Consider the following 57,671-nt stretch of genomic DNA (forward strand, 5'->3'; position numbering starts at 1 on the left):
TGGTTCACCACCGTTTTCCCGGTGGAGCTGCCGGGGGATGCGGCGACCGGCTGGGACGTTCTGGTCAAGTCGGTGAAGGAGAACCTCCGTTCCGTGCCGCACCGGGGCCTGGGCTACGGCGCCCTGCGGCATCTCACCGGCGCGCTCCCGGCCCGCTCCCCGCAGGTCAGCTTCAACTACCTCGGCCAGTTCGACACCGCCACCGCCTCCGCCGGCACCGAGGACGCGCTGTTCCGCGAGTCCGGGTTCGTCCAGGACGGCGACACCAGTCCGCTGGACGGGCGGGCGTATGCGCTGGATGTGGTGGGCCGGGTGGCCGACGGCCGGCTGGTGGTGGAGTGGGGCTGGTCGGACGGCGTCTTCGCCGAGGAGACGGTGGACCGCCTGGCGTCCGGTTTCCTGACCGCCCTCGAGGAGTTCCTCGGACACTGCGAGGGGCCGGAGGCGGGCGGCTGCACGCCGTCGGACTTCCCGCTGTCGGGGCTCGACCAGGTCGGTGTGGACCGGGTGGTGGGTGACGGCCGTGGCGTCGAGGACGTGCTGCCGCTGATGCCGATGCAGTCCGGGATGCTCTTCCACGCGCTGATGGAGTCGGCGCAGGCGCGGACCGCCGCCTACTTCGAGCAACTGATGTTCGTCGTCGACGGCGTCACCGACCCGGCCGAATTCGCGGACTCCTGGCAGCACGTGGTCGACGAGGTCCAGGCGCTGCGGATCGGCGTCGTCTGGGAGGGCGTCGCGGAGCCGGTGCAGGTGGTGCACCGGGAGGCGACGCTGCCCGTCGAGATCGTGGACTGGCGCGGTCTCACCGACGGGGAACAGTCGGCCCGTTGGGAGGAGTGGGTCGCCGCCGACCGTGAGCGGGGGCTGGATCTGCGGCAGGTGCCGCTGGCCCGGCTGGCCCTCGCCCGCCTCACCGACGACCGTGTCCGGGTCCTGTTCACCTTCCACCACGTCCTGCTCGACGGCTGGAGCCTGTCCCGCGTCCTGTCCCTCGTCTTCGACGACTACACCGCGCGCCGGGACCGCAAGACGCTGCCCGCCATCGCCGGCGGCCGACGGCTGGCCGACCAGGCCCGCTGGATGCGGGGGCGGGACATACCGCAGGCGGAAGACTTCTGGCGCGGGGTGCTGGCCGGGTTCGAGAGTCCGGTGGCGTTGCCGTACGACCGTCCGGCGGTCCGTTCCGGTCAGTCGCGTTCGTCCGCGCGGGTGGGTGTGGAGCTGACGCCGGAGCTCACCGACCAGCTGTACGCGTTCGCCCGCCGGCACCGGCTGACCGTGAACGCCGTGGTCCAGGGCCTGTGGGCGCTCATGCTGGCCGGGCGCAGCGGACAGCACGATGTGGTGTTCGGGGCGACTACCTCGGGCCGGCCCACCGAACTGACGGGCGCGGACGACATGGTGGGACTCTTCATCAACTCCCTCCCGGTGCGTACCCGGCTGGAGCCGGAGCTGGGCGTGGTGGAGTGGCTGCAGCGCCTCCAGGCCGAACAGGTCGAGGCCCGCCGCTACGACCACCTCCCGCTCACCCGGATCCAGGCGCTCGGCCACCTCCCGGCCGACCAGTCGCTCTTCGACAGCCTCGTCGTCTTCGCCAACTACCCGGTGGACACCGACGCGGCCGCCGAGCACGGGCTGAAGGTCGCCGACATCAGCGCCGTCGAGGCCACCAACTACCCCCTCAACCTGGCCGCGTACACGGGCGACGCGCTCACCCTCACGCTGCTCTACGACCCGGAGGTCTTCGACAAGGACACCGTCGAGGCGCTGCGCGACGACCTCACCCTGTACGCGCGGACGGTGGCCGGTCTCGAGGAGGCCGACCGCAAGCTGGGCACGCTCGGCCTGGTCGACGCCGAGCGGCGGCACCGCATCCTCGAGGAGTGGGGCCGCGGCGCACCCGGCGACGAGGGCACCACCCTCACCGAGGTGTTCGCGCGGCAGGTGGCCCGCGCCCCGGGCAACACCGCGCTGGTCGTCGGCGGGCGGGAGCTGAGCTACGCCGAGGTGGACGCCCGCGCCAACCGCCTCGCCCATCGGCTGATCGAGCTCGGGGTGGGCCCCGACACCCGCGTCGGAGTGTGCCTGGGACGCCGCGCCGAGCTGTTCGTGGCGCTGCTCGCGGTGCTCAAGGCCGGCGGCGCGTACGTACCGCTCGACCCGGAGTACCCGGCCGACCGGCTCGCGTTCATGGTCACCGACTCCGGTGCGGAACTGGTCGTCACGGACGCCGAGTCGGCGGGGGCGCTGCCGCCCGGCGACGCCCGCCAACTGCTGATCGACGAGGCCGCGACCGACGGCTATCCCGACGTGGCGCCCGACGTGCCGCTGCACCCCGACAACCTCGCCCATGTCATCTACACCTCCGGCTCCACCGGCCGCCCCAAGGGCGCGGTCCTGCCGCACCGAGGGGTGCTGCGGGTGGCCCGCGACCCCAAGCTGGCGATGAGCGAGCGCGATGTGGTGGGCCAGCTGGCGACGGTGTCGTTCGACGCCGGGACGCTGGAGATCTGGAGCGCCTGGCTCAACGGCGCGGCGCTTGCCGTCAGCCCGAGCCGGGTGATGTCGGCGGCCGAGACCGGGGAATTCCTGCGCTCGCGCAAGGTGAGCGCCATCTGGATCACCGCGGGGCTCTTCCACGAGATGGTGGACAGCGACATCCAGGTCTTCGCCGGGCTGCGGCTGATCATGTCCGGCGGCGACACGCTCTCCCCGGCGCATGCCGCCAAGGTCGTCGAACAACTCCCCGGCGTCCGCATGATCAACGGCTACGGGCCGACCGAAGGCACCGTTTTCACCTCGCTGTACGTCGTCAACGGCGACGGCGACGGCGACGTCAACGACGATGGCGCGGCCCCGGTCCCCGGCCCGCTGCCCATCGGCACCCCCATCGCCGGCACCCGCGTCTACGTCCTGGACCCCGCGCTGCGGCCGGTGGCGCCGGGTGTGCCGGGCGAGCTGTACCTGACCGGGGACGGCATGGGCCGCGGCTATGTGAACCGGCCGGGGATCACCGCCGAGCGGTTCGTCGCCGACCCGTTCGGCGAGCCGGGGGCGCGGATGTACCGCTCGGGTGACCTGGTGCGCTGGCTGCCCGACGGCAACCTCGACTTCGTCTCCCGTACGGACTTCCAGGTCAAGATCCGCGGGCTGCGGATCGAGCTGGGCGAGATCGAGGCCACGGCCGCCGCCCACCCGGGCGTCGCCCAGGCCCTGGTGCTGGCCCGCGAGGACATCCCCGGCAGCAAACGCCTGGTGGCCTACGCCGTGCCCGTACCGGGCAAGGGCCCCGGTCCCGACGAGCTGAAGGAGTTCATGGCCCGCTCGCTGCCCGCCCATATGGTCCCGGCGGCGGTGATCGTCCTGGACGCCTTCCCGCTCACCCCGAACGGCAAGGTCGACCGGCGGGCGCTGCCCTCGCCCGAGGAGGCGGCGGGGGAGGGGGCGCAGCATGTCGCGCCCCGCAACCCGGGTGAGGAGATCCTCGCCGAGATCTGGGGCGCTGTGCTGGGCCTGGACCGGGTGAGCGTCGAGGACAACTTCTTCGACCTGGGCGGCGACTCCATCCTCAGCATCCAGGTCATCTCCCGCATCCGCGATGTCTTTGTGATCGATCTGCCGGCCCGTGCCCTCTTCGACAACCCGACGGTGGCCGACCTGGCGGCGGCGGTCGAGGAGCGACTGCTCTCGGAACTGGAGCAGGAGTAACCGCCCCGCACCCCCACCCTCACCACCCACCGTGAACCACCCTGAAGGAGACGCTCATGGACGCCGCGGCATCACGCGAGAGCTGGATTCGGTCGCTTCCCGAGCACGTACGGGACCGGATGCGCTCCCGCCTGGCCGGCGACGCCGGGGACGGACGGCCGGGCCGGATCACCCCGGCGGGCCGGGACCGGGAGCTCCCCCTGTCCTTCGCCCAGCAACGGCTGTGGTTCCTGGACGAGTTCGAGCCGGGCAGCGCGGAGTACAACTCCTGCACCTCGCTGCGGCTGACCGGCGAACTGAACGTCCCGGCCCTGGCCCTGGCCCTGTCGGCGCTGGTGGCGCGCCATGAGTCGCTGCGCACGACGTTCGACGCGGTGGACGGACGGGGCGTGCAGATCGTCGGCGAGCCGTTCCGGGTGCCGGTGCCGGTCGCGCAGGTGCCCCGGGCGCCGCGGGCGGACCGCGACGCGATCGTGCGGAGCCTGCTGCGGGCGGAGGTGGCGCGCCCCTTCGATCTGCGCACCGGTCCGCTGCTGCGCGCCCTGCTGCTGAAGCTGGACGAGCGGGAGCACATCCTCGCCCTGACGATCCACCACATCGTCACCGACGGCTGGTCGATGGGGATCATCGGGCGGGAGCTGAGCGCCCTCTACGACGCGGCGCTGCGGCCCGGCGCCGCACCGGGCGATGCGCAGGAACTGCCGGAGCGGGCGGGACTGGCCCCGCAGACCGTCCAGTACGCCGACTTCGCCGTCTGGCAGCGCGACCGGCTCGCCGGCGAGGAGCTCGACCGCCAGCTCGCCTACTGGACCGGCAAGCTGGACGCCGTCGCGCCGCTGGAGCTGCCCACCGACCGGCCGCGTCCGGCGGTGCGCACCTCCGCCGGCGCCCAGCACCTCTTCTCCCTCTCTCCGGGGACCACCGAACGGCTCACCAAGGCGGCCAGGGACCGGGGCGCGACCCTGTTCATGGCCGTCACCGCGCTCAGTCAGCTGGTGCTCTCCCGTTACTCGGGGCAGAGCGATATCGCGGTGGGCACCTCCGTCTCCGGGCGGGACCGCGGCGAGGTGGAGGGGCTGGTCGGGTTCTTCGTCAACACGCTGGTGCTGCGCGAAGAGGTCGATGAGAGCAAGCCCTTCGCCGACTTCCTGGACTCCGTACGGGAGACCGTGCTGGAGGCGTTCGCGCACGCCGAGGTGCCGTTCGAGCGGGTGGTGGACGCGGTCGTCACCGACCGCGATATGAGCCGCCCGCCGCTCGTCCAGGCCATGGTCTCCCTCCAGAACACCCCCTCCGAGCCGCTGCGGCTGAGCGGGCTGACCCTGGAGGACTATGTCTTCGCCCGCGAACAGTCCCTCTTCGACATCGACTTCGACTTCTGGGAGCGCGACGGCGGTCTCCTCGGCGCCGTGCAGTACAACCCCGATCTCTTCGACGCGAGCACGGTGGAACGGATCTGCGGGCACCTCCAGCTCCTCGCCGACCGGCTGACCGCCGAGCCCGGCCGCCCCATGGCCCGCATCGCGATGCTCACCGCCGAGGAGGAGCACCAGCTGCTGGAGGGCTGGAGCGGCGCCCGGCATCCGCTGCCCGACACCACCCTCCCCGCGGTGTACGAGGCGCAGGCCGCCCGTACGCCCGACGAGACGGCCCTGGTCTGCAACGCCGTCTCGCTGACCTTCCGGGAGCTGGAGGAGCGCGCCAACCGGCTGGCGCACCACCTCATCTCCCGGTCGGTCGGCCCCGAGGACCTCGTGGCGCTGGCGCTGCCCCGTACCGAGGACATGGTCATCGGCATCCTGGCGGTCCTCAAGGCGGGCGCGGCCTATGTGCCCGTCGACCCCGATCTGCCGCGCGACCGCGTGGCGTTCATGCTGGAGGACGCCGCGCCGGCGCTGGTGCTGGTGTGCGGCGCGGACACCGCGTCCCGCCTCGGCGTACCCTCGTCCCTGCCCGCCCTGGACCTGACCGGTGCGGCGGCCCGCGAGCTGCTGGCCGGCTGCCCGGCGACCGCGCCCACCGACGCCGACCGCCGGGCGCCGCTGCGCCCGGCCCACCCCGCGCACCTCATCTACACCTCCGGCTCCACCGGCCGCCCCAAGGGCGTCCTCACCGACCACGCCGGGCTGCTCAACCTCTACCGCAACCACGAGGCGGAGTTCATCCGCCCGGCGGTCGAGGCCGCCGGAGGCCGCCGCTTCCGGGCCGCGCTGACCGCCGTGTTCTCCTTCGACACCTCGTGGGAGGGCCTGCTGTGGATGGTCGCGGGCCATCAGCTGCACGTCATCGACGACGAGGTCCGGCGCGACCCCGAGGCGATCGTCGGATACGTCCGCAAGGAACGCATCGATCTGCTCGACCTCACCCCGACCTACGCCGAACAGGTCGTCGCCGCCGGGCTGCTGACCGGCGACGCACACCGCCCGGCCGTGCTGATGCTCGGCGGCGAGGCGGTGGGCGAGGCGCTGTGGCAGCAGCTGCGGTCCGCCGAGAACGCCGGCGCCACCATCGGCTACAACTTCTACGGGCCGACCGAGGCCACCGTCGACACCCTGTGGTGCAAGCTCGCCGACAGCCCCCGGCCCGTCGTGGGCCGCCCCGTGCACAACACCGGCATCCGCGTCCTGGACCGGCAACTGCGCCCCGTCCCGGTCGGCGTCGCCGGTGAACTCCACCTCTCCGGACCCCAGCTGGCCCGCGGATACCTGGGCCGCGCGGGACTGACCGCCGAGCGGTTCATCGCCGACCCCTACGGCGCGCCCGGCGAGCGGATGTACCGCACCGGCGACCTGGTGCGCTGGACCGCCGACGGCGTCATCGAATACCTCGGCCGCGCCGACGACCAGGTCAAGGTGCGCGGCTTCCGCATCGAGCTGGGCGAGATCGAGTCGGCGCTGGCCGCGCACCCGGATGTGGCGCAGTCCGTGGTGGTGGCGCGCGAGGGCCGCGCCGGCGGCAAGCAGCTGGTCGGCTATGTCGTCCCGCAGCCGGGCGCCGAGGCCCCGGACACCGCGCAGCTGCGCGAACTGCTCTCCCGCACGCTGCCCGACTACATGGTGCCCACCGTCGTCGTCCCCCTCGACGAGCTGCCCATGACCAGCAGCCGCAAGGTCGACCGCAAGGCCCTGCCCGCCCCCGACCCCGCCCTCTTCGCCTCCGCCGCCGCCCGCGTCGCGCCCCGCACCGCCCTGGAGGAGACGCTGGCCGGCATCTGGATGCAGGTGCTGAAGCTGGACGGCGTCGGCGTGACGGACAACTTCTTCGAGCTGGGCGGCAATTCCATCCTCAGCATCCAGGTGATCTCCCGGGTCCGTAAGACCTTCGGGATCGAGCTGTCCGCCCGCGCCCTCTTCGACCGGCCGACCATCGCGGGCTTCGCCGAGCAGGTCGCCGCGGGCCGGGCCGCCGCCCACACCGCCCGGATCGCCCCGGCGGACCGAGACCGCGCGCTGCCGCTGTCCTTCGCCCAGGCCCGGATGTGGTTCCTGGACGAGTTCGAGCCGGGCAACGCCGCCTACAACGCGGGCGGGGTGCTGCGGCTCAGCGGCCCGCTGGACACCGGCGCGCTGTCCGCCGCCCTCGCCGCCCTCGTACGCCGCCACGAGGTGCTCCGTACGACCTTCGACACCGAGGACGGCGAGGCCGTACAGCGCATCGGCGAGCCCTACGACGTGCCCGTCCCGCTCGCCGAACTGACCGCCACCGGCCGGGCCGCCCGCGAGGCGGAACTCCAGGCCACCCTGCGCGCCGAGATCGCCGTCCCGTTCGATCTGCGCCGCGGCCCGCTGCTGCGCGCGCTGCTGGTACGCGACGGCGCGGACGAGCACGCCCTCGCCGTCACCATGCACCACATCGTCACCGACGGCTGGTCGATGGGCGTGGTCGCCCGCGAGCTGGGCGCGCTCTACGACGCGGCGCTCGAATGCGGCTCGCGGGACGCCGCCGAGGTGCTGGCGCACAGCGGCCTGGCCCCGCTGTCCGTGCAGTACGCGGACTACGCCGTATGGCAGCGCGAGCACCTCGCCGGAGCCGAACTGGAGCGCCAACTCGACTTCTGGAAACGCGAGTTGGCCGATGTCGCGCCGCTGGAGCTACCCACCGACCGGCCCCGCCCCCCGGTCCGCGGCTACGCCGGCGCCCTGCACACCTTCGCCCTGTCGCCCGCCGCGACGGACCGCCTCGCCCGCACCGCCCAGGACCACGGCGCCTCGCTGTTCATGGCCGTCACCGCGCTCAGCCAGCTGGTGCTCGCCCGCTGGTCAGGGCAGCGCGACATCGCCCTGGGCACCCTCAGCTCCGGCCGCGACCGGGGCGAGGTGGAGGACCTGATCGGCTTCTTCGTCAACACCCTGGTGCTGCGCGAGGACGTCGACGAACACCTGCCCTTCGGGGAGTTCCTGGACTCCGTGCGGGAGAGCGTGCTGGCGGCCTTCGCGCATGGCGAGGTGCCCTTCGAGCGGGTGGTGGACGCCGTGGTCGCCGAGCGCGATCTGAGCCGCCCGCCGCTGGTCCAGGCGCTGATCGCCTTCCAGAACACCCCCGCCGAGCCGATGCGGCTGCACGGCCTGCGGCTCTCCGAGCAGCCACTCGCCCGCGACTTCTCGCTCTTCGACCTGACCCTGAACTACTGGGAGGAGGACGGGGCGCTGCGCGGCTCCGTCGAATACAGCACCGATCTCTTCGACGAGGCCACCATCGCCCGGCTGACCGGCCATCTGGCCACCCTCGCCGAGGAGCTGACCGCGCCCGGGGCCACCGAACGGCCGATGGCGACGCTGCCCATGCTCACCGCGCCGGAGCGCACCCGCGCCGCCGCGGACCGCGACGGCGCCCGCCACCCGGTGTCCGACGCCACCGCCATGGCCCTCTTCGAGGCCCAGGCGGCCCGCACCCCCGACGCCCCCGCCGTCGTCTCCGACGGCGCCGCCCTCACCTACGCCGAACTGGACGAACGCGCCAACCGCCTGGCCCGCCACCTGATCGGCCTCGGCATCGGCCCCGAGGACGTCGTCGCCGTCTCCATGCCCCGCTCGGCCGGCCTGCTGGTCGCGCTGTACGCGGTGCTCAAGGCCGGCGCCGCCTATCTGCCCGTCGACCCCGGCTACCCGGCCGAACGCATCGCCGCGCTGCTCGCCGACGCCCGCCCGGCCTGCGTCATCACCCAGCGCGCGGCCGGCCTCCTCGTACGGCTCGACGAAGGCACCCACCACCTGGTCCTGGACGCCCCCGCCACCCGTACGGCACTGGCCGCGCAGCCCGGCGGCGGCCTCACCGACGCCGACCGGCGGGCGCCGCTGCGCCCGGGCAACGCCGCGTACGTCATCTACACCTCCGGTTCCACCGGCCGCCCCAAGGGCGTGGTCGTCCCGCACGCCGGGCTCGCCAACTACCTGCGCTGGTGCGAGGGTTCCTACCCCGGCATCCGCGGCGGCGCGGTACTGCACTCCTCCGTCTCCTTCGACCTCACCGTCACCACCCTCTTCGCCCCGCTCATCGCCGGCGGCACGGTCTACGTCAGCGACCTGGAGGACCTCGACCCGCGGCTGTGGAGCGAGACCGGCCGCCCGGTGCCGACGTTCCTGAAGGCCACCCCCAGCCATGTGGGGCTGCTGGAATCGCTGCCCGCGGAGGTGCTCGCCGAGGGCGATCTCGTCGTCGGCGGCGAACAGCTCCTGGGGGAGTCGCTGACCGCCTGGCGCTCGGCCCATCCGGGCGCGACCGTCGTCAACGAATACGGCCCGACCGAGGCGACCGTGGGCTGCGTCGTCCACAGTCTGACGCCGCAGGACCCCGACCCGGCCGGCGCCGTGCTGATCGGCACCCCCTCGTGGAACATGCGCGCCCATGTCCTCGACGCCCTGCTCCGGCCGGTGCCGGTCGGGGTCCCCGGCGAGCTGTACGTGGCCGGCGCCCAGCTCGCGCGCGGCTATCTGGGCCGCCCGGAACTGACCGCCGAGCGCTTCGTGGCCGACCCGTCCGGCGAGCCCGGCGCGCGGATGTACCGCACCGGGGACCTGGTGCGGTGGACCGCCGACGGCGGCCTGGAGTACCAGGGCCGCACCGACGACCAGGTCAAGATCCGGGCGCACCGGATCGAACTGGGCGAGGTGGAGGCGGCCCTGGCGGCGGCCCCCGGCGTGGGCCAGGTCTGTGTCGTCGCCGCCCCGGGCCCCGGCGGCCTCCGCCTTGTCGGCTACGCGGCCCCGCGCCCTGAAGGCCCCGCGCCGGACGCGGCGGCGCTCAAGGAGTTCGCGGCCCGCAGCCTGCCCGAATACATGGTCCCCGCGGCCCTGGTCGTGCTGCCCGAACTGCCCCTGACCATCAACGGAAAGGTCGACCGCAAGGCGCTCCCCGCACCCGAGGCGGCCGCTGCGGGACCGGCCTCCGCCGACCTCCCGGCGACCGAAACCCAGCGCCTGCTCGCCGGGATCTTCGCCGAGCTGCTCGGCGTGGAGAGCGTCGGCCTGGACGACGGCTTCTTCGAGCTCGGCGGCGACTCCATCCTCAGCATCCAGCTGGTCGCCCGCAGCCGCCGCGCCGGGCTGCCGCTCACCTCGAAGGAGGTCTTCCGCAGCGGTACGGTGCGGGCGCTGGCGGACCTGGTCGATGCGGCCGGGCGGGCCGGCGAGGGGGACGGCCCCGCGGCCGGCACGCCCGCGCGCGCGGCGGCGCGTACGGCGGGGCAGGCGGAATCGGGTGCGGAGGCGAGCGCGGAGGCCGGTACGAGCGCCGGGCCGGTGCCCCTCACCCCTGTACAGCACTGGTTCTTCGACGCCTACCGCACCGCGCCGCAGCACTACAACATGTCCGTCCTGCTGGAGCTCGCCCCGGATGCCGACCCGGACGCGCTGACCCGGGCGGTGGAGGCGGTGACGGCGCGCCACGAGGCGCTGCGGATGCGGTTCCCGCAGGACGGGGAGCGGGTACAGCGGCCCGCGCCCGGGGTCGTCCCCGTACCGCTCGACCGCGAGGACATCTCCGGGGTCCCGGAAGACGAGGTGGCGCGGACCGTCGACCGGGTGGTGGCGGCCGCCCAGTCCTCGCTGGACCTGGCCCGGGGCCCGGTGGCGAGAGCGGTGCTCTTCGACGGCGGCACCGCTCACCCCTCCCGGCTCCTCCTGGTCGCGCACCACTTGGTCACCGATGCGGTCTCGCTGCGCATCCTGCTGGCGGACATCGAGGCCGCCTACGGTCAGGCCCGGGCGGGGGAGCCGGTGCGGGTGGCGCCCGTACCGACGTCCTTCACCGGATGGGCGGCACGGCTGAGCGACCATGTCGCCGGCGGCGCACTGAACGCCGAACTCCGTTATTGGGAAGGGGTGGTGGAAAAGAATTCGGCCGCCCTTCCGGTGGATGCACACGGCGCCAATACGGTATCGTCCGAGGCGGAATACACGGTCGAACTGACCGAAAGCGAAACCGAAGCGCTGCTGCGGACCGCACCGGGCGCCTACCGGGTCCGCACGGAAGCGCTGCTGCTGACCGCGCTCGGCGCGACGCTTTCCGAATGGACCGGCGGCGACGGCATTACGGTCGATATCGAAGGCCATGGCCGCGACGAGATATTCGACGACATCGATCTCTCCCGCACCGTCGGCTGGTTCACCACCCTCTACCCCGTCCGTCTGGCCCGGCCCACCGGCGACGACCCGCGGGCCAGGGCCAAGGCGACGGGGCGGCAGCTGCGCGACATTCCCGGGCGTGGCCTGGGATACGGCGCGCTGCGGCACCTCGCCGGCGCACCCTCGCTGACCGCGGCGGCCACCCCGCAGGTGATCTTCAACTACCTCGGCCGCTTCGACGACGCCCCCGGCGGCGGCCGGGAATCGGGGCCCTTCACATCCGTACTGCCGGCCGCCGCGCAGCAGAGCGACCGCGGCGAACGGCCCCATCTGCTCGATATCGCCGGAGCGGTCAGCGGACAGCAATTCCGGCTCACCCTCCGCTATTCCACCGAAGTGCACAAGGAAAAGACCATCGCCGATCTCGCCGAGCGCTTCCTGCGCGAACTGCGCACCCTCCTCGGCTGAATCCCACCGCTTACCGCAGAAGTACCGCAGAAGTACCGCCGTCAGGCACCCACCGAAAGGAAATCCCCATGTCCAACCCCTTCGAGAACGACGAAGCCTTCTACCTCGTGCTCCTCAACACGGAGGGCCAGCACTCCATCTGGCCCAGCTTCGCCGACGTCCCCCAGGGCTGGGAGGTCGCCTTCGGACCGCAGCTGCGCCAGGAGTGCCTGGACTTCGTCAACGAGAACTGGACCGATATGCGCCCCAAGTCCCTGATCGACGCCATGGGCGCCTGACCGGTACCCGGGCACGGAACGACAACGCAGGAGAGGTCACACCATGGTTGACGAACTGCCCGAGCGCCTGGCCGCGCTCGGTGGCCGGCGCGGCCGGCTCGAGGGCACCGCCCACACCCAAGTCGTCGTCTACGAGTCCGACGGGGACGACACCCCCGACGTCGCCCGCTGGGCCACCGAGCAGCGCGCGCACCTCATGGAGGCCCTCGGCACCCATGGCGCCGTGCTGGTGCGCGGCGTGGTCGACAACGCCGCGCTGCTCAACTACGTCGCGGCCCGCATCGGCGGCGAACTGCTCAGCTATACCGAGCGGTCCACGCCCCGCAGCAAGGTCGACGGCAACGTCTACACCTCCACCGAATACCCGGCGAACCAGACCATCGTCCAGCACAACGAAAGCGCGTACTCGCACAGTTACCCGCGCTGGCTGTTCTTCGCCTCCGTCGTCGCCGCCGAGACCGGCGGCGAGACTCCGCTCGCGGACACCCGCGCGCTGCTGGAGAGGCTGCCCGCCGACCTGGTGGCCCGCTTCCGTGACAAGGGCGTGCTCTACACCCGCGCCTACCGCGAGGGCATGGGTCTGACCTGGCAGGAGTCGTACCAGACCGAGGACCGCGCCGACGTCGAGCGCTACTGCAAGCAGCACGGCATCGAGCTCACCTGGACCGAGGACGGCCTGCGGACCAGACACCGCAGGCCCGCCCTGGTCACCGACCCGGTCAGCGGGCGGGAGTCCTGGTTCAACCAGTCGCATCTCTTCCACACCTCCAACCTGCCGCCGGCCACCCGCGAGGCGCTGGCCGAGATGTTCGACGAGGAGGACATGCCGCGCGCCGCCTACTACGGCGACGGCACGCCCATCACCGACGAGGAGATGGACACCGTCCGGGACGCGTTCGAGGAGTGCATCTACGCCTTCCCGTGGGTGCGCGGCGATCTGCTGATCGTCAACAACCTGCTGGTCTCGCACGGCCGCCGGCCCTACACCGGCGAGCGGCAGACCCTCGTCGCCATGGCGGGCGCGGGCGGTGGCAGCGATGAACACTGACCGCCCGGACCCGGTCCACGAGGCCAAGGTGGCCAAGGTGCGCGAGTACTACCGGCTGGTGGACGCCACCGATGTGCCCGGCCTGATCGCCCTGTTCACCGAGGACGCCGTCTACCGGCGCCCCGGCTACGCGCCGATGCGCGGCCACCGGGGCCTGCGGGCCTTCTACACCGGCGAGCGGGTCATCGAGAGCGGCCGGCACACCGTCACCTCGGTCGTCGTCCAGGGCGAGCGCAGCGCCGTCACCGGCGTCTTCGAGGGCGTCCTGAAGGACGGCAGCGAAGTCTCCCTGGAATTCGCCGACTTCTTCCTCCACGACGACGCCGACCAGCGCTTCCGCCGGCGGGACACGTATTTCTTCGCCCCGCTCGTCTAGCCGCCCGGCTCGCTCCATCCCCCTTCGCTCTTCCCCCATCCCCCGTCCCGCCCGATCCGCACGACCGCCACAGGAGGCCGGAGTGCCTATCGTGTCCAAACCCGTCGCCCGCCCGCTGTCCCCTTCGCAGCGCGCGGAGCGAACCGCCTCGACCGCTTTCGGCTCCGCCTTCACCGAACACCTGGTCTCCATCCGGTGGAGCGAGGAACAAGGCTGGCACGACGCGGAGTTGCAGCCCTACGGGCCGCTGCTGCTGGACCCCGCCACGGTCGGCCTGCACTACGGGCAGGTCGTCTTCGAGGGGCTCAAGGCCTTCCGTTCGGCCTCCGGCCGGGTCGGCGTCTTCCGGCCGGAGGCGCACGCCCGCCGGCTGCGCGAGTCCGCCCGCCGGCTGATGATGCCCGAGCTGCCCGAGGAACTGTTCCTCGAAGCGGTCGACGCCCTCGTCGCCCAGGACCAGCACTGGATCCCCGACGACCCCCAGATGAGCCTGTATCTGCGGCCCGTCCTCTTCGCCAGCGAAGTCACCCTCGCGCTGCGCCCGGCCCGCGCCTACCGCTTCCTGCTCATGGCCTTCGTCACCGAGGGCTACTTCGGCCCCGGTAGCCGCCCGGTACGGGTCCAGGTCACCGAGACCTACTCCCGGGCCGCGGCCGGCGGCACCGGCGCCGCCAAGTGCGCGGGCAACTACGCCGGCAGCCTGCTGCCCCAGGCGGCGGCCCAGGAGGACGGCTACGACCAGGTCGTCTGGCTCGACCCGGTGGAGCGCCGCTGGGTGGAGGAGCTGGGCGGGATGAACCTCTTCTTCGTGTACGGCTCCGGGCGCGATGCCCGCCTGGTCACCCCGCCGCTGTCGGGCAGCCTGCTGGCCGGAGTCACCAGGGACGCGCTGCTGCGGCTGGCCCCGGCCCTCGGCGTGCCCGCGCAAGAGCGGCCGGTGAGCCTGGACGACTGGCGCAGCGGCTGCGCGTCCGGCGAACTGACGGAGGTGTTCGCCTGCGGTACGGCCGCCCGGATCACCTCCGTGGGCGAGGTCGGCACCACCGACGGCTCCTGGATGATCGGCAACGGCACCACCGGTGAGGTCACCGCCCGGCTCTCCGACGCGCTGCTCGGCATCCAGCGCGGTGAACTGCCCGACCGCTACTCCTGGATGCGGCCCGTCGATCCGGCGCCGCAGCCGGCCGGCACATGAACACGGCGACGGAGCACCCGGAACCTGCCGATCCCGCAGAAGCCGCAGAACCCGTCGAACACCCCGCGTCCGCACGCCTGTTGAGGATGCTGAAGGAGAGCGGCGCCCGCTACCGACTGATCTCCCATCCGCCCGAAGGGCACACCGTACGCGCCAGCGCGCTGCGCGGGCACCCGCTCTCCGCGGCGGCGAAATGCATGATCGTCACCGTCGAGGACGCCGACGCCGACGACCACCAGGTGCTCGCCGTGATCCCCGGCGACCGACGGGTGGCCCTGCCCCGGGTGGCCGGCGAATACGGCGGCCGGCGGGCCCGGCTGGCCCGCCGCGAGCTGGCCGAGCGGCTGTCCGGCTGCGTCAGCGGCAGCATCATCCCCTTCTCGTTCCACGACGAGCTCTCCCTCCTGGCCGACCCGGCGCTGCTGGAAGAGCCCGTCCTGTATTTCAACGCGGCCCGCCTGGACCTTTCGGTGGCACTGGCCACCGAGGACTACCGCGCGCTGGCCAACCCCAAGATCGTCCCCATCGCCGAGTGACGAACCCGCGGCGAACTGCTCTCTGAAGTGCGTCTTTTCAACAGCGCTTAAGAGCCTGTTACGCCCCTGCACCCTGCTGGATGCTGTGCGCCAGCCCACCAGCATTTCCGCCCATCAACATTTCCCGGAGGAATTCGTGCTTTCCAGCGTAGTTATTGTCGGCGGCGGCACCTCGGGCTGGATGACGGCCGCGTATTTGCGTGCCGCACTCGGCGAGAGCATCAACGTCACCGTCGTCGAGTCCAAGCGGATCAAAAGCATCGGCGTCGGCGAGGCCACCTTCTCCACCGTGCGCCATTTCTTCGACTACCTCGGGCTCCCGGAGAACGAGTGGATGCCGAAGTGCAATGCCACCTACAAGCTGGGCATCCGCTTCGAGAACTGGCGCGCAAAGGGCCACTACTTCTACCACCCCTTCGAGCGGCTCCGCGTCGTCGACGGCTTCCCGCTCACCGAGTGGTGGCTGAACAAGAAGCCCAGTGACCGCTTCGACCAGGACGTCTTCATGATGTCCGAGATCTGCGACAACCTCCGCTCGCCGCGGTACCTGGACGGCACCCTCTTCGAGCAGGACTTCATCGAGCGCGGCGGCTCCACGGACCTGGAGCGCACCACGCTCGCCGAGCAGGCCACCCAGTTCCCCTACGCCTACCAGTTCGACGCGTCGCTGCTCGCCGACTTCCTCACCGAGTACGCCACCACGCGCGGCGCCCGGCACATCGAGGACGACGTGGTGGAGGTCGTCCGCGACGAGCGCGGCTGGATCAGCCACCTCAAGACGCGGGAGCACGGCGAGCTCGCCGGCGACCTGTTCATCGACTGCACCGGCTTCGCCGGCCTGCTGCTCAACAAGACGCTGGACGAGCCGTTCCTCTCGTACCAGGACAGCCTGCCCAACGACCGCGCCGTGGCGCTGCGCGTGCCGCACGACGCGGAGCGGACGCGGCTGCGCCCCTGCACCACCGCCACCGCGCAGGAGGCCGGCTGGATCTGGACGATTCCGCTCTTCGAGCGCATCGGCACCGGTTACGTCTACGCCAGCGACTACACCACGCCGGAAGAGGCCGAGCGCACCCTGCGCGAATTCGTCGGCCCCCAGGCGGCGGACGTGGAGGCCAACCACATCCGCATGCGGGTCGGGCGCAGCCGTAACTCCTGGGTCAACAACTGCGTCGCCATCGGCCTCGCCAGCGGATTCGTCGAGCCGCTGGAATCGACCGGAATCTTCTTCATCCAGCAGGGCATCGAGCAACTCGTCAAGCATTTCCCGAACGCCGACTGGGACCCGAAGCTGCGCACCTCGTACAACCGCACCGTGGCCAATGCCATGGACGGCGTAAGGGAATTCCTGGTGCTGCACTACCGCGGCGCGGCGCGCAACGACAACGCCTATTGGCGGGACGCCAAGACCCGGGAGATTCCCGACGGGCTGGCCGCCCGCATGGAGGCATGGCAGTCCAAGCTGCCCACCGAGGACACGATCTTCCCGGCCTACCACGGCTTCGAGCCGTACTCCTACCACGCGATGCTGCTCGGCCTCGGCGGTATCGACCTCAAGCCCGCGCCGGTGCTCGCGCACATGGACGACTCGCGCGCCGCGCAGGAGATCCAGCGGCTCAAGGACCAGGCCCGGGACGTCGCCAAGCGGCTGCCGAGCCAGTACGAGTACCTCGCCCAGATGCACTGACCCGCCGGCCCGGCCGACCGGGCGGCACCACTGACGAGGAAGGGGAGAGACCGTGGACGCACTGACCGTAGTCCAGCCCGCGCTGGTCCTCGCGGCGATCGTTCCCACCGCGCTGCTCGGCCGCTGGACGGCCCGCCGCCTGGGCCAGCCGGAGGTGGTCGGCGAGATCACGGTCTGTCTGCTGCTGGGAGTGCTGCTGGTCACGTGGACCGGCTGGGGCGGGCCGGGCACCCATGGCAAGGACGCGCTCAAGGAGTTGGGCCATTTCGGCCTGGCGCTGTTCCTGGTGGGCGCCGCGCAGGAGATCCGCGGCGGCGCCGCCCGGCTCAGCGGCCGGTCGGTGGCCTGGCTGGCGGTCGGCTCCGCGCTGCTGCCCATGGCGGCCGGCGGACTGCTGGCCGTATGGGTCCTCGACTACGGCGGACCCCGGCTGCGGGGCGGCGCCGAAACCCCGGCGCTGGTGCTGATGCTGGCCGTATCGCTGGCCGTCACCGCCGTCCCCGTACTGGCCGGCATCCTCAAGGACCGGGGCATCGAGCACACCCACACCGGCCGGCTGGCCATGGCCAGCGCGATCACCATCGACGCGGCCACCTGGGTCCTGCTGGCGCTGGCCGTGGGCCTGGCCACCGGACAGGGCGGCATCGGCCGGGCCGCCGCGGTCCTGGCGGTCGGCGCTCTCGCCGCGTATCTGCTGCGCCGGCTGATCGCCGTCGCCCCCGTACGGGCAGCGGCCCAGGCACACCCCACGGTGGTGCTGATCCTGGTGGCGGCGGCGGCCTTCGGGGCCTCCACCGCCACCGGACGCCTCGGCCTGACCGATGTCTTCGGCGCGGTGCTGGTGGGCCTGGCGCTGCCCGTGGACGGCGAGCGGGGGGCGTTCTCCCGGGCCGCCGACACCCTCGGCCGGACCGGCCGCCTCGCCCTGCCGATCCTGTTCACCATCACCGGTACCTCCCTCGCCGTCGGTCCGGACGCCCTCTTCTCCTGGCAGGCGCTGGTGCTGGGCACCGTGCTGGCGATCGTCTCGAAGCTGGTCGGCAGCTACCTGGGGGCGCGGGCGGGCGCCCAGTCGCACGTCGAGGGCATGCGCCTGGCCGCCTTGATGAACACCCGCGGCCTGACCGAGATCGTCGTCCTCCAGATCGGCTACAGCGCGGGCATCCTCACCCCCGGCCTGTATCTGGCGCTGGTCATCATGGCGCTGATCACCACCGCACTGAGCGGCCCGCTCCTGTGGGCCGCCGACCGCCGCGCCCGCCCCACCCCCGCGGCCGCGGAGCCAACCCTCCAACCAGCCGAGCGGTGAGCACCTTGGAACTCGTCACGCCATCCACCGAAGAGAGCGCGCCGGTCACCGACACGAGCACCCCGGCACGCGAAGAGACCACCCCGGCGCGCTTCCGCTCGCTGATGACCGGATTCCCCAGCGGGGTGGCGATCATCACCGCGGAGGACACCGACCACCGGCCCTGGGGCATGACCTGCTCCGCGCTGTGCAGCGTCACGGTGGAGCCGCCGACCCTGCTCGTCGGGATGCGGATCGACAGCCCCACCCTGGCGGCCGCCATGCGCAGCGGCCGGTTCGCGGTCAATCTGCTGCACGCCAAGGGGCAGGAGACCGCCGAACTGTTCGCCTCCGGAGACCCGGACCGCTTCGCCGTCACCGTCTGGGACGCGCCCGCCGGCCGCGGCGGCCCCCATCTGACCGAGGCGGCGCGAGCCGTGGCCGACTGCCGGATCACCCAGACCGTACGCGTCGGCGGCCAGCGCATGGTCTTCGGCCAGGTCTACGGCATTCGCGAACTCGCCGACACCGAGCCTTTGCTGTACGGCCTGCGGGCCTACCGCTCCTGGCCACCGCCGGGCTGAGACCCGTCCCTAGGGTCCGTCCGGGCGCAGCCTGCCCCCACCCCTCCGCGCGCCCTCTTTCCTCACCCCTCCGCGCGCCCGCTTCCCCCACCCTCCCGCCCCGCTTCCCCCACCCCCCGCCCGCTTTCCCCCACCCCCCGCCCGCTTTCCCCCACCCGATCTGGAGCGACATGAGCGAGCTTGCCCGTACCCGGACCGCCCGCCCCCGGCACTACCTGATGTGCCGCCCCACCCACTTCGAGGTCAGCTACTCCATCAACCCCTGGATGGACCCCGCCAAGCCCGTCGACACCGAACTGGCCGTCGCCCAGTGGGAGCGGCTGCGCGCCCTCTACGCCGACCTCGGCCACCGGGTCGAGCTGATCGACCCCCTCCCCGGCCTGCCCGACATGGTCTACGCGGCCAACGGGGCCACCGTCGTCGACGGCAAGGTCCTCGGCGCCCGCTTCCGCAACGCCGAGCGCACCGCCGAGGGCCCCGCCTACCTGGACTGGTTCCGCGCCGCCGGCTACACCGCACTGCACGACCCCGAGCACATCAACGAGGGCGAGGGCGACTTCCTGGTCACCGGCAGCTGGGTCCTGGCCGGCCGCGGCTTCCGCAGCACCCCCGAAGGGCACGCCGAGGCCCAGGAGTTCTTCGGCCGCCCGGTGATCGGCCTGGAGCTGACCGACCCCCGCTACTACCACCTCGACACCGCGCTGGCCGTACTCGACCACGACGAGGTCATGTACAACCCGCAGGCGTTCTCGCCCGGCAGCCTGGCCGTGCTCGGCAGGCTGTTCCCGGACGCGGTGCTCGCCGACCCCGCGGACGCCGCCGTCTTCGGCCTCAACGCGGTCAGCGACGGTCGCCATGTGGTGCTCCCCGAAGCGGCCACCGGGCTCGCCGCGCAGCTCCGCGAGCGCGGTTTCGAACCCATCGGGATCGACCTGTCCGAACTGCTCAAGGGCGGCGGCAGCGTCAAGTGCTGCACCCTCGAGCTCCGCGCAGAAGCCCACGAACCACCGCACCGAAGAGCCTGACGGCTCACCACCCGAGGCGGAAGCGCCGCGCCGGCAACCGCTCTGCGGCGCGGCGCTTCCCCATTCCGCACTGTCCTACGGGAGGCCCCTGATGGAGGACAGCACCGTGCACAGACAGAAGTCACCCCAACTCTTGCCGGACTTCGGCGTCCAGCGGCCCAGCCGCATGCCGACCGGCAAGTACCGCCCGTACCGGCCGCTCGGGCTCCCCGACCGGACCTGGCCGGACCGTGTGGCGCAGCGGGCACCCCTGTGGTGCAGCGTCGATCTGCGCGACGGCAATCAGGCGCTCATCGAGCCGATGAACGTCGAGCGCAAACGCCGGATGTTCGACCTTCTGGTCGCCATGGGCTTCAAGGAGATCGAGGTCGGCTACCCGACGGCTTCCAGGGACGACCACGACTTCGTACGCCATCTCATCGAGGACGACGCCATCCCCGAGGACGTCGTCATCCAGGTGATGTCCCCCATCCGCCAGGACTTCATCGAGCGCACCGTCAACGTTCTGCGCGGCGCCCGGCGCGCCTGCCTCCAGGTCTTCAACCCGACGTCGGAGGTGCAGCGCAGGCTGGTGCTGCGCGCCGACCGCAAGGCGACCCTCGCCCTCGCCCTCGACGGCGCCCGCCAGGCACTCCGCCTCCAGGACTCCCTCCCGGACACCGAGCTCTACCTCCAGTACGCCCCCGAGTCCTACACCCAGACCGAGCCCGACTACGCGCTGGACATCTGCAACGCCGTACTCGACTTCTGGGCACCCCGCGCCGACCACACCCTGCGCATCAACCTCCCCGCCACCGTCGAGATCTTCCCGCCCCAGGAATTCGCCGACCGGATCGAGTACGTCAGCCGGCATCTCGCCCACCGCGACCGCACCCTCCTGTCCGTGCATCCGCACAACGACCGCGGCAGCGGCGTCGCAGCTGCCGAGATGGCCGTGCTGGCCGGCGCGCAGCGGGTCGAGGGCACCCTCTTCGGCAACGGCGAACGCACCGGCAACGTCTGCCTGATCACCCTCGCCATGAACCTCTTCTCGCAGGGCATCGACCCGATGCTGGACCTCAGCGGCATCGACCGCATCCGGCGCATCGTCGAGGACTGCAACCAGATGCCGGTCCCGGCCCGGCACCCCTGGGCGGGCGACTTCGTCTACACCTCGTTCGCCGGCACCCACCAGGACGCGATCGGCAAGGGCCTGGTGGCGCGGCAGCAAGCCGGCGACCAAGGCGCCTGGGACGTGCCGTACCTCCCCATCGACCCCCGGGACATCGGGCGCGACTACCAGGCCCTGATCCGGATCAACACCCAGTCCGGCAAGGGCGGGATCGCTCATCTGCTGCGCAGCGCCTACGGCCTCGAACTGCCCCGGCGCCTCCAGATCGACTTCGCCGCGGTGATGCAGAAGCAGTGCGAACGCACCGGCGGCGAGGCATCCGCTCCCCAGGTGTGGCTGACCTTCGAGGAAACCTACGCCCTGCCGCGGACCGCGGACGCCCCCCGGAACCCGCTGGTGCCCGCGATCGAGGAGCCGTCCGGCGGGGCGGCGGCCGAGAAGTGGCTCGCCCCCGCCCAGCGGCTGCTCGGCGAACTGGGCGTCACAGGACAGGTGCGGCATGCGCAGGTCGACCGGGTCACCGGCCGCCTCAACGGCGCCGTCGCCTATCTCGAAGTCGTGGTGGACGACCGCTCCCTGTGGGCCGTCGGCCGGCACGGCCAGGAGAGCGAGGCGGTACGCCGCGCGGTGCGCTCCGCGGTCCGGCGCGCCGCCCTGGCCCGCACCCCGGTGGCGCCGTGACGACGCCGACCGTGCTCGAAGAACTCGTGGCCGGCGCACGGGAGGATCTCGCCGTACGCCAACGAGCCGTGAGCCAGGGTGAGTTGAGGGACCGCATCGCCGATCTGCCGCCGGCTCTCGATGCCGTGGCCGCGCTGCGCCGCCCCTCCGGCGTCCAGGTCATCGCCGAGGTCAAGCGGGCCAGCCCCGCCAAGGGGGCGCTGGCGCCGATCGCCGATCCGGCGGCGCTCGCGGGGGCGTACGAGAGCGCGGGCGCCGCGGCCGTCAGCGTGCTCACCGAGCGGCGCCGCTTCCAGGGCACGCTCGCCGACCTCGACGCGGTACGTGCCAGGGTCGGCATTCCCGTCCTGCGCAAGGACTTCATCGTCACGCCCTACCAGCTGTGGGAGGCACGGGCACACGGCGCCGACCTGGTGCTGCTGATCGTGGCGGCGCTGGCGCAGCCGGACCTGGTGGCGCTGATGGAGACGGCCGGCGAGCTGGGCCTGACCGTCCTGGTGGAGGTGCATGACGAGGCGGAGGCCGAACGGGCGCTGGCCGCCGGGGCGAGGGTCATCGGGGTCAATGCCCGGGACCTGAAGACCCTGGAGGTCGACCGGTCCGCCTTCGGGCGGCTCGCGCCGGGGATCCCCCGGGACGTGGTGCGGATCGCCGAATCGGGGATCCGCGGGCCGGCGGACGTGGCCGCGGTGGCGGCCCGCGGCGCGGATGCCGTCCTGGTGGGGGAGGCCCTGGTCACCGGGGCCGACGGCCCCGGCCTGACGCTGGCCGCGCTGCGCGCCGCGGGGCGCCGCTGACGGCGGCCCGGCGGGCGGTGCGGCCCGGGGGCCGGGCGGCGGACCCGGCGGACCCGGACCCGGCCGGGCGGGCCGGGCCGCCCGCCTACCGTCCGCCGCCGCCCGCCAGCTTGCCGGAGACCGCCACCCACCGCTCCAGCACCTCCGCCGCCGCCCCCGAGTCGATCGCCCGCGCGCCCCGCTCCATCCCGGCCGCAAGACGCCCGGCGATCGGCTCGTCCGTCGGCTCCAGCGCCGCCAGCCCCGCGGCGGTGGACAGCAGCACGGCATCGCGCACCGGCCCCCGCGCACCCGCCAGTAGGTCCCGCGCCACCCCCGCGTTGTGCGCGGCATCCCCACCCCGCAGCGCCTCCAGGGGGGCGTACCCCACACCGATCTCCCGGGGGTCGAACACCTCCTTGCGCACCGCCCCGTCCCGCACCGACCAGACCGTGGAGGTCGTGGTGACCGTCAGCTCATCGAGTCCGTCATCGCCACGGAAGACCAGCGCACCGGCGCCGCGCCGGGCCAGCACCCCGGCCAGCAGCGGCGCCAGCCGGGCGTCCGCGACGCCGACCGCCTGCGCCGTGGGACGCGCCGGATTGGTCAGCGGACCCAGCGCGTTGAAGACCGTGGGAATGCCCAGCTCCCGCCGCGGGGTGACGGCATGCCGCACCGATGGGTGGAAGAGCGGAGCGAAGCAGAACGTGATGCCGACCTCCGCCACCAGCCCGGCGATCTCCGCCGCCGGCAGCTCCAGCGCCACCCCGAGCCGCTCCAGCACATCCGCCGAACCGCAGGCCGAGGACGCGGAGCGGTTGCCGTGCTTGACCACCCGCGCCCCGGCGCCCGCCGCGACGATGGCCGACATCGTCGAGATGTTCACGCTGTTCGAGCGGTCGCCGCCGGTACCGACGATGTCCAGCGTCGGCCCGGGAACCTCGAGCGGCACGGCGTGCGCATACATGGCCCGCACGCACCCCTCGACCTCGTCGACGGTCTCGCCCTTGGCCCGCAGCGCCACCACAAGCCCCGCCAGCTGAGCGGGGGTCGTCCGCCCCCGCATCACCCGGTCCATCGCCCACGCGGTGTCCTCGGCGGCGAGATCCTCGCCCGCCAGCAACGCCGTCAGCAAACCGGCCCAGGACCTTCCCGTATCCCTCTCCGTATCTCTGCCCGTAGCCGTATCAGTGGCCGTATCAGTATCCGTATCGGTCACGGCGATCCCCTTTCCTCACGGCAATTCTGTGGTTCGCCGCAAACCACCGAACAGACCAATTCAGCGCGGCAATTCCGGTCCACTTCCGGGGAGAAGAAATGGCCTGGCACGCCCTCGTCGACGTGTCCCGAAACTCCGCATTACCGCTCACCGCCCAGATCGAGTCCACCCTGCGGAGCGAAATAGCCGCCGGCGCGCTGCATCCGGGCACCCGACTGCCCTCCAGCCGACAACTCGCCGAGGATCTGGGCGTCTCGCGCAGTGTGGTGGTCGAGGCGTACGGCCGGCTCATCGCCGAGGGCTACCTCGAGGCCGTACGCGGCTCGGGCACCCGCGTCGCCCCCCACATGGCCGCGTCGCCCGCGCCGCCGGCCGTGCCGACGCTGCTCGACGACGGACTGGTCCCGCCGGCCCGCTGGGACCTGCGCGGCGGCACCGCCGGACTGACCGGCTTCCCGCACCGCGAATGGCTCGCCTCCTACCAGCGCGCCCTGTCCGGCGCCGGCCCGCACGAACTGGACTATCCGCCGCTGTCCGGCGCCGGGGCGCTGCGCGAGGAGCTGGCCCAGTACCTCGGCCGGGCGCGCGGGGTGCTCACCACCCCCGGCCAGATCATGGTGATGTCCGGCTTCGCCCAGGCGCTCGGCCTGCTGTGCTCCGTACTGTCCGCCCACGGCATCGACCGCATCGCCATGGAGGACCCCTGCCACCACCGGCAGCGGCAGTTCCTCCAGGAGGTGGGGCAGCGGCCGGTGCCGGTCCCGGTGGACGCCGAGGGCATCGACGTCGACGCGCTCGCCCGCACCGGCGCGCGGGCCGTACTGGTCACCCCCGCCCACCAGTTCCCCACCGGCGCCACCCTCACCGCACAGCGCCGGGAAGCCCTCGTCCGCTGGGCCCGGGACGCCGACGCCTGGGTGATCGAGGACGATTACGACGGCGACCTGTGGCTGGAGCGCGGCGCCCGCCCGCCCGCGCTCCAGCGGCTGGCCCCCGAGCGCGTGGTGTACGGCGGCACCGCCAGCAAATCCCTCGCCCCCGGCCTGCGCTTCGGCTGGCTGGCGGTCCCCGCCCGGCTGCTGGCCCCCCTGGAGCGGATGCGTTCGCACCGCGACCTGGGCTCGGACATCGTCACCCAGCTCGCCTTCGCCGAGTTCCTGCGCTCGGGCCACTTCGACCGGCATCTGCGCCGCCGGCGCGCCCGCTACCGCGTCCGCCGCGACGCCCTGACCCAGTCCGTACGCCGCCATCTGCCCGGCGCCCGGATCGCCGGCGCCGCGGCCGGACTGCACGCGTACCTGAGCCTGCCGCCCGGCACCGACGAGGCCGGCCTGGTCGAACGGGCGCTGCGCCGTTCCGTACTGGTCCGCGGCGGACGCCGCTACCACTCCCGGCCCGAACTGGCCGTGCCCGCACTGGTGCTGGGCTACGCCGCGGTGCCCCGTACGGGGATCGCGGAGGCGGTGGAGGCGCTGGGCGCGGCGTATGCGGAGCGGGGCGAGGGCCTGGGCCCGGGGCCGGCGAGGAAGTTCTCGAACAGCGCCAACCCGCCCTCCGTCATGATGCTCTCCGGATGAAACTGCACCCCCTCCACCGCCAGATCACGGTGGCGCAGCCCCATCACATAGCCGTCGTCCTCGGACGTCGCCGTCTCCACCAGCTCCTCCGGCAGCGGCCGGGAGACGATCAGCGAGTGGTAGCGGGTGGCGACCGTGCTCGACCCGAGCCCGGTGAACACCCCGGCCCCGTCGTGCCGTACGGCGCTGGTACGCCCGTGCAGCAGATGACCGGCCACCGCCACCCGCCCGCCGAAGGCGAGCGCGATCGCCTGATGCCCCAGGCACACCCCCAGCACCGGCACCGCTCCCGCGAAGTGCCGCACCAGCTCCACATGCCCGGACTCGGCCGGATGCCCCGGACCGGGCCCCAGCACCACCGCGTCCGGCCGGGTCCCCGCCAGCTCCTCCGGGCTGCGGGTATGCGACCGCACCACCTCGGTGACGGCGCCCAGCGTCCGCAGATACTGATCGATGATGTGCACAAAACTGTCATAGGCGTCCACCAGCAAAACCCGCATCACACCAGCTCCTCACCGGTCAGCGCCCAATAGGCGGCGCCCATCTTCGCCAGGGTCTCGTTCCACTCCGCCTCGGGCGTCGACTCCGCCACGATGCCCGCCGAACTCTGCGTGGAGTACGTCCCCGTAGGGCCGTCGCGCACGACCGTACGGATGCACAGCGCCAGCTCGCTCCAGCCCCGGACGTCGATCAGCCCGACCGCGCCCGCATACATCCCGCGCCGCTCCCGCTCCAGCCCGTCGATGATCTCCATCGCGCGCAGCTTCGGCGCGCCGGTCATCGTCCCCGCCGGGAAGGTCGCACACAGCGCACGCCAGACATCGGCGTCCGGCTCCAGCCGCCCGGTGACCGTCGAAACCATGTGGAAGACATGGGAGTACGCCTCGACGGTCATCAGATCGTCCACCGCCAGCGACCCCGGCTCGCACACCCGCCCGATGTCGTTACGGCACAGATCGACCAGCATCACATGCTCGGCCTGCTCCTTCGTACTGGCCAGCATCTCCTTCACGCGCAGCTGGTTCTCCTCATCCGACGCCGTCAGCCGCGTCGTCCCGGCGATCGGCCGCATCGCGAGGGTGCCGCCCTCGGTACGGAAGAACAGCTCCGGGCTGGCACCGATGAGAGTGTCCCCGGCCCGCGGCGCCAGATACATGTACGGCGAGGGATTGCGGTGCCGCAGCCGGCGGTAGACCTCGACGGGCGTCAGCGCCGTCTCGACGTCCATCCGGTGCCCGATCTGGATCTGGTAGATGTCCCCGACCCGGATGTGCTCCAGACACCGCCGCGCCCATCCCAGGAAGGTCTCCCGCGCGACGCTGTCGCGCACCGCACGCGGCGCCGGCGCCGAGGGACAGTCCCCGGCGTCCCGGCGGGTGGCTGTGGCTGCGGCTTCGGCGGCCTCGGCCGCGAGCGCCGCGACATCGGGCTCAGCCGGGTACGGATACGGCGCCGGGAACGCCTCCGAGCGGGCGGTCAGCAGCCGCGCCCGGCCCGCCGCCCGGTCGTACCAGACGGTGTCCCGGTAGAGCGTGAACGTCATGTCGGGGCCGTCGCGCTCGCCGTCCCGCGCGGGCAACTCATCCATGTGCCAGGCGGCTTCGTACCCCAGGCACGCCAGAAACCCGAACGCATAGCCATCGCCGTCGCCCGGGACGTCGCCCGTCACCGCGAACATCTCCTGGGCGCGCCGCAGTAACTCCCATATCTGCTCGGGCCGTTGGATCGTCCACGACGACGGCCGGGCACGCTCCGAACGCCCTGCGGAGGGCTCCGGCGCCATCCCGGCCGCCCCGGCCGCCGCGGCCAGGGCCTCGCACAGCGCGGCCGCGCCGTCGATCTCCACCCGCCCGGCGAACACCCGCACCTCGGCCAGCCGGCCGTGTCCGACCACCGCCCAGCGGCGGCCCTCATCCGGGCCGGCCAGGCTCTCGAAGAGAAAGGCGTCGGACCGCCCCAATTCCCGTTCCAGGGCGGCATAGAGCCGCAGCGGATCGTGCGGCGCCAGTTCCCTTTCCGCCATGTGTACGCCGATCTCCGTGCCATCGGCTTTGTCTGTGTATCCCATCCGGCAAGAGAAACACCGGCCCGCGGACCGCGACCAGACCAATTGAGCGCAGCCCGAGCAGTCCACTCCGAGGACGCTTGACCGCATTCCTCCGGGCGGGTTGGAATCCTTACGACAGGGCCACCCCCACCCGAGCGAAATTCACCGCATGCTCCCCGGAATTCACCCGCAGCCGGAACTCACCCACAGCAAAGGCCCGCGATGACGACCCAGCACACCCCCTCGCCCCCGTACACCACCCCCGAGACATGGCGGACCCTCCCCGCCGCCCAGCAGCCGCAGTGGCCCGACCCGGTGCTGCTGCGCGAGGTCACCGACGGGCTCACGCGCGCCCCCGCGCTCGTCTTCGCGGAGGAGTGCGACCGGCTGCGCGAGCGGATGGCCGCGGTCGCCCGCGGCGAGGCGTTCCTGCTCCAGGGCGGCGACTGCGCCGAGACCTTCGCCGGGGTGACCGCCGACGCCATCAACCGCAAGTTACGCACCCTTCTCCAGATGGCCGTGGTGCTGACCCACGGCGCCGCCGTCCCCGTCGTCAAGGTCGGCCGGATCGCGGGCCAGTACGCCAAACCCCGCTCCCGGCCGACCGAGACCCAGGGCGGCGTCACCCTCCCCGTCTACCGCGGCGACGCCGTCAACGGCCTGGCCTTCACGCCCGCCGACCGCCGCCCCGACCCCCGGCGGCTGCGCCGGATGTACGAGGCCTCGGCCGCCACCCTCAACCTCGTCCGCGCCTTCGCCACCGGCGGCTACGCCGACCTCCACCAGGCCCACGCCTGGAACCGCGGCTTCGTCTCCCACTCACCCGCCGGCCGCCGCTACGAGGAGCTGGCCGCCGAGATCGACCGCTCCCTGCGCTTCATGGCGGCCTGCGGCATCGACCCCCAGGAGCTGCGCGCCGTCGAATTCTTCGCCGGCCACGAGGGCCTCCTCCTCGACTACGAGGCCGCGCTCACCCGTACGGACACCCGTACCGGACTGCCGTACGCGGGCAGCGGCCACCTCCTGTGGATCGGCGAGCGCACCCGCGGCCTGGACGGCGCCCATGTCGAGTACTTCTCCCGCATCCGTAACCCCATCGCCGTGAAGCTCGGCCCCGACGCCACCGCCGACCAGGCGCTGGCCTACACCGAGAAGCTCAACCCGACCGCCGAACCGGGCCGGCTGACCTTCGTGGTCCGGATGGGCGCCACCGCGGTCACCGACCGGCTCCCCACCCTCGTGGAGAAGGTCACCGCGCAGGCCGCCCCCGTCGCCTGGGTCTGCGACCCCATGCACGGCAACACCTTCGAGGCCCCCAGCGGCCACAAGACCCGCCGCTTCGAGGACATCCTCAGCGAGGTCGAGGGCTTCTTCGCGGTGCACCGCGCCCTCGGCACCCACGCGGGCGGCATCCACGTCGAACTCACCGGCGACGACGTCACGGAGTGCATCGGCGGCGGCGAGGAGGTCCAGGTCGCGGACCTCCACCGCCGCTACGAAACCGCCTGCGACCCGCGGCTCAACCACAACCAGTCCCTCGAACTGGCCTTTCTGGTGGCCCAGATGCTCCGCGACTGAACCGCCGGCCGCTCCCCTCACCACCCCGCGACCGTGTACACCGCGAACCCGGCGGCGAGCAGCCCGGCGACGGCCCGGCGGGCGCGGGTCGCACCGGTCCAGGGAGCCTCGAAGCGGCGGGCGGAACGCCCGATGAGGATCAGCGCCGCCGCGAACAGCGGCAGCCACGCCAGCCGGGCCGCGATCCAGGCCAGGCTGTCGGGCACGGTCGTCAGGCCCGGCACCGTGCCGAAGAACGAGCCCGGCACGGCCGCGGCGAGCATCGCCGTCTGGTGCCAGCAGAAGATGGTCATCGCCGAGAGATTGACGAGCACGACCGGTGCCCACAGGGCCGGGCGGCGCAGCAGCTTCGCGATGCGGTCCCGCAGCAGGAGCGCGGCGCCGGACTGCGCGGCGGCCAGGGCCAGGACGAGCAGCGACGGCGGGTGGGAGTTGGTGCGCTCCTGCCCGGGGACGCCGACCATGCTGGCGGGGTAGTGGAACGCGAGCAGCAGCAGTGCGAACAGCGCGGCGCCGCCGAGCAGGAGGGCCCATGCCGCGCGCCGGCCGAGCCTCTTCTCGCCCCAGGCCACGCCGAGTTGGTAGGCGAACAGCCAGCCGGGGAGGAGGTTGAGCAGGCTCAGCCAGGACGGCACGGCATCGGCGTACGGTCCGTAGCGCAGGAAGTCCACGAGGGCCACGCAGACCAGCAGCGGCGCCGCGGACCAGGCACCCAGCCGCCGCGCGGCACGGACGCAGTACGGGGTCAGCGCCGTGACACCCGCGTAGACGCCGACGAACCACAGCGGCTGGATGACCAGCGTCGCCCCCGTCCGCAGGGTGGCCGCCGGCACTCCCGCCGCGTACAGCAGGGGCAGCAGCGCGGCCCATACGGCCGTCACCCCGAGCACCGGACGCCCCAGCCGCGCGAGCCGCCCACCCAGCCACCGGGCCGTGGACTCGCCCCTGCCGGTGGCCCGCCGGTACGACAGCACCGACGCATAACCGCCGACCAGGAAGAAGATGCCGAGCATCTGCAACACCCAGCTCAGCGGCGCCAGAAAGGACAGGGCGGTGAGGGGGCTGGCGTTGTGCAGCGCCCCCTCCGCATCGCGGGTGAAGCCGCCGAGCAGCCAGTGGCCGGTCGGTACGGACAGGAGCGCGAGGGCGCGCAGCCCGTCGATGGCGCGGTCGCGGTCCACAGGGGTGCGCGCGTCGGTCGACCCGATCATCCGGCGTACGGGGGCGAGCAGATCAGCCGAGGTCATGGCGGCACTCCTGGTCATCGGCGGCGCAGTGGACGGCGGAGTAGGCGCCGAGGACGATGTCGGCGAAGTTGTCGAGCGAGTCGGTGCCGGGGGCGAAGTAGCCGGTGTGGCCCTCGGCCCGGTCGGCGGAGACGCGGCGCGCTCCGTACGCGGGGTCGGTGGGGTCCGCGCCGTGGCCCAGGCCCAGCAGCCGCAGGTGCGGGACGTCGCCGATCCAGTCGGTGGCGTCCCGGGCGGCCCATACCCGGGCGGTGGTGCCCAGCTCGGCCGCGGTGTCGGTGCGCGTCCCGGGGCTGGCGAGGAAGACCAGGTCGGAGGCGGTGCCGGGGGCCATGGCCGGCGCGGCCACGCCGCACAGGACCGAGCCGTAGCTGTGGCACAGCACGGTGGGCGCGGCGGCGCCGGTGGCCTTGAGGCCGGCCAGGAAGCGGTTCAGCCGGGGCGCCCCGGCCTCGGCCAGGCGGCCGGTGGCGGCGTCCGGGCCCAGGCCGACCGGGGTCGTATAGCCGGCCCAGGCGATCACCGCGGTCGGCGTAGCGGGGGCGTTTTCGGCCATCTTGGCGTGCAGAGTTTGCGCCATGCGGGACGGTGTGCCATAGGGATCCTTGGCGCGGTCGAACGACCCGAGATCGATATCGGAACCGGGAACGACGACCGCCGTGCGCCGCGCCGTCTCCAGATTCCCGTAGACCTCGGCGATTTGGCCGCGGCCGCGTGGATCAAAGGCGAGTATCTGCCGGCCGGGACGGAGCAAATCGGCGTACCGGGCCGCGCTTTGCCCCTCCTGCCGCGCTGTCGGGTCCGACCGTTCCAGCGCCGCCTTCTCCGCCTTTATGGCAAGGAAATTGGCCCGGTAACGCAGGGAAATGGGCGCGCCGTCCAGATTCCCGACCGTGAGCGGATGGCGCCGTGCCACATCCCGCTGCTGGGCGTCCGTCAATGAGGCGAAGAAGCGGGCGACGGCGGCCGGGGAAGCGGTCGCCGGATCGGGCAGCGACCGGCTCAGGGAGTGGTCAGCGCGCCAGGCCGCGGCGCCCGGCGGTGGGGTGGTGACCGCCTTCTGGACGTTCTCCACGGCCCAGCCGCCGGTACCGAGAACGGAGATGAGGACCAGCCCGATCGCCTGGGCCAACCGCCTCTTGCGCAGCATTTCGGTCACGTCCTCTCTCCGTCCGGACGCCCACCGCCCGGCCGCTATTCATGCTGAAGGGAAAAAGGCCGGGAAACAGTGACGGCAGCAGGCCAACCGCGGTAGGGCTGGCTGTACTTCGCACCCTGGGGTCTGCCGCCGCCCGGGGTACGGCTACCTGGAACATTCGTCCTCGGCTTAATGCCCTGGCCGGTGCCGATGCCCGGTGAAACCCTTCGGGGAATTCGTCATCCGACCGAACCCGGCAGCCGGCCGGAGCCGCCATCCGACGAAACCCGCCATCCGAAGGAAGCTGGGGCCGAGGGAATGAGCATCCCGAGAACGACCGCCGATCCGACGAGGACCGCCGAGCCGGGAACGGCCGCCGGGCCGGGAACGGCCGCCGAGCCCAGGACGGTCGCCGAAAAGCTGTGGGAAAGCCGAGTCGTTCACCGGGCGCCGCACGAGCCGGACCTGCTCTACGTCGATCTGCACCTCACCCACGAGGCCACCTCCCCGCAGGCGTTCGACGGCCTGCGGCTCGCCGGACGGCACGTACGCCGCCCCGAGCTGACGCTCGCACTCGAGGACCACAACGTCCCGACCGACACCAGCGAGATCCACGACCCCGTCAGCCGCACCCAGATCGACACCCTGCGCGCCAACTGCGCGGCACACGGCGTCGAGCTCTACCGGATGGGCCACCACCGCCAGGGCATCGTCCACGTCGTGGGCCCCCAACTCGGCCTGGTCCAACCGGGGATGACGGTGGTCTGCGGCGACAGCCACACCTCCACCCACGGCGCCCTGGGCGCCCTCGCCTTCGGCATCGGCACCAGTGACGTCGAGCATGTGCTGGCCACCCAGTGCCTGGAGATCGAACGGCCGCGGACCATGGCGGTGGAATTCACCGGGACGCTGCCGCCCGAGGTGGGGGCCAAGGACCTCATCCTGGCGCTGATCGCCGAGATCGGTACGAACGGCGGCCGCGGCCATATGATCGAGTACCGGGGCGAGATCGTCCGCGGGCTCTCGATGGAAGCCCGGATGACGCTGTGCAACATGACCATCGAGGCCGGCGCCCGCGCGGGTCTGATCGCCCCCGATGACACCACCTTCGCCTACCTGGCCGGCCGCCCGCACGCCCCCCAGGGCGAGCAGTGGGACGCCGCCCTGGCCCACTGGCGCACCCTGCGCACCGACCCCGGCGCCGTCTTCGACCGTACGGTCACCCTGGACGTATCGGACCTCACCCCGCTCGTGACCTGGGGCACCAACCCCAGCCAGGTCGCCCCCGTCGGCGGAGTGGTGCCGCACCCCGACGAACTGGCCGACGACCAGGCACGCCTGGCGGCCCAACGCGCCCTGGACTACATGGACCTGACCCCCGGCACCGCCCTGCGCGATCTCGCCATCGACGTGGTCTTCCTCGGCTCCTGCACCAACGGCCGGATCGAGGATCTGCGGTCCGCCGCCGGCGTACTGCGCGGCCGCAAGGTCGCCGACGGCACCCGGCTGATCGTGGTGCCGGGCTCCGCACAGGTACGCACCCAGGCCGAGCGGGAGGGCCTGCACGAGGTGATCACCGCCGCCGGCGGCGAATGGCGGCTGCCCGGCTGCTCCATGTGTCTGGGCATGAACGCGGACCGGCTGCGCGGCGCCGAGCGCTGCGCCTCGACCTCGAACCGTAACTACGAGGGCCGGCAGGGCGCACGGGCCCGTACCCATCTCGTCTCGCCGTCCGTGGCCGCCGCTACCGCCGTCGCCGGCCGCCTCGCCGCCCCGGCCGACCTGCTCCCGTAGCGCGTGTCCCCGCGCAATCGAAGGAACGGAACCCAGATGACCAGCCTCAAACCCTTTGACGCCTATACCGGGCGCGCGGTGGCACTCCGCCGGGACAACATCGATACCGATCAGATCGTCCCGGCGGAATTCTGCAAGAGGGTGACGAAAACCGGCTATGCGGATGCCTTGTTCGCGCGCTGGCGCCAGGAGCCGGACTTTATTCTCGACCGGTCGGTGCACAAGGGTGCCGGAGTATTGGTGGCCGGCCGCAACTTCGGTATCGGCAGCTCCCGGGAACATGCCGTATGGGCGCTGAAGGACGGTGGCTTCACCGTCGTCATAGCCACCGGATTCGGTGACATTTTCCAGCGCAATGCGATGAACAACGGATTGCTGCCGGTCGACCAGCCGACTTCGGTGGTGGAACTCATCATGAATGAGGTGGAGCGGGACCCGGGCCTGGAGCTCACCGTCGACCTCGTGAATTGCCGGTTGACGCTGGCGGGGAACGGCTGGGACTTCACGGTGAACGAGCGGGCGCGGCAGCTTCTCCTCCGGGGGCATGATGCCATTTCGGCCACATTGCAGCGCGACTCCTTGATCGCGGAGTACGAGGCGGGCCGCCCCGATTGGCTGCCCACGCTGCATCGGAGCAGCTGACGGCGCCCCAAAGCCCGTCAAGGTTCAGTCAGCTGAACCGTCATAGGCGTGCGCACCCCCCTGTCGGAACTTCCGTCCCCGACGCACCATGGGTACCGCTACGGACTGCCGTGGTCCGGTCAGGGACCACTACCGGCCACCACGGCAATTCCAAGTGTTTACGAATGCCAACCAACGACTCGTGATAGCGTCGAATGGACTTGCGAGTTGGGCGGTGGGGCGGCTAGTCGCCGGTGAAACCGAAGCCGGTTTGACGATGCGCACGGATCCTGCGGGGGAGTATGCGTCGCATATATGTTACGTCAGAAAGCTTGTCAAGAACTAGAGTTTCGCCCGAGGTCAGCCAGTTACGCGAGGCCCTCTTCGCGCTGGAAATGCTCAGCGTGGGCGGCGGCGGACCGGTTTTCAAACCGTGGCGCAAGCAGATAGGCGGTACGGGGAATATCCGCGCACTGGTGAAACTCGCCCAGATCGTACGGCCGTTACCGGATATGGGCCAGATACTGCTGCGCGACGGCAACGGCACACCGGACGGCGCCGACCACGCCGACCGGGCCCGCCGGGCCAACCGGCCGCAGGTCGTCCGCGACCTCGAGGGATTCCACGCCATAGCGGTGGCCCCCTACTGGACCGCCATCGCCAAGGCGCTGAACGCCGACCGCACCGCACGCGGCCAGATCATGCTCAGCGACGGCGTGGGCAAGCTCCTCGCCACCCTCCACCCGGCCATCAGCTGGACCCCGCCGGTCCTGGAAGTCCCGGGAACGGGCGACGATGTGAAGCTGGAGGCCGGCGGACTGATCCTGGTCCCGTCCCTCTTCCTCGCCGGCCGCCCGCCCGTGCTCTTAGACGAGGGTGGCGACGGCCGCCCGGCGACCCTGATCTACCCCACCCCTGTGAACGCCGACTGGGCGGAATCCCTCTGGGAGCCCAAGGAGGGCGCCGACCACGCCCTGCACGCCCTGGTGGGCCGCACCCGGGCGGCCGTACTGGAAAGCCTGACCCGAAGCCGTACGACCACCGAGGTCGGCGAACGCGTCGGGATCTCCTCCGCCGCGGCCAGCCAGCACACCTCGGTCCTGCGCGCGGCGGGCCTGATCACCACCGTGCGCACCTTCAACAAGGTCCAGCACACCCTGACCCCCCTCGGCGGCGCCCTCCTCCACGGCGACCTGGCCGGCCAGACCTGACCGGCCGGGCTCCTTCCGCATCCGGAGGCCCGTACGCGCCGGCTCGACCCCACCCGCGGGGCAGGGGAGCGGAACGGGCACAGCCGAGGGCGCCGGTCCTCCGCCGGGCCGAGGCGGTGGCGGAGGAACCGGCGCGATGGTGCTTAGACGATGCCGGACTTCGCGATCTTGATCGTCGACCGGGTCTTGCCGCTGGACGAGCCCTCCTTCTCGACCGCCTTCACGACGTCCATGCCCTCGACGACCTCGCCGAAGACGACGTGCTTGCCGTCCAGCCACTCCGTGACGACGGTGGTGATGAAGAACTGCGAGCCGTTGGTGTTCTTTCCGGCGTTGGCCATGGACAGCAGGCCCGGCTTGGTGTGCTTCAGCTGGAAGTTCTCGTCGGCGAACTTCTCGCCGTAGATGCTCTTGCCGCCGGTGCCGTCACCGCGGGTGAAGTCGCCGCCCTGCAGCATGAAGGCGGGGATGACCCGGTGGAAGCCGGAGCCCTCGTAGCCGAAGCCGTGCTCGCCCGTGGCGAGCTCCCGGAAGTTCTTGGCGGTCTTGGGTACGACGTCGTCGTACAGCTTGAAGACGATGCGCCCTGCGGGCTGGTCATTGATGGTGATGTCGAAAAACACGTTGCTCATGACGGCATCCTCACATCCCTTCCCCCGTGCGGGAAAACAGGCTGCCCCATTCGCGCGCCCGGGGCGGGGGCCGGGCCGCGGACCGGGTGCTTCTCCGTCGGCGCGGAGGCGGCCCGGCCCCACTGTCAGAGGCGGCTGTTTGAATGCCCGCATGGACCCGGCAGCCACACTCACCGCCCTGCGGAGCTTCTGCGCCGAACGGCTCGGCGCGGAACTCGCCGCCCGCTGCGTCGACCTCGCCCGGCCCGGTTTCTCGCTCACCAAGGCCGGAGGGGGCGAGGCCGCCGGGCACAGCCGATTCGGCGGCCGGGCGCTGCTCGAGCCGGGCACGCCCTGGCCGACCTGTGCGGGCCTTCCGCTCAGCCTGCTCGCCGTCCTCGACACCGATGCCCTGGCCCCCTGGCTCGGTGACCTCCTCCCGGCCGGGACGGGCCTGCTCAACTTCTTCGCCCTCGACAGCGACTCCCCGCAGTGCGACCCCGCCGCGGCCGCGCTGTCGCTCGCGCTCCACAGCGACGACCCGCAGGTGGGGAAGGTGATCGCGGCCCGCTCCGGGCAGGCCGTCGAGACGCCACCGCCGGCCCGGTCGAGCGTCTTCGCGCCGGTCGCGTGGGCGGCGTCGCCGGGCTTCGCCTTCCCCGACACCTGGGACCCGGCCTGGGACACCCTCGACCTGGGACCCGAGGCCGACCACATGGCCCGAGCCATGCCCGGCATGCACATCGAGGGCCTGCTCACCGAGTGGTCACAACGGCCGGGCGCGCTCGACTCCGAGGACATCGCCTTCGGCCGCCCGGGATTCCCGACGGGAAGCTCGCCGGTACTGCCGTCCGGCGACGACCCGAACCTCTACCACCACCTGCTCCAGCTGTCCGGACAGGACGAGTGGTACCTCGGCGGCGACGGCGGCTGGATGCACTGGTCCATACCCACCGAGGCGCTGCGGGCCGGCGACTTCAGCCGGGCGGTCCCGACCCCGGACATCTGGTGACCACCGGGCGGCCCGGCCGCCCCCGGTCCCCGCGGGCGTGCGCCGGCCGGCTGCCCGTCAGTTCACCATCGGGAGTTCCCGAACCAGGCCTTCCCTGCCGGGCCGGACCGCGTAACCGAGTGAGAGAGGGACCACACCATGCCCGAGCACTACCCACCGATCGAACCGTACGAGACGGGCATGCTGGACGTCGGCGACGGCAACCTCGTCCACTGGGAGGCCTGCGGCAATCCGTACGGCAAACCCGCGCTCGTCGTCCACGGCGGGCCGGGTTCGGGATGCGGGCCCCGGGCGCGCCGGTATTTCGACCCCGACCGCTATCGGATCGTGCTCTTCGACCAGCGTGGCTGCGGCCGCAGCACCCCGCACGCGAGCGATCCCGCCACCGATATGCGGCACAACACCACGGCTCATCTGCTGGCGGACATCGAGCAGTTGCGCAAGCACCTGGGCATCGACCGCTGGCTGCTGTTCGGCGGGTCATGGGGGTCGACGCTGATCCTGGCGTACGCACAGCGCCACCCGGACCGGGTCTCGGAGGTCGTCATCCCCGGCGTCACCACCACCCGCCGCTCGGAGACCGACTGGCTCTACCGGGGCGTCGGGCGCTTCTTCCCCGAGGAATGGGAACGCTTCGCCGCCGGGGCGCCCGGGGTGAGCCGGGACGGGGACATCGTGGCGGCGTACGCGCGTCTGACGGAGGACCCCGACCCCGCCGTACGGGAGAAGGCCACCGCCGACTGGTGCGCCTGGGAGGACGCGGTGCTCTCGCTGGAGCCGAACGGCGCGGCCCACCCCTACGGCGACCGGCCGTCCGCGGCCCGGCTGGCCCTGGTCCGGATCTGCGCGCACTACTTCTCGCACGGGGCATGGCTCGAGGAGGGCGCGCTCCTTCGGGACGCCGGTCGGCTCGCGGGCATCCCGGGGGTGCTCATCCACGGCCGGCACGACATCGGCAGCCCACTCGACACCGCCTGGCAGCTGGCGCGTGCCTGGCCCGAAGCGCGGCTGATCGTGATCGACGACGCGGGGCACAAGGGCAGCGAGTCGATGGCGTCGGAGGTGATCGGGGCGCTCGACCGGTTCGCCGGTGAGGGCCCGTAGCCGTACCGGGTGAGACCGGGGCCCGTACCGGCCCTGGTAGTCCGACGCTGATGTCGGATTCTCGCCAGCCAGGCCCCACCGGCTGAGCAATCCTTGAAGGCATGCACACCGACACCGAGCGCTGTCTGCGCGCCGTGCAGTCCAAGGACGCCCGCTTCGACGGCTGGTTCTACACCGCCGTGCTCACGACCGGAATCTACTGCCGGCCCAGCTGCCCCGTCGTGCCGCCCAAGCCCGAGAACATGCGCTTCTACCCGAGCGCCGCGGCCGCGCAGCAATCCGGCTTCCGGGCCTGCAAACGGTGCCGCCCGGACGCCAGCCCGGGGTCGCCGCAGTGGGACGAGCGCGCCGACCTGGTCGCGCGGGCGATGCGGCTGATCGCCGACGGCGTCGTCGACCGCGAGGGAGTCCCCGGACTCGCCGCCCGCCTCGGCTACAGCACCCGCCAGATCGAGCGCCAGCTGCTGGCCGAACTCGGCGCGGGACCGCTCGCACTGGCCCGCGCGCAGCGCGCCCAGACCGCCCGGCTGCTGGTGGAAACCACCGCGGTGCCGATGGCCGACGTCGCCTTCGCCGCCGGGTTCGCCAGCATCCGCACCTTCAACGAGACCGTACGGGAGGTCTTCGCGCTCTCCCCGACCGAGCTGCGCGAGCGCGCCCGGCCCGGCGGCGAGACCGCAGCGGTGCCCGGCACCCTCACGCTGCGGCTGCCGTTCCGTCGGCCGCTGAACCCGGACAACCTCTTCGGGCACCTCGCGGCCACCGCCGTCCCCGGCGTCGAGGAGTGGTGCGACGGCGCCTACCGTCGCACCCTGAGCCTGCCCTATGGCCACGGCATCGTCGCCCTGTCGCCCCGCCCTGAACACATCGACTGCCGCCTCGCGCTCACCGACCTGCGCGATCTCGCGGGCGCCATCGCCCGCTGCCGGCGGATGCTGGACCTCGACGCGGACCCGGAGGCCGTCGACGGGGTGCTCCGCGCGGACCCGCAGCTGGCCAAGCTGGTCGACAAGGCACCCGGCCGCCGGGTGCCGCGTACCGTCGACGCAGACGAGTTCGCGGTCCGGGCCGTACTGGGCCAGCAGGTCTCCACCGCCGCGGCCCGTACACACGCCGGGCGGCTGGTCGTCGCGCACGGCGAGAAGATCGACGACCCGGGCGGCGGCCTCACCCACCTCTTTCCGTCCGCCGCCGCGCTCTCCGCGCTCGACCCCGGATCCCTGGCGATGCCGCGCACCCGCCGGGCCACCCTCACCGGCCTCATCGACGCCCTCGCCTCCGGCGCGCTGCAGCTCGGCGTCGGCACCGACCGGGAGGCGGCCCGCGCCCACCTCGCGGCGCTGCCCGGCATCGGCCCCTGGACCGTGGAGGTCGTCGCCATGCGGGCGCTCGGCGACCCAGATGCCTTCACACCGACCGACCTCGGCCTGCGCCGGGCCGCCGCCGGCCTCGGGCTGCCCGCCACCCCGGCGGCCCTCATCCGCCACTCGTCCGTCTGGCGCCCCTGGCGCGCCTACGCCGTCCAGTACCTCTGGGCGACCGACGACCACCCCATCAACCGTCTCCCCACGAACTGAGCCCACCGCCATGACCGTTCACACGCCTGACCAGCAGGCCGCCCCGCTCACCCACACCGTCCTGGCAGACACCCCGGTGGGCCCGCTCACCCTTGTCGCCCTCGGCGACGCCCTCACCGGCCTCTACATGACCGACCAGCGCCACCGCCCGCCCCAGGAGGCCTTCGGCACCCCCGCGGACCCGGACGACCCACCGTTCGCCGAGACCATCACCCAGCTCCGGGCCTACTTCCGCGGCGAGTTGACCACCTTCGACCTCCCCCTCGCGCTGCGCGGCACGCCCTTCCAGCGGCGCGTCTGGGCCGCGCTGTGCACCATCCCGTACGGCGAGACGGTCAGCTACGGGCGGCTCGCCGAGCGGCTCGGTGCCCCGACGGCGGCCCGCGCGGTCGGCCTGGCCAACGGCCGGAATCCGGTCGGCATCATCGTGCCGTGCCATCGCGTCGTGGGCGCCAACGGCAGCCTCACCGGCTACGGCGGCGGCCTGGACCGCAAGCGCCGACTGCTGGACTTCGAGCGTACGGAGAGCGCGCTGTTCCCGGTGGAGGAGTGCGGCTGACACGGAGCCAGGGCGTGGACGACCGGCCGGGCCCGAAGACCCGGCCGGTCCGGTCCGCCGCCGGACCGGCTAACGGAAGATCGCGGTCAGCTTCCGCACCACCCGCCGCAGTGCCCGGAACAGGCGGCTCCCGCGGGCGACGGGCGGGCCCGGGGGAGCGGCCGAGCCGGCCGGCACCCCCTCCGGGCCCGCCGGCACGGGAACGCCGGCGTGCTCCGGCGCGGGTTCGCCGGCGGGCCTGGGAATGGCGGGCTTTCCGGTGCGGGTCACTCCCGCGGGGCTCTTTCCTGCGGCCTTCTTTCCTGTGGGGTTCTTTCCGCTGCGTGCGGCTTCGGCGCGTACGAGCGCGCCGAGAGCGGCGAAGACGTCGAGGGGCATGCCGAACTCCTGCGCTGAAAAGGTGGGGACCTGATGACGGCAGGCCGAGGTCGCCCCTCACCCGAGGGCGGGAAAAGGCGGGCGAACGCATCGGCCGGGCCGCCTCAGCAGCGCAGGACGACCGTCCGCTCGGGAGGTTGGCCGACGACGGCGTGAACGGCACCGGGAGAGGCGCCCCCCGAGGCCGCGGCAACGGCGCGCAGGGGCGTGTCCCCGACGGCCTTGCCGCAGGTGCCCGTGGGGGCCTGGTGGCGCAGTGGGCATGCGGACGCCTCGCTGCCGCGCCGGGCGCCGCTGCCCGGATGGTGTTTCCGGCCGCCGGCCGACGTCAGCTCGGGCGCGTCGCCGACGCAGTGCGCCACGGACATGGTCGACGTGCCGGCGGTGGGGGCGTGGGCGAGACAGTGGTTCGCCTGGGAGGACGGCAGATGGCAGGCGCCGATGAGGAGCGCGGCCTGCAGCAGCGTCAGCACGGCGAAGAGCAGCAGACCGCGCACGCCGCCCGCATCCGCGGAGCGGCCACGGCCGACGGTGTCGCGCATGCGCTTCTCCCCACGCTCTTCGCGAGGGATTCCCCAGGAACTGCTCCGGATGCCATAGAGAGGCCAAAAGAGGCGATATTTCCACCCGATCCGGGCATGTCTTCGCGCATCTGTCCCCACGTCGCCCAGTTGCCCGCGGGCGGCGGCTCCGCGTCAGTCGCCGACGGCCGCCCGCACGTCCGCCACCAGCCGCTCCGCCTCCGTCAACGACCGCCGCAACTCCTCAGGCGTACCGCCGAGTTGGCCGAGCAGGGCGGTGGCGCGGGCGGCGAAGCCGGACGGCGTGGCGGGGAGGGCGGCGGCCGCCGCGAGGGCGCCCTTTTCGTTGAGGCACCAGATGCCGTGGTGCGCGTGCAGCGCCTGGACGAGGTCGCCGACGGCCCGGGACAGGCACAAGGACGCGTGCAGCGCGTCGCCGGACCCGCACGACTTGGCCGCCATCGACGCCGAGAATCCCGCGTCCCACAGCGCGCCGCCGGTCAGCGATGTGCGCAGCGTCTCGGGGTAGTGCCGGGTCTCCTCCTTGAGCCGCGCCAGCTCGCCGTCGGTGTCGGCGAGCACCTGCCCCAGCGCCACCTCGCCCGGATACGCGGGGGACCAGAAGCCCAGCGGATGACCGGCCTGCATCCCGGTCTCGTAGCGGCCGGCGCGGCACTCCTGCCACACCCGCCGCACGCGGTCCACGTCCCGCAGGATCCAGTCCACATGGCTGCCGTCGGGCAGTACGAGCCAGGCCCCGCCGTTCACCCACGCGCCCCAGCCACCCGGCCCGAACACCTCCACGGGGCCGCCGGTCACCGCGGCGGCCAGCGACTCCAGCGCCGCCAGATCGAGCTCGCCGCGGTAGTACACCCCGAGATCCCAGTCGGAGTCCGCCCGGTGCGTCCCCCGCGCCCGGCTCCCGCCGAGCATCACCCCCACAACTCCCGGGACCCGCACGGCCCTTGAGGCGATGTCCGTCATGCGCTGAAGATCGTCCATGGCGCCACACTAGGACCGCCCGCACTCCCCGCACCACGGCGTTTTTTACGCGGCGCCGGGCCGCGCGGCCCCCTCCGGCGACATCCCGTCCTCCAGCTCCGCCGGCCCGCGCCCGTCGGCCAGCGCGTCCAGCGCGGCGCGGATCCGCAGCCGCATCCCGGCACTGACCATCGTCTCGGCCTCGTCCCAGTGCACCAGGCGCCAGGACAGCAGCTCCTCCTCCTGGAGACGGATCGCGGCGAGCCGATCCTCGTCCAGCACCCCGCCGTCGAAGAGGTACGACACCAGCGGCGGCCGCCCCGCCCCGCGCACCCAGTCGACGGCGAGCAGCGCGCCCAGCTCGACATCCAGGCCGATCTCCTCGGCGGTCTCGCGGCGGGCGGCCTGGCGGGGCGACTCGCCGGAATCCGATTCGATCGTCCCGCCGGGCAGGATCCAGGTGTCGCGGTAGTTGGGCTCCACCAGCAGGATGCGGCCCTCGGCGTCACGGAAGAGGGCACCCGCACCCGACAGGACGCGGGGCAGGCCGGCGATATAGGTGGCGTAATCCATGGTCGTCACGGCGCGAGCCTAGAGGGTGGTGGCGGCGCCGCCGAAGGATGCGGGCCGCGTCCTAGGGATCGAGATGCCCTGTTCGCGGGGCCTCTCGGCGGATAAGGTCACAGCGGCGCGACTGCCAGTACGAAAGCAAGGGGAAACACGGTGGCGGACGCAGCAAGGACACACACCGGACAGGTGCTGATCGCCGCGGACAAGTTCAAGGGTTCGCTCACGGCCGTAGCGGTCGCCGAGCACGTCACGGCCGGTCTGCGGCGCGTGGTCCCCGACCTGGACGTGGCGGCCATCCCGGTCGCGGACGGCGGCGACGGCACGGTCGCCGCGGCGCTGGCGGCCGGTTTCACCCGCCATGAGGCGCGGGTCATGGGCCCCACCGGCGAGCCGGTGACGGCCACCTTCGCGCTGCGCGAGGACGGTACGGCCGTGGTGGAGATGGCGGAGGCATCCGGCCTCCAGCACCTCCCGGAGGGCGTTTTCGCGCCCCTGACGGCCACCACGTACGGCACCGGGGAGCTGCTGCTCGCGGCCCTCGACGCGGGCGCGACCTCGATCGTCTTCGGGGTCGGCGGCAGCGCGACGACCGACGGCGGCGCGGGCATGCTCGCGGCGCTCGGGGCGCGGTTCCTGGACGCACAGGGCAAGCCGGTGGCCCCCGGCGGCGGCCCGCTCGCGGACCTCGTCACGGCCGATCTGTCGGGCCTCGACCCCCGGCTGGCCGGCACGGACATCGTGCTCGCCAGCGACGTCGACAACCCGCTCACGGGCCCCAAGGGCGCCCCCGCGGTCTACGGCCCGCAGAAGGGCGCCGGCGAGGCCGACGTGGCCACGCTGGACGCCGCCCTGGCGCACTTCGCCGAGGTGCTGGAGGCCACGGTCGGTCCCAAGGCCGCCGAGCACGCCCTCGCGCCCGGTGCGGGCGCGGCCGGTGGTATCGGTTACGGGGCGCTGGTCGGCCTGGACGCGGCGTTCCGGCCCGGCATCGACGTGATGCTCGATGTGCTCGGGTTCGCGCCGGCGCTGGCGAAGGCCACGTTCGTGATCACCGGCGAGGGCTCGCTGGACGAGCAGACGCTGCACGGCAAGGCGCCGGCCGGTGTCGCCGCCGCGGCCCGTGCGGCGGGCATCGAGGTCGCCGCGGTCTGCGGACGCCTTCAGCTGTCCCAGGAGGCCCTCGGCGCGGCCGGCATCAGCCGCGCCTACGCCCTGACGGACCTGGAGCCCGACCCGGCCCGCTGCATGGCCGAGGCGGGCCCGCTGCTGGAGCGGGCGGCGGAGAATCTGGCCCGCGACTTCCTGGTCTGAGCCGCGGACCCACGGACAACGGCCGAGGGCCCCGAGCGATCGATCGCTCGGGGCCCTCGGCCTTCTCGTATCCGTCCCGCTAGGGCAGCTGCGCGGCGCGCCCCTCCGCGCGTGACTCGCGGCGGTTGTCGCGGAAGGTGTTGACCCTCCGGGCCGTCGCGAACAGCGGGATCATCGCGCCCAGGACCACCTGGAGGGAGCAGCCGGTCCACAGCAGCAGCTGGCCGCCGGGAGCGTCCAGCGCCCAGGCCGCGAGCATGCCCATGCTGAGCACGATCCAGCTGAGCATCGCCACCGCGAGCCGGCCCCGCGGCTTGGGGTACTCGACCCGGCTCACCATCAGCCAGGCCACCCCGATGATCGCCAGCAGCGTCGGCAGGAACGGCAGCTCCAGCAGCACGATCGCCACGACGGTCAGGGCGCCGAAGGGGCTCGGCATGCCCTGGAAGATCCCGTCGCGCAGGGTGACGCAGGAGAACCGTGCCAGCCGCAGCACCACCGCCAGCAGCACCACCACCGCCGCGACCACCGACACCCGCTGGTTGGCGTCCGAGGCGACCATGCCCCAGGTCACCACGAAGTACGCCGGCGCCAGCCCGAAGCTGATCAGGTCGGAGAGGTTGTCGAGCTCGGCCCCCATCGCCGAGGCCCGCAGCTTGCGCGCGACCAGGCCGTCGAAGAGGTCGAAGACCGACGCCATCAGCATCAGGATCACGGCCACCGCGGCGCTGTGCCGCGCCATGCCGCCGTCCTCGGTCCCGGTCAGATGCGGGATGAGGACGCCGGTGGTGGTGAAGTACACGGCCATGAAGCCGCAGATGGCGTTACCGAGGGTGAGGGTGTCCGCTATTGACAGCCGCGTGGACAGCGGCATGTCATCCCCGTCCTCCTCGGACTCCGGCGCCCAGCCGGCCTGTGTTTCCGGATCAATCACGGTCAAGGCGAGTCACCCCCGCGGTCGTGGCCTGGCCGACCTCGACGGCCGCCTCGACGCCCTCCGGGAGGTAGACGTCGACCCGCGAGCCGAAGCGGATCAGTCCGATGCGCTCGCCCTGCTCGACCTTGGTGCCCTGGGGCACGTAGGGGACGATGCGGCGGGCCACCGCGCCGGCGATCTGCACCATCTCGATGTCGCCGAGCTCGGTGTCGAAGTGCCAGATGACCCGCTCGTTGTTTTCGCTCTCCTTGTTGAACGCCGGAACGAATCCGCCGGGGATGTGCTCCACGGACGTCACCGTGCCGGCCAGCGGCGCACGGTTGACATGGACATTCAGCGGGCTCATGAAGATCGCGACGCGGGTGCGCCCGTCCTTCCACGGCATGATGCTCTGCACCACGCCGTCGGCCGGAGAGATGACACGGCCCTGAGCGATCTCTCGCTCGGGGTCGCGGAAGAACCACAGCATGCCCGCCGCGAGAGCGGTGGTGGGCACGGCGACGGCGGCCCAGCGTCCCGAGCGACGGGAGCGGGCCAGGCTGACCGCTGCCGTTGCCACGGTCGGGAGGAGCCACGGCGACGCTCCGCGCGCGAGGCGGACGCGACCGCGAGGTGCAGAGGATTGGCTGTGGGGCATGGATGACCTTCGTAGCGGAGGATGCCGCGTAGGGATACGGGGGACGGCGGCTTTCCGGGGATGCTATCGGGTGCGGGCGGCAACTGGCCAAGAGCCAGCGCCAATCCGTGGCCGAAGAACGATGACGGGGTGTGATCTTCGTCTAGATGAAAACACCCCAAACGGGATGTTCACCCCTGGATCCGGTACTCCTCCAGTAGCCGTCGACCAATGATCATTTTCTGGATCTCGGCGGTACCTTCACCGATCAGGAGCATCGGGGCCTCGCGGTAGAGCCGCTCGATCTCGTACTCCTTGGAGAAGCCGTAGCCGCCGTGGATACGGAAAGCGTCTTCGACCACCTCCTTGCAGTACTCGGAGGCCAGGTACTTCGCCATGCCCGCTTCGAGGTCGTTTCGCTGGCCGGAGTCCTTTTTGCGAGCGGCGTTAACCATCATTGCATGCGCCGCTTCGACCTTTGTGGCCATTTCCGCCAGTTTGAACTGGATGGCCTGATGCTGGGCGATCGGCTTGCCGAAGGTCTGGCGCTGCTGGGCGTACGAAACACCCAGCTCGAAGGCGCGCTGCGCGACACCGCAGCCGCGTGCGGCGACATTGACCCGGCCGACCTCGACGCCGTCCATCATGTGATAGAAGCCACGTCCGGTCTCCCCGCCGAGCACCCGGTCGGCCGGAATGCGCAGGCCGTCCATGATCAGCTCGGTGGTGTCGACACCCTTGTAGCCCATCTTGTCGATCTTGCCCGGAATGGTGAGCCCGGGGCGGACCTCGCCGAAGCCCGCCTCCTTCTCCACCAGGAAGGTCGTCATCGACTTGTGCGGCGCGGTGCCCTCCGGATGACCCTCGTCCGTACGGCACAGCACGGCCACGAGCGTGGACGAGCCGCCGTTGGTGAGCCACATCTTCTGGCCGTTGAGGACGTAATCGTCGCCGTCCCGCACGCCCTTGGAGGAGATGGCCGAGACATCCGAGCCCAGCGCCGGCTCCGACATCGAGAAGGCGCCGCGGATTTCACCGGCCGCCATCTTCGGCAGGAAATAGTCCTTCTGCTCCTGCGTGCCGTGCTGCTTGAGCATGTACGCCACGATGAAGTGGGTGTTGATGATGCCCGAGACGCTCATCCAGCCGCGGGCGATTTCCTCGACGGTCAGCGCGTATGTGAGAAGGGACTCACCCAGACCGCCGTACTCCTCGGGAATCATCAGCCCGAAGACGCCCAGCTCCTTCAGCCCCTCGACGATCGCCGCCGGGTATTCGTCACGGTGTTCCAGCTCGGTGGCGACCGGCAGGATCTCCTTGTCCACGAAGTCGCGGACGGTGGAGAGAATCTCCCGCTGAATGTCGGTCAGACCCTCTGTCTGCGCAAGACGGCTCATGACGGTCACTTCTCCTTCTTGGCCGGCGGGGCCTTGAGCTCCGGGCGGCCGGGCTGTTCGCCGCCGCGCTCCTTGATGTACGTCTCGGTGGGGACCATCACCTTGCGCCGGAAGACGCAGACCAGCGTGCCGTCCTGCTTGTAGCCCTTGGTCTCGACATAGACGATCCCGCGGTCCGACTTGGACTTCGACGGCGTCTTGTCGAGCACCGTCGTCTCGCCGTAGATCGTGTCGCCGTGGAACGTCGGCGCCACATGCTTCAGCGACTCGATCTCCAGATTGGCGATCGCCTTTCCGGAGACATCCGGTACCGACATGCCCAGCAGCAGCGAGTAGATGTAGTTACCGACGACGACATTCTTTCCGAAGTCGGTGGTCTGCTCCGCGTAGTTGCTGTCCATGTGCAGCGGGTGATGATTCATCGTGAGCAGACAAAAGAGGTGGTCGTCGTATTCCGTGACGGTTTTCCCCGGCCAGTGCTTGTACACATCGCCGACGACGAACTCTTCATAGGTACGGCCGAACTGCATCGCGCTTACGCCTCCGGGGCCTCGAACTTGGACGTACGGGTCATGCCGGCGGCCCGGCCCTTGCCGGCGATCACCAGCGCCATCTTCCGGCTCGCCTCGTCAATCATCTCGTCGCCGAGCATCGCCGACCCCTTCTTGCCGCCCGCCTCCGAGGTGCACCACTCGTAGGCGTCCAGGATCAGCTCGGCGTGGTCGTAATCCTCCTGCGAGGGCGAGAAGACCTCGTTGGCGGCGTCGACCTGACCGGGGTGCAGCACCCACTTGCCGTCGAAGCCGAGGGCCGCGGCGCGCCCGGCGACCTCACGGTAGCCGTCGACGTTCTTGATCTGGAGGTAGGGACCGTCGATGGCCTGGAGGTCGTGCGTACGCGCCGCCATCAGGATCCGCATCAGGATGTAGTGGTAGGCGTCCGCCGGGTAGCCCGGGGGCTGCTCGCCGACCACCAGGGACTTCATGTTGATGGACGCCATGAAGTCGGCCGGGCCGAAGATGATGGTCTCCAGCCGCGGTGAGGCGGCGGCGATGTCATCGACGTTCACCAGGCCCTTGGCGTTCTCGATCTGCGCCTCGATGCCGATCTTGCCGACCTCGAAGCCCATCGTCTTCTCGATCTGGGTCAGCAGCAGGTCCAGCGCCACGATCTGCTGCGCGTCCTGCACCTTCGGCAGCATGATGCAGTCGAGGTTGGGGCCCGCGCCCTCGACGACCGTGATGACGTCCCGGTAGGTCCAGTGCGTCGTCCAGTCGTTGACCCGCACGACCCGCGTCTTGCCGGTCCAGTCGCCCGTGTTCAGCGCGTCGACGATGTTGTGCCGGGCGCCTTCCTTGGCGAGCGGCGCGCAGGCGTCCTCCAGGTCGAGGAAGACCTGGTCGGCGGGCAGGCCCTGGGCCTTCTCCAGAAAGCGGGGGTTGCTGCCGGGGACCGCCAGACAGGAGCGGCGGGGCCGCAGACGGTTCACCTGGGTCATGCGGGGACCTCCAGAGGGTCGAGCTTGTTCGCTTTCCGGATCTCGTCGACGATGCGGCCGATGATCTCCGTGATACCGAAGTCCTTGGGTGTGAAGACCGCCGCCACACCGGCTTCCCGGAGCGCGGTGGCGTCGGCGGAGGGGATGATGCCGCCGACGATGACGGGAACGTCGTCCACGCCGGTACGGCGCAGCCGGGTCAGTACGTCCGGCACCAGCTCGGCATGCGAACCGGAGAGGATCGACAGCCCCACGCAGTGCACGTCCTCGGCGACGGCCGCCGAGACGATCTGCTCCGGCGTCAGCCGGATGCCCTGGTAGACCACCTCGAAGCCGGCGTCCCGGGCCCGTACGGCGATCTGCTCGGCGCCGTTGCTGTGCCCGTCCAGGCCGGGCTTGCCGACCAGCAGGCGCAGCTTGCCGCTGCCGAGGTCGGCCGCCGTTTTGGCGACCTTCTCGCGGACCAGCGCGAGCGGGGTGCCCGCCTCGGCCGTGACGGCGAGCGGCGCGCCGGAGACGCCGGTGGGCGCCCGGAACTCACCGAAGACGTCCCGCAGCGCCCAGGACCACTCGCCGGTCGTCACACCGGCGCGCGCGCACTCCAGGGTCGCCGCGAAGAGGTTGCCGTCGCCCGCCGCGGTCTTCTTCAGTGCCGACAGCGCCTCCTGGGCGCGCGCCTCGTCCCGGTTGTCCCGCCAGTCGTGCAGCGCCTGGACGACCCGCGCCTCGTTGGCCGGATCGACGGTCATGATGGCGGTGTCCAGGTCCGCGGTGAGCGGATTCGGCTCGGTGGACTCGTAGCAGTTGACGCCGACGATCTTCTCCTCGCCGGCCTCGATGCGGGCCCGGCGCTCGGCGTGCGAGGAGACCAGCTGCGACTTGAGGTAGCCGGACTCGACGGCGGCCATCGCGCCGCCCATCTCCTGGATCCGGTCGATCTCGGCCAGGCACTCGTCCACGAGGGCGTCCACCTTGGCCTCGATGACATGCGATCCCGCGAAGATGTCCTCGTACTCCAGCAGATCGCTCTCGTGCGCCAGCACCTGCTGGATGCGCAGCGACCACTGCTGGTCCCAGGGCCGGGGAAGCCCCAGCGCCTCGTTCCAGGCGGGGAGCTGGACGGCGCGGGCGCGCGCGTCCTTGGACAGCGTCACCGCCAGCATCTCCAGCACGATCCGCTGGACGTTGTTCTCCGGCTGCGCCTCGGTCAGGCCCAGGGAGTTGACCTGGACGCCGTAGCGGAAGCGGCGCTGCTTGGCGTTCTCGATGCCGTAGCGCTCGCGGGTCACCTTGTCCCAGATGCGGCCGAAGGCGCGCATCTTGCACATCTCCTCGACGAAGCGGACGCCGGCGTTCACGAAGAACGAGATACGGGCCACGACATCGCCGAACTTCTCCGGCGGCACCTGGCCGGAGTCGCGCACCGCGTCCAGCACCGCGATGGCGGTGGACATCGCGTACGCGATCTCCTGCACCGGTGTGGCCCCGGCCTCCTGCAGGTGGTAGCTGCAGATGTTGATCGGGTTCCACTTCGGGATGTGCGCCACCGTGTACGTGATCATGTCGGTGGTCAGCCGCAGCGAAGGCCCCGGTGGGAAGACGTGCGTCCCGCGTGAGAGGTATTCCTTCACGATGTCGTTCTGCGTCGTCCCCGACAGCTTGCTGATGTCGGCGCCCTGCTCCTCGGCGACCACCTCGTACAGCGCCAGCAGCCACATGGCCGTCGCGTTGATGGTCATCGACGTGTTCATCTGGTCCAGGGGTATGTCCTGGAACAGCCGCCGCATGTCGCCGAGATGGGAGACCGGGACCCCGACCCGGCCGACCTCGCCGCGGGCGAGGATGTGGTCGGGGTCGTAACCGGTCTGCGTCGGGAGGTCGAACGCGACCGACAGGCCGGTCTGGCCCTTGGCGAGGTTGCGCCGGTACAGCTCATTGGACGCCTCGGCGGTGGAGTGCCCGGCGTACGTCCGCATCAGCCACGGACGATCCTTCTGACGCTCAGTCATGTGTGACCCGTATCTTCGTCGTTCAGACGCTGGCTTCGACGCTCGTGGCGTCAGACGTTGCGGAAACGGTTGATGGCGTCGAGGTGCTTGGCGCGCATCTCCTCGTCGCGCACGCCCATGCCCTCCTCGGGCGCCAGCGCCAGCACGCCGACCTTGCCCTGGTGCAGGTTGCGGTGCACGTCGTACGCCGCCTGCCCGGTCTCCTCGAGGGAGTACGTCTTCGAGAGCGTCGGGTGGATCTTGCCCTTGGCGATCAGGCGGTTGGCCTCCCACGCCTCGCGGTAGTTCGCGAAGTGCGAGCCGATGATCCGCTTCAGCGACATCCACAGGTAGCGGTTGTCGTACTCGTGCATGTAGCCCGAGGTCGAGGCGCAGGTGGTGATGGTGCCGCCCTTGCGGGTGACGTAGACGCTCGCGCCGAAGGTCTCGCGGCCGGGGTGCTCGAAGACGATGTCGATGTCCTCGCCGCCGGTGAATTCGCGGATGCGCTTGCCGAAGCGCTTCCACTCCTTCGGGTCCTGGGTGCGCTCGTCCTTCCAGAACTTGTAGCCCTCGGCGTTGCGGTCGATGATCGCCTCGGCGCCCATCTTCCGGCAGATCTCCGCCTTCTGGTCGCTGGAGACCACGCAGATCGGGTTGGCGCCGCCGGCCAGCGCGAACTGGGTGGCGTACGAGCCGAGGCCGCCGCTGGCGCCCCAGATCAGGACGTTGTCGCCCTGCTTCATGCCGGCGCCGTTGCGGGAGACCAGCTGGCGGTACGCGGTCGAGTTGACCAGACCGGGCGCCGCCGCCTCCTCCCAGCTCAGGTGGTTGGGCTTGGGCATCAGCTGGTTGGACTTGACCAGGGCTATCTCGGCGAGGCCGCCGAAGTTGGTCTCGAAGCCCCAGATCCGCTGCTCGGGGTCGAGCATGGTGTCGTTGTGGCCGTCGGAGGACTCCAGCTCGACGGACAGACAGTGCGCGACGACCTCGTCGCCGGGGTGCCAGGAGTTGACGCCCGGACCGGTGCGCAGGACCACGCCGGCCAGGTCGGAACCGATGACGTGGTACGGCAGGTCGTGCCGCTTGGTGAGCGGGGAGAGCTTGCCGTAGCGCTCCAGGAACCCGAACGTCGACACGGGCTCGAAGATCGAGGTCCAGACGCTGTTGTAGTTCACGGAGGAGGCCATCACGGCCACCAGGGCCTCACCGGGCCCCAGCTCGGGCACCGGCACCTCGTCGAGGTGCAGCGACTTGCGCGGGTCCTTCTCCTTGCTGGGGACGCCGGCGAACATCTCGGCCTCGTCCTTGTGCACGGTCACCGCGCGGTAGGACTCGGGGATGGTCAGCGCGGCGAAGTCGTCGCGGGTGGTGTCGGGCGCGAGGATCGCGTCCAGGATTTCGTTCACGGGGTGCCTCCGGCGAAGCGCGCGTCGAGGAAACGGCTTGAGGGAACGTCGGGGGTGGTGCTCAGGTGGTGCCGTCGGTTCGGCCGGTGTGGCAAGTGCGCCGGTGGGCGCGGGTGTTGATGCCTGTGACGCAGGCGTCCGGGCGGGCAGCCGCGAAGGGGTGCTGGGACAGCCGGTACACGGGGTGTGCTGTGTGCCGGTCGCCTGGACACTCATAACGTATGACACCGCGTGCCATCTGACAAGACACTGAGTGCCATGAATTTCTCGGTTGAGTGGCACGGGGTTCAGATGAGCGAGATGAGCGATGATCGTTCATATGCACGAAAAAAAGGACGGCACCCGGTCGAGTCCGCCCGGTGCCGCCCTGGCCACGCGGGGGCCGCAGCCCCCGCCCCCTCTCAGCGCTTCTTCAGCGCCCGCTCAATGGTCCGCATGACCTCGTCCAGCGGCGCATCCGTACGGGCGACCGCAACCAGCACCTCGCCCTCCCGCGACACCTTCGCCGGCGGGGCGCTCTCCCCGGTGGCCGTGCGCCCCGCGCCGATACCCGTGCCGAAGGTCTCCCGCACGATCTCGAAGGCGTGGTCCAGCTGGGTCTCGACGTCCCCCCCGGCGCCCGCGCGCAGCCAGCGCCGCAGCACGTGATTGTGCGCGGTGACCACGGCCGAGGCGGCGACCTCGGCGAGCAGCGGGTCGTCGTCGCCCTCGCGGTGGGCGCCCTCGTCGAAGTGGCCCAGAAGATAACGGGTGAAGAGGCGCTCGTAGCGGGCGACCGAGGCGATCTCGGCCTCGCGCAGCGTGGGGACCTCGCGGGTGAGGCGGTAGCGGGCGACGGAGACGGCCGGGGCGGCCGCGTACATCCGCATGACCTCCTTGATGCCGCGGCAGACCGTGTCGAGGGGGTGCTCGTGCGGCGGCGCGGCGTCCAGGACGGCCTCGGCGCGCACGAGGGTGTCGTCGTGGTCGGGGAAGATCGCCTCTTCCTTGGAGCGGAAGTGGCGGAAGAACGTGCGGCGGGCGACCCCCGCGGCGGCCGCGATCTCGTCGACCGTGGTCGCCTCGTAGCCCTTGGTCGCAAACAGTTCCATTGCCGCCGCCGACAGTTCGCGGCGCATTTTGAGCCGTTGAGCGGCCGCGCGGCGAGTGCCGGGAGTGCTGGCGTCGGTTGCGTCGGAAGTCGGCGTACGAGCGGGCTGGGACATGTGGGGACGGTACTGCATATCTACTCGGCCTGCGGCATCGAGTGCCGGTCGCGCCCCCGTGACCTGGGACGGACCGCCGGACCGAGGATCCAGCAGTCCGCCCCACGTGCCCCCGGCGCGCGGCCGGGGGCGCCCCCGCCCGTCAGCGCTTGGCGTACTCACGGAAGCCGCGGCCGGTCTTGCGGCCGAGGCAGCCCGCCGCGACCAGATGCTCCAGCAGCGGCGCCGGGGCGAGCCCGGGGTCGCGGAACTCGGCGTGCAGCACCTTCTCGATGGCCAGGGAGACATCCAGGCCGACGACATCGAGGAGTTCGAACGGGCCCATCGGGTAGCCGCCGCCCAGCTTCATGGCGGCGTCGATGTCGTCCAGGGAGGCGTAGTGCTCCTGGACCATCTTGATCGCGTTGTTCAGGTACGGGAAGAGCAGCGCGTTGACGATGAAGCCGGCGCGGTCGCCGCAGTCCACGGCGTGCTTGCGGACCTTGGCGCAGACCGCGCGGACGGTGGCGTGCACATCGTCGGCCGTCAGGACCGTACGGACCACCTCGACCAGCTTCATGGCCGGGGCCGGGTTGAAGAAGTGCATGCCGATGACGTCCTGCGGACGGGAGGTGGCGCGCGCACAGGCCACCACCGGCAGGGACGAGGTGGTCGTGGCGAGCACCGCGCCCGGCTTGCAGACCTTGTCCAGCGTGGCGAAGAGCTGCTGCTTGATCTCGAGGTCCTCGGCCACCGCCTCGACCGCCAGGTCCACGTCCGCGAAGGCGTCGAGGGAGCCGGCCGGGGTGACGGCCGCGAGGGCGGCATCCCGCGCCTCGGCGCTCAGCCGGCCCTTGTCCACGGAGCGGCCCAGCGACTTGGCGATCCGGGCCTTCGCCGTCTCCGCCTTCTCCAGGCTGCGGGCGGCCAGCACGACCTCGAAACCGGCCTTGGCGAAGACCTCGGCGATGCCGCTCGCCATCGTCCCGGACCCGGCGACGCCGACGGAGCGGACGGTGCGGCCCGAGGCCTGGTCACCGGCCGCCGAGGGGCTCTCCGCATCCGGCACGACCGTGGCGCTGTCCGGCGCCTCGTACGTGTAGAAGCCGCGGCCCGCCTTGCGGCCGGTCAGCCCGGCCTCGGCCAGCTGTCCCAGGATCGGCGCGGGGGCGTGCAGCCGGTCGCGGGATTCGGCGTACATCGCCTCCAGGACCGTGCGGGCGGTGTCCACACCGATCAGGTCGAGGAGGGCGAGCGGACCCATCGGCAGCCCGCAGCCCAGCCGCATCGCGGCGTCGATGTCCTCGCGGGTGGCGTACTTGGACTCGTACATCGCGGCGGCCTGGTTGAGGTAGCCGAAGAGCAGGCCGTCGGCGACGAAGCCGGGGCGGTCGCCCACCGCGATGGGGTCCTTGCCCAGCTCGCGGGCGAGCTGCGTCACGGCGGCGACCGCCGTCGGCGCGGTGAGCACCGAAGAGACCACCTCGACCAGCTTCATGGCCGGCGCGGGGTTGAAGAAGTGCAGACCGAGCACCCGCTCCGGGCGCTGCGAGTCGGCGGCCAGCCGGGTCACCGACAGCGCGTTGGTGCCGGTGGCGAGGATGGCGTCCGGGCGGACGACGGCGTCCAGCGCCGTGACGACCTGCCGCTTGAGCTCGTAGTCCTCGGGCACCACCTCGATGACGAGATCGGCGTCCGCGGCGGCCTGCAGATCGGAGAAGGTACGGAACCGGGCCAGGATGTCCTGCCGCTCGCGCTCGGTGATCCGCTCGCGCTGCACGGCGCGTGCGGTGGCGGCCTCGAGGGCGGCGACGGCGTGCCGGGCCGCGGCCTCGTCGGTGTCGATGCCGATGACCTCGCGGCCGGCCCGGGTCAGCACCTCGGCGATGCCGGTGCCCATGGTGCCGAGCCCGACCACGGCCACGGTCGAAAGGGACAGAGGGGAAACGTCGGTTGAGAGATCAGGGGTGGACGAAGGGCCCATCGCGAGACTCCAGAGGGTGTTCCCCTGAGGGCAGGGGAGAAGTGACGACTGAGGGGTGCCGCACGGACGCGACCGTATGCAGCGCGCAGCGGCTTGAGGGATACGGCGGGTGGGCCGCGAAAGCCGCAACGCTGCGGGAGCGCCGGCGGAGAGGGAGCCGAGGCAGGCCCTGTCCCGGGGCCGTGCCGTGTGCTACCTGAAACTGTCGTGCTGGTGCGGTGCCGAACCGACTTCACTTACTGGCGGCTGCGTCACCGGCCGCCCGAGCAGGGGTGCTGCTCGTTCCAGCAGGTTAACCGGTGGGTAACCAGAGCGCCAGGGGTAGTGCGGGTCATTAGGCTGTGGCGCAGGCCACGTCCGCGGAACCGGGGAGGCCCGGCGGGAGGGAAGCGTCAAATGGAAGACGAATTCCACGAGTTGACGGACCGGGTGCGGGCCGAGCTCCGCTCCCCACAGGATCTGGTCGCCTACGAGCGGCTGCTCGGACTTGCCCGGAAGAACACCGCGGCCGGACGCGAGGAACTGGCCCGGATGCTGGTCGCCGTGGAGCGCCCCCTGTGGGCCCGGGAGATCGCGGCCTTCATCCTCGGCTGCGCCGGCGACAAACGCGCCTTCGAGACGCTGGTGCTGCTGCTGAACTACCGCGAACCGGTCCGCTGCGCCACCGCCGCGCACGCCCTGGGCCGCCTGGGCGACCCCCGCACCGCCCGCGCCGCGGCGGCCCTCGCCACCAACCCGCTGCGCACCGCCTACGCCCTGCACCCCGTCCGGCTCCTCGCCGAACTCCGCGCCCCGCAGTCCGTACCGGCCCTGATCTCGACCCTGGACCGCCTGCTCACCCCCAACAACCCGTACTGGCGGGTGGCCCTCGCCTGCGTCGAGGGCCTGGGCGCCCTGGGCGACCGCCGCGCGGTCCCTGCGCTCACCGCCGCCCTCCCGCACCCCCGCCTGGCGGCGGCCGCGGCGGCCTCGCTGGCGCGGCTGGGGGTGCACGAGGACGCGACGGAGGGCCGGCCGGGCGACGCCGCCGGCGGCTGAGCGCGACGGCCGGAAGGCCGGGACTTGACCTTGCCGCTGGGGGCAGGGTTCGAGACTCCCGGCATGGACAACGCACAGAAGCGCAACGCGTCCCCCTCGCCCGCCGCGCGGGTCGTGATCGTCACCGGTGCCGGCACGGGCATCGGCCGGGCCACCGCCCACGCCTTCGCGGCCGAGGGGGCGCGGGTGGTGGCCGTCGGACGCCGGCGCGCACCACTGGAGGAGACCGCACGGGAGTGCCCCGCGGGCGGCGCGATCGTGCCGTACGCCGCCGACATCACCGGGGACGGGGCGCCCGAGGACCTCGTGCGGTACGCGGCCGAGACGTACGGGCGGCTGGATGTACTGGTCAACAACGCCGCCACGGTGGGCAATGCGGCGCTCGGCGGCTACACCAAGGAGCTGATGGCCCCGCTGCTGGCCACCAACCTCGTCGCGCCGGTGCTGCTGACCCAGGCGGCGGTACCGCACCTCGAGCGGACCGGCGGGGTGGTGATCAACCTCAGCACCTCGGTCGGGCAGCGCGGCTGGCCGGGCAACTCCGTCTACGCCGCCACCAAGACGGCGCTCGAACTGCTCACCCGCAGCTGGGCGGTGGAGCTCGCACCACGCGGCATACGGGTCGCCGCCGTCGCACCCGGCGCGATCGAGACCCCGATCGCGCTGCACCAGGGCTGGTCCCCGGAGCAGCGGAAGGCCGTCCGCCAGTGGCAGATCGACCACACCCCGATGGGGCGGGTCGGGCGGCCCGAGGAGGTGGCCTGGGCGATCACGCAGCTGGCCGCCCCCGCCGCCTCGTTCGTGACGGGAGTGGTGCTGCCGGTGGACGGGGGAGCGGTGGTCGGCTGACCGGGCCCGCCGCCTTCCTGCTAGAAACGTCGCCGGAGGTGGTCCGGTGCGGATCGGGGAGCTGGCACGGCTGACGGGGGCGTCGCCGCGGGCGCTGCGCAACTACGAACACGAAGGGCTGATCGGCTCGGAGCGGACGGCCAACGGCTACCGCGACTACGACGCGGGCACGGCCGTACGGGTGCGCAACATCCTGCACCTCCTCGCCGCCGGGCTCACGCTCGCCGACGTACGGTGCTTCACGCACTGCCTGGACGGCGATATGACCACCGCGCCGCCCTCACCCGAAGGCCTGCGCATCGCCCGCGAGCGGCTCGCCGTCATCGACGGGCGGATCGCCGCCCAGACGGCCGCCCGCGACCGCCTGGCGCGCGCCCTGGCGTCCGTGCCGGAGGCTCACAGCAGCGTCAACTGCGTGGGCTCGGCGGGCTGATCGCGCGGTCCGGCCGGATCCGCGTCGGACGCCGCGCCGGTGGTGTCATGGGTATCGCGGGCGTCACGGGCATCGCGGACGTTGCGGTGCTCGCCGGCGCGGTAGGGGCCGATGCCGTACTCCCGGGCGAACTCGTGGACCTGGCGGGTGATGCGGCGCTGGTACCAGGTGGGGGCGTACGAGCCGCCGGCGTACATCCGCTCGTAGCGCCGCACCAGATGCGGGTGGTGGTGGCCCAGCCACGCCATGAACCATTCGCGGGCGCCGGGCCGCAGATGCAGCACGAGCGGCGTGACGGAACCGGCGCCGGCCTCGGCGATGGCCCGGACCGTCGCCCGCAGCTGGTCGGGCGCGTCCCCGAGGAACGGGATCACCGGTGCCATCAGGACGCCGCAGGGGATGCCGTGCGCGGTGAGCGTACGCACCACGTCCAGGCGGCGCTCGGGGGCCGGCGTGCCGGGCTCGACCGTGCGCCACAGCTCGCGGTCCAGGAAGCCGACGGAGACGGAGATGCCGACGTCGGTCACGTCGGCGGCTTCCCGCAGCAGCTCCAGGTCGCGCAGTATCAGCGTGCCCTTGGTGAGGATGGAGAACGGGTTGGCGTGGTCGCGCAGCGCCGCGATGATGCCGGGCATGAGGGCGTACCGGCCCTCCGCCCGCTGATAGCAGTCGACGTTCGTCCCCATGGCTATGTGCTCGCCGCGCCAGCGCCGGGCGGTCAGCTCGCGGCGCAGCAGGTCGGGGGCGTTGACCTTCACCACGATCTGCGAGTCGAAGCCGAGCCCCGTATCGAGGTCCAGATAGCTGTGGGTCTTGCGCGCGAAGCAGTAGACGCAGGCGTGACTGCACCCGCGGTACGGGTTCACGGTCCATTCGAACGGCATCCGGGAGGCGCCCGGGACGCGGTTCACGATCGAGCGGGCGCGCACTTCGTGGAAGGTGATGCCACGGAATTC

Annotated in this window: 45 protein-coding genes and 1 pseudogene (1 of these 46 running past the window's edge); 26 read left to right on the forward strand and 20 right to left on the reverse strand. The window is 71.9% G+C overall.

All coding sequences use genetic code 11. From position 1 onward, the window contains the following. The 13 genes from ACIRPT_RS32940 to trpC form a co-directional block, all read left to right on the forward strand. Positions 1-3,711 (forward strand): amino acid adenylation domain-containing protein (locus tag ACIRPT_RS32940; protein WP_403833892.1); only part of this gene is annotated, 3,711 nt, incomplete at its 5' end. Positions 3,712-3,767: 56 nt separating this feature from the next. Then, entirely contained in the window at positions 3,768-11,741 is a 7,974-nt protein-coding gene (locus ACIRPT_RS32945) for an amino acid adenylation domain-containing protein (RefSeq protein ID WP_403833895.1), read from the forward strand. 68 nt (positions 11,742-11,809) lie between these two features. Then, positions 11,810-12,019, forward strand: a complete 210-nt coding sequence (locus ACIRPT_RS32950) for an MbtH family protein (RefSeq protein ID WP_403833897.1) — start codon at positions 11,810-11,812, stop codon at positions 12,017-12,019. 43 nt (positions 12,020-12,062) lie between these two features. Further along, a complete protein-coding gene (locus ACIRPT_RS32955) occupies positions 12,063-13,067 on the forward strand; it encodes a TauD/TfdA family dioxygenase (RefSeq protein WP_403833900.1) in 1,005 nt (334 codons plus the stop codon). Then, positions 13,057-13,443: a nuclear transport factor 2 family protein gene (locus ACIRPT_RS32960; protein ID WP_403833902.1), complete on the forward strand. Its 387-nt coding sequence runs from the start codon at positions 13,057-13,059 to the stop codon at positions 13,441-13,443. The genes ACIRPT_RS32955 and ACIRPT_RS32960 overlap by 11 nt, the downstream gene beginning before the upstream one ends. A gap of 82 nt (positions 13,444-13,525) precedes the next feature. Beyond that, positions 13,526-14,638, forward strand: coding sequence for a branched-chain amino acid aminotransferase (locus tag ACIRPT_RS32965; protein WP_403833905.1), 1,113 nt, complete (start codon positions 13,526-13,528; stop codon positions 14,636-14,638). Positions 14,639-14,724: 86 nt separating this feature from the next. Continuing rightward, complete coding sequence (locus ACIRPT_RS32970) at positions 14,725-15,174, forward strand: YbaK/EbsC family protein (protein ID WP_403833907.1); 450 nt, start codon at positions 14,725-14,727, stop codon at positions 15,172-15,174. Positions 15,175-15,355: 181 nt separating this feature from the next. After that, entirely contained in the window at positions 15,356-16,861 is a 1,506-nt protein-coding gene (locus ACIRPT_RS32975) for a tryptophan halogenase family protein (RefSeq protein ID WP_403833908.1), read from the forward strand. Between the two features lie 52 nt (positions 16,862-16,913). After that, positions 16,914-18,170: a cation:proton antiporter gene (locus tag ACIRPT_RS32980; protein ID WP_403833910.1), complete on the forward strand. Its 1,257-nt coding sequence runs from the start codon at positions 16,914-16,916 to the stop codon at positions 18,168-18,170. Continuing rightward, complete coding sequence (locus ACIRPT_RS32985; protein ID WP_403833912.1) at positions 18,167-18,733, forward strand: flavin reductase family protein; 567 nt, start codon at positions 18,167-18,169, stop codon at positions 18,731-18,733. Before ACIRPT_RS32980 ends, ACIRPT_RS32985 begins: the two co-directional genes overlap by 4 nt. A 170-nt stretch (positions 18,734-18,903) precedes the next feature. Continuing rightward, positions 18,904-19,758 carry a dimethylargininase gene (gene ddaH / locus ACIRPT_RS32990; protein ID WP_403833914.1) on the forward strand — a complete coding sequence of 285 codons (855 nt, stop codon included), beginning with the start codon at positions 18,904-18,906 and terminating at the stop codon, positions 19,756-19,758. A 91-nt stretch (positions 19,759-19,849) separates the two neighbouring features. Then, on the forward strand, positions 19,850-21,550 hold the full coding sequence (locus tag ACIRPT_RS32995; RefSeq protein ID WP_403833916.1) for a 2-isopropylmalate synthase: 1,701 nt from the start codon (positions 19,850-19,852) through the stop codon (positions 21,548-21,550). Then, positions 21,547-22,347 (forward strand): indole-3-glycerol phosphate synthase TrpC, encoded by an 801-nt coding sequence (gene trpC / locus ACIRPT_RS33000; protein WP_403833918.1) that lies wholly within the window; start codon positions 21,547-21,549, stop codon positions 22,345-22,347. Before ACIRPT_RS32995 ends, trpC begins: the two co-directional genes overlap by 4 nt. A gap of 85 nt (positions 22,348-22,432) precedes the next feature. Here the strand turns inward: trpC and trpD are convergent, their stop codons facing one another. After that, positions 22,433-23,461 carry an anthranilate phosphoribosyltransferase gene (trpD, locus tag ACIRPT_RS33005; RefSeq protein WP_403833921.1) on the reverse strand — a complete coding sequence of 343 codons (1,029 nt, stop codon included), beginning with the start codon at positions 23,459-23,461 and terminating at the stop codon, positions 22,433-22,435. A gap of 182 nt (positions 23,462-23,643) precedes the next feature. Here trpD and ACIRPT_RS33010 point away from each other — a divergent pair. Beyond that, a pseudogene (locus ACIRPT_RS33010) lies at positions 23,644-24,957 on the forward strand (PLP-dependent aminotransferase family protein); the annotation flags it as partial. 14 nt (positions 24,958-24,971) lie between these two features. On the opposite strand, the gene ACIRPT_RS33015 reads toward ACIRPT_RS33010, so the two are convergent. Together ACIRPT_RS33015 and ACIRPT_RS33020 are read right to left on the reverse strand one after the other, a co-directional pair. Next, positions 24,972-25,622 carry an anthranilate synthase component II gene (locus tag ACIRPT_RS33015; protein WP_403833923.1) on the reverse strand — a complete coding sequence of 217 codons (651 nt, stop codon included), beginning with the start codon at positions 25,620-25,622 and terminating at the stop codon, positions 24,972-24,974. After that, positions 25,622-27,190 (reverse strand): anthranilate synthase component I family protein, encoded by a 1,569-nt coding sequence (locus ACIRPT_RS33020; RefSeq protein ID WP_403833926.1) that lies wholly within the window; start codon positions 27,188-27,190, stop codon positions 25,622-25,624. Before ACIRPT_RS33020 ends, ACIRPT_RS33015 begins: the two co-directional genes overlap by 1 nt. Positions 27,191-27,391: 201 nt before the next feature. Between ACIRPT_RS33020 and ACIRPT_RS33025 the strand changes: the two genes are divergently transcribed. After that, positions 27,392-28,747 carry a class II 3-deoxy-7-phosphoheptulonate synthase gene (locus ACIRPT_RS33025; RefSeq protein ID WP_403833929.1) on the forward strand — a complete coding sequence of 452 codons (1,356 nt, stop codon included), beginning with the start codon at positions 27,392-27,394 and terminating at the stop codon, positions 28,745-28,747. 17 nt (positions 28,748-28,764) lie between these two features. Here the strand turns inward: ACIRPT_RS33025 and ACIRPT_RS33030 are convergent, their stop codons facing one another. Next, a complete protein-coding gene (locus ACIRPT_RS33030; RefSeq protein ID WP_403833931.1) occupies positions 28,765-29,994 on the reverse strand; it encodes an acyltransferase in 1,230 nt (409 codons plus the stop codon). Further along, positions 29,981-31,144: an alpha/beta hydrolase gene (locus ACIRPT_RS33035; protein ID WP_403834204.1), complete on the reverse strand. Its 1,164-nt coding sequence runs from the start codon at positions 31,142-31,144 to the stop codon at positions 29,981-29,983. Before ACIRPT_RS33035 ends, ACIRPT_RS33030 begins: the two co-directional genes overlap by 14 nt. A gap of 306 nt (positions 31,145-31,450) precedes the next feature. On the opposite strand from ACIRPT_RS33035, the gene leuC reads away from it, so the two are divergent. The 3 genes from leuC (at position 31,451) to ACIRPT_RS33050 (ending at position 34,758) form a co-directional block, all read left to right on the forward strand. Beyond that, the gene (leuC, locus tag ACIRPT_RS33040) at positions 31,451-32,926 is read left to right on the forward strand and encodes a 3-isopropylmalate dehydratase large subunit (protein WP_403833934.1); all 1,476 of its coding nucleotides are present in this window, start codon (positions 31,451-31,453) and stop codon (positions 32,924-32,926) included. Positions 32,927-32,962: 36 nt separating this feature from the next. Then, on the forward strand, positions 32,963-33,568 hold the full coding sequence (gene leuD / locus ACIRPT_RS33045) for a 3-isopropylmalate dehydratase small subunit (RefSeq protein ID WP_403833937.1): 606 nt from the start codon (positions 32,963-32,965) through the stop codon (positions 33,566-33,568). Between the two features lie 311 nt (positions 33,569-33,879). Continuing rightward, positions 33,880-34,758 carry an ArsR/SmtB family transcription factor gene (locus ACIRPT_RS33050; protein ID WP_403833939.1) on the forward strand — a complete coding sequence of 293 codons (879 nt, stop codon included), beginning with the start codon at positions 33,880-33,882 and terminating at the stop codon, positions 34,756-34,758. A gap of 143 nt (positions 34,759-34,901) precedes the next feature. Here ACIRPT_RS33050 and ACIRPT_RS33055 read toward each other — a convergent pair whose 3' ends face one another. Then, on the reverse strand, positions 34,902-35,390 hold the full coding sequence (locus tag ACIRPT_RS33055) for a peptidylprolyl isomerase (RefSeq protein ID WP_403833942.1): 489 nt from the start codon (positions 35,388-35,390) through the stop codon (positions 34,902-34,904). A gap of 151 nt (positions 35,391-35,541) precedes the next feature. On the opposite strand from ACIRPT_RS33055, the gene ACIRPT_RS33060 reads away from it, so the two are divergent. The 4 genes from ACIRPT_RS33060 (at position 35,542) to ACIRPT_RS33075 (ending at position 39,621) form a co-directional block, all read left to right on the forward strand. After that, positions 35,542-36,381, forward strand: coding sequence for a DUF1963 domain-containing protein (locus tag ACIRPT_RS33060; RefSeq protein WP_403833944.1), 840 nt, complete (start codon positions 35,542-35,544; stop codon positions 36,379-36,381). A gap of 138 nt (positions 36,382-36,519) precedes the next feature. Beyond that, positions 36,520-37,485, forward strand: coding sequence for a prolyl aminopeptidase (gene pip, locus ACIRPT_RS33065; RefSeq protein ID WP_403833946.1), 966 nt, complete (start codon positions 36,520-36,522; stop codon positions 37,483-37,485). Positions 37,486-37,586: 101 nt separating this feature from the next. After that, positions 37,587-39,062, forward strand: coding sequence for an AlkA N-terminal domain-containing protein (locus ACIRPT_RS33070; protein ID WP_403833948.1), 1,476 nt, complete (start codon positions 37,587-37,589; stop codon positions 39,060-39,062). Positions 39,063-39,072: 10 nt separating this feature from the next. Continuing rightward, positions 39,073-39,621: a methylated-DNA--[protein]-cysteine S-methyltransferase gene (locus tag ACIRPT_RS33075; RefSeq protein ID WP_403833950.1), complete on the forward strand. Its 549-nt coding sequence runs from the start codon at positions 39,073-39,075 to the stop codon at positions 39,619-39,621. A gap of 69 nt (positions 39,622-39,690) precedes the next feature. On the opposite strand, the gene ACIRPT_RS33080 is transcribed toward ACIRPT_RS33075, so the two are convergent. The 4 genes from ACIRPT_RS33080 to ACIRPT_RS33095 all read right to left on the reverse strand — a co-directional run bounded on the left by ACIRPT_RS33080 (position 39,691) and on the right by ACIRPT_RS33095 (position 42,074). Next, positions 39,691-39,999 carry a hypothetical protein gene (locus tag ACIRPT_RS33080; protein WP_403833952.1) on the reverse strand — a complete coding sequence of 103 codons (309 nt, stop codon included), beginning with the start codon at positions 39,997-39,999 and terminating at the stop codon, positions 39,691-39,693. Between the two features lie 104 nt (positions 40,000-40,103). Beyond that, complete coding sequence (locus ACIRPT_RS33085; RefSeq protein WP_403833954.1) at positions 40,104-40,541, reverse strand: hypothetical protein; 438 nt, start codon at positions 40,539-40,541, stop codon at positions 40,104-40,106. Positions 40,542-40,694: 153 nt separating this feature from the next. Then, on the reverse strand, positions 40,695-41,522 hold the full coding sequence (locus ACIRPT_RS33090) for a DUF4037 domain-containing protein (RefSeq protein ID WP_403833956.1): 828 nt from the start codon (positions 41,520-41,522) through the stop codon (positions 40,695-40,697). Positions 41,523-41,567: 45 nt separating this feature from the next. Next, positions 41,568-42,074: an NUDIX domain-containing protein gene (locus tag ACIRPT_RS33095; protein WP_403834207.1), complete on the reverse strand. Its 507-nt coding sequence runs from the start codon at positions 42,072-42,074 to the stop codon at positions 41,568-41,570. Between the two features lie 183 nt (positions 42,075-42,257). Between ACIRPT_RS33095 and ACIRPT_RS33100 the strand changes: the two genes are divergently transcribed. Continuing rightward, the gene (locus ACIRPT_RS33100; protein WP_403834209.1) at positions 42,258-43,382 is read left to right on the forward strand and encodes a glycerate kinase; all 1,125 of its coding nucleotides are present in this window, start codon (positions 42,258-42,260) and stop codon (positions 43,380-43,382) included. A gap of 79 nt (positions 43,383-43,461) precedes the next feature. Here the strand turns inward: ACIRPT_RS33100 and pssA are convergent, their stop codons facing one another. The 9 genes from pssA to ACIRPT_RS33145 form a co-directional block, all read right to left on the reverse strand. After that, on the reverse strand, positions 43,462-44,322 hold the full coding sequence (gene pssA / locus ACIRPT_RS33105) for a CDP-diacylglycerol--serine O-phosphatidyltransferase (RefSeq protein WP_403833958.1): 861 nt from the start codon (positions 44,320-44,322) through the stop codon (positions 43,462-43,464). Further along, positions 44,309-44,956 carry a phosphatidylserine decarboxylase gene (locus ACIRPT_RS33110; RefSeq protein ID WP_403833961.1) on the reverse strand — a complete coding sequence of 216 codons (648 nt, stop codon included), beginning with the start codon at positions 44,954-44,956 and terminating at the stop codon, positions 44,309-44,311. Before ACIRPT_RS33110 ends, pssA begins: the two co-directional genes overlap by 14 nt. Positions 44,957-45,126: 170 nt before the next feature. Continuing rightward, positions 45,127-46,332, reverse strand: coding sequence for an acyl-CoA dehydrogenase family protein (locus ACIRPT_RS33115; protein WP_403497400.1), 1,206 nt, complete (start codon positions 46,330-46,332; stop codon positions 45,127-45,129). Between the two features lie 5 nt (positions 46,333-46,337). Further along, complete coding sequence (locus ACIRPT_RS33120; protein ID WP_403498642.1) at positions 46,338-46,862, reverse strand: MaoC family dehydratase; 525 nt, start codon at positions 46,860-46,862, stop codon at positions 46,338-46,340. A 5-nt stretch (positions 46,863-46,867) separates the two neighbouring features. Further along, the gene (locus ACIRPT_RS33125; protein WP_403497402.1) at positions 46,868-47,830 is read right to left on the reverse strand and encodes an HpcH/HpaI aldolase/citrate lyase family protein; all 963 of its coding nucleotides are present in this window, start codon (positions 47,828-47,830) and stop codon (positions 46,868-46,870) included. After that, on the reverse strand, positions 47,827-49,839 hold the full coding sequence (locus tag ACIRPT_RS33130) for a protein meaA (RefSeq protein WP_403833963.1): 2,013 nt from the start codon (positions 49,837-49,839) through the stop codon (positions 47,827-47,829). The genes ACIRPT_RS33125 and ACIRPT_RS33130 overlap by 4 nt, the downstream gene beginning before the upstream one ends. A 50-nt stretch (positions 49,840-49,889) precedes the next feature. Continuing rightward, the gene (gene ccrA / locus ACIRPT_RS33135) at positions 49,890-51,227 is read right to left on the reverse strand and encodes a crotonyl-CoA carboxylase/reductase (RefSeq protein ID WP_403833965.1); all 1,338 of its coding nucleotides are present in this window, start codon (positions 51,225-51,227) and stop codon (positions 49,890-49,892) included. A gap of 401 nt (positions 51,228-51,628) precedes the next feature. Further along, positions 51,629-52,432, reverse strand: coding sequence for a TetR family transcriptional regulator (locus ACIRPT_RS33140; protein ID WP_403833968.1), 804 nt, complete (start codon positions 52,430-52,432; stop codon positions 51,629-51,631). A gap of 142 nt (positions 52,433-52,574) precedes the next feature. Further along, positions 52,575-54,395, reverse strand: a complete 1,821-nt coding sequence (locus tag ACIRPT_RS33145) for a 3-hydroxyacyl-CoA dehydrogenase family protein (RefSeq protein WP_403833971.1) — start codon at positions 54,393-54,395, stop codon at positions 52,575-52,577. 396 nt (positions 54,396-54,791) lie between these two features. On the opposite strand from ACIRPT_RS33145, the gene ACIRPT_RS33150 reads away from it, so the two are divergent. From ACIRPT_RS33150 to ACIRPT_RS33160, 3 genes are all read left to right on the forward strand, one after another. Continuing rightward, a complete protein-coding gene (locus tag ACIRPT_RS33150; RefSeq protein WP_403833973.1) occupies positions 54,792-55,433 on the forward strand; it encodes a HEAT repeat domain-containing protein in 642 nt (213 codons plus the stop codon). 63 nt (positions 55,434-55,496) lie between these two features. Next, positions 55,497-56,282, forward strand: a complete 786-nt coding sequence (locus ACIRPT_RS33155; protein WP_403833975.1) for an SDR family NAD(P)-dependent oxidoreductase — start codon at positions 55,497-55,499, stop codon at positions 56,280-56,282. A gap of 46 nt (positions 56,283-56,328) precedes the next feature. Beyond that, a complete protein-coding gene (locus ACIRPT_RS33160; RefSeq protein WP_403833977.1) occupies positions 56,329-56,715 on the forward strand; it encodes a MerR family transcriptional regulator in 387 nt (128 codons plus the stop codon). Here ACIRPT_RS33160 and ACIRPT_RS33165 read toward each other — a convergent pair. Next, on the reverse strand, positions 56,679-57,671 hold the 3' portion of the coding sequence (locus ACIRPT_RS33165; protein WP_403833979.1) for an Rv2578c family radical SAM protein. It continues 78 nt past the right edge of the window; 993 of the gene's 1,071 nt are visible here — the last part of the coding sequence; its start codon lies beyond the right edge, outside the window — the gene reads right to left on this strand; the stop codon is at positions 56,679-56,681. The genes ACIRPT_RS33160 and ACIRPT_RS33165 overlap by 37 nt on opposite strands.

The organism is Streptomyces sp. NPDC101227, assembly GCF_044767545.1.
GTDB lineage: Bacteria > Actinomycetota > Actinomycetes > Streptomycetales > Streptomycetaceae > Streptomyces.

Coding starts and splice junctions, on each gene's coding strand:
- ACIRPT_RS33115 (WP_403497400.1), bottom strand. CDS start 46,332: ATGAGCCGTCTTGCGCAGACAGAGGGTCTGACCGACATTCAGCGGGAG.
- ACIRPT_RS32955 (WP_403833900.1), top strand. CDS start 12,063: ATGGTTGACGAACTGCCCGAGCGCCTGGCCGCGCTCGGTGGCCGGCGC.
- ACIRPT_RS33035 (WP_403834204.1), bottom strand. CDS start 31,144: ATGCTGCGCAAGAGGCGGTTGGCCCAGGCGATCGGGCTGGTCCTCATC.
- ACIRPT_RS33120 (WP_403498642.1), bottom strand. CDS start 46,862: ATGCAGTTCGGCCGTACCTATGAAGAGTTCGTCGTCGGCGATGTGTAC.
- ACIRPT_RS33015 (WP_403833923.1), bottom strand. CDS start 25,622: ATGCGGGTTTTGCTGGTGGACGCCTATGACAGTTTTGTGCACATCATC.
- ACIRPT_RS33025 (WP_403833929.1), top strand. CDS start 27,392: ATGACGACCCAGCACACCCCCTCGCCCCCGTACACCACCCCCGAGACA.
- ACIRPT_RS32970 (WP_403833907.1), top strand. CDS start 14,725: ATGCTGAAGGAGAGCGGCGCCCGCTACCGACTGATCTCCCATCCGCCC.
- ACIRPT_RS33150 (WP_403833973.1), top strand. CDS start 54,792: ATGGAAGACGAATTCCACGAGTTGACGGACCGGGTGCGGGCCGAGCTC.
- pip (WP_403833946.1), top strand. CDS start 36,520: ATGCCCGAGCACTACCCACCGATCGAACCGTACGAGACGGGCATGCTG.
- ACIRPT_RS33075 (WP_403833950.1), top strand. CDS start 39,073: ATGACCGTTCACACGCCTGACCAGCAGGCCGCCCCGCTCACCCACACC.
- ACIRPT_RS32995 (WP_403833916.1), top strand. CDS start 19,850: ATGGAGGACAGCACCGTGCACAGACAGAAGTCACCCCAACTCTTGCCG.
- ACIRPT_RS33055 (WP_403833942.1), bottom strand. CDS start 35,390: ATGAGCAACGTGTTTTTCGACATCACCATCAATGACCAGCCCGCAGGG.
- ACIRPT_RS33130 (WP_403833963.1), bottom strand. CDS start 49,839: ATGACTGAGCGTCAGAAGGATCGTCCGTGGCTGATGCGGACGTACGCC.
- ACIRPT_RS32950 (WP_403833897.1), top strand. CDS start 11,810: ATGTCCAACCCCTTCGAGAACGACGAAGCCTTCTACCTCGTGCTCCTC.
- ACIRPT_RS33080 (WP_403833952.1), bottom strand. CDS start 39,999: ATGCCCCTCGACGTCTTCGCCGCTCTCGGCGCGCTCGTACGCGCCGAA.
- ACIRPT_RS33140 (WP_403833968.1), bottom strand. CDS start 52,432: ATGTCCCAGCCCGCTCGTACGCCGACTTCCGACGCAACCGACGCCAGC.
- ACIRPT_RS33030 (WP_403833931.1), bottom strand. CDS start 29,994: ATGACCTCGGCTGATCTGCTCGCCCCCGTACGCCGGATGATCGGGTCG.
- ACIRPT_RS33110 (WP_403833961.1), bottom strand. CDS start 44,956: ATGCCCCACAGCCAATCCTCTGCACCTCGCGGTCGCGTCCGCCTCGCG.
- ACIRPT_RS33060 (WP_403833944.1), top strand. CDS start 35,542: ATGGACCCGGCAGCCACACTCACCGCCCTGCGGAGCTTCTGCGCCGAA.
- ACIRPT_RS33085 (WP_403833954.1), bottom strand. CDS start 40,541: ATGCGCGACACCGTCGGCCGTGGCCGCTCCGCGGATGCGGGCGGCGTG.
- ACIRPT_RS33145 (WP_403833971.1), bottom strand. CDS start 54,395: ATGGGCCCTTCGTCCACCCCTGATCTCTCAACCGACGTTTCCCCTCTG.
- leuC (WP_403833934.1), top strand. CDS start 31,451: ATGAGCATCCCGAGAACGACCGCCGATCCGACGAGGACCGCCGAGCCG.
- ACIRPT_RS33095 (WP_403834207.1), bottom strand. CDS start 42,074: ATGGATTACGCCACCTATATCGCCGGCCTGCCCCGCGTCCTGTCGGGT.
- ACIRPT_RS33020 (WP_403833926.1), bottom strand. CDS start 27,190: ATGGGATACACAGACAAAGCCGATGGCACGGAGATCGGCGTACACATG.
- ACIRPT_RS32960 (WP_403833902.1), top strand. CDS start 13,057: ATGAACACTGACCGCCCGGACCCGGTCCACGAGGCCAAGGTGGCCAAG.
- ACIRPT_RS32945 (WP_403833895.1), top strand. CDS start 3,768: ATGGACGCCGCGGCATCACGCGAGAGCTGGATTCGGTCGCTTCCCGAG.
- ACIRPT_RS33125 (WP_403497402.1), bottom strand. CDS start 47,830: ATGACCCAGGTGAACCGTCTGCGGCCCCGCCGCTCCTGTCTGGCGGTC.
- ACIRPT_RS32975 (WP_403833908.1), top strand. CDS start 15,356: ATGACGGCCGCGTATTTGCGTGCCGCACTCGGCGAGAGCATCAACGTC.
- leuD (WP_403833937.1), top strand. CDS start 32,963: ATGACCAGCCTCAAACCCTTTGACGCCTATACCGGGCGCGCGGTGGCA.
- ACIRPT_RS33090 (WP_403833956.1), bottom strand. CDS start 41,522: ATGGACGATCTTCAGCGCATGACGGACATCGCCTCAAGGGCCGTGCGG.
- ACIRPT_RS33070 (WP_403833948.1), top strand. CDS start 37,587: ATGCACACCGACACCGAGCGCTGTCTGCGCGCCGTGCAGTCCAAGGAC.
- ddaH (WP_403833914.1), top strand. CDS start 18,904: ATGAGCGAGCTTGCCCGTACCCGGACCGCCCGCCCCCGGCACTACCTG.
- ACIRPT_RS33155 (WP_403833975.1), top strand. CDS start 55,497: ATGGACAACGCACAGAAGCGCAACGCGTCCCCCTCGCCCGCCGCGCGG.